The 55651-nt window shown below is 67.4% G+C and carries 57 protein-coding genes (2 of these 57 cut by a window edge); 22 read left to right on the top strand and 35 right to left on the bottom strand.

The annotated features are described in order from the left end of the window. Positions 1-359, top strand: partial view of a transglycosylase domain-containing protein gene (locus QJ043_RS07840; RefSeq protein ID WP_283713115.1) — the end only. It extends 1921 nt beyond the left edge of the window; the window shows 359 of its 2280 coding nt (coding positions 1922-2280); its start codon lies beyond the left edge, outside the window; the stop codon is at positions 357-359. 66 nt (positions 360-425) lie between these two features. Here the strand turns inward: QJ043_RS07840 and argH are convergent, their stop codons facing one another. The 3 genes from argH to QJ043_RS07825 all read right to left on the bottom strand — a co-directional run bounded on the left by argH (position 426) and on the right by QJ043_RS07825 (position 3924). Next, a complete protein-coding gene (gene argH / locus QJ043_RS07835; protein ID WP_283713113.1) occupies positions 426-1850 on the bottom strand; it encodes an argininosuccinate lyase in 1425 nt (474 codons plus the stop codon). 116 nt (positions 1851-1966) lie between these two features. Further along, a complete protein-coding gene (locus QJ043_RS07830) occupies positions 1967-3310 on the bottom strand; it encodes an argininosuccinate synthase (protein ID WP_283713112.1) in 1344 nt (447 codons plus the stop codon). 179 nt (positions 3311-3489) lie between these two features. Continuing rightward, a complete protein-coding gene (locus QJ043_RS07825; protein WP_283713111.1) occupies positions 3490-3924 on the bottom strand; it encodes an arginine repressor in 435 nt (144 codons plus the stop codon). 393 nt (positions 3925-4317) lie between these two features. Between QJ043_RS07825 and QJ043_RS07820 the strand changes: the two genes are divergently transcribed. Next, the gene (locus tag QJ043_RS07820) at positions 4318-5538 is read left to right on the top strand and encodes a hypothetical protein (protein WP_283713110.1); all 1221 of its coding nucleotides are present in this window, start codon (positions 4318-4320) and stop codon (positions 5536-5538) included. 300 nt (positions 5539-5838) lie between these two features. Here the strand turns inward: QJ043_RS07820 and QJ043_RS07815 are convergent, their stop codons facing one another. Both QJ043_RS07815 and QJ043_RS07810 read right to left on the bottom strand, forming a co-directional pair. Further along, complete coding sequence (locus tag QJ043_RS07815) at positions 5839-6516, bottom strand: hypothetical protein (RefSeq protein WP_283722791.1); 678 nt, start codon at positions 6514-6516, stop codon at positions 5839-5841. A gap of 884 nt (positions 6517-7400) precedes the next feature. Beyond that, positions 7401-9137 carry a phospho-sugar mutase gene (locus QJ043_RS07810; protein ID WP_283713108.1) on the bottom strand — a complete coding sequence of 579 codons (1737 nt, stop codon included), beginning with the start codon at positions 9135-9137 and terminating at the stop codon, positions 7401-7403. Positions 9138-9458: 321 nt separating this feature from the next. Here QJ043_RS07810 and yihA point away from each other — a divergent pair, with 321 nt between their 5' ends. Both yihA and cysK read left to right on the top strand, forming a co-directional pair. Continuing rightward, positions 9459-10052 carry a ribosome biogenesis GTP-binding protein YihA/YsxC gene (yihA, locus tag QJ043_RS07805; protein ID WP_283713107.1) on the top strand — a complete coding sequence of 198 codons (594 nt, stop codon included), beginning with the start codon at positions 9459-9461 and terminating at the stop codon, positions 10050-10052. Positions 10053-10313: 261 nt separating this feature from the next. Beyond that, positions 10314-11222, top strand: coding sequence for a cysteine synthase A (gene cysK, locus QJ043_RS07800; RefSeq protein ID WP_283713106.1), 909 nt, complete (start codon positions 10314-10316; stop codon positions 11220-11222). A 123-nt stretch (positions 11223-11345) separates the two neighbouring features. On the opposite strand, the gene QJ043_RS07795 is transcribed toward cysK, so the two are convergent. Together QJ043_RS07795 and QJ043_RS07790 are read right to left on the bottom strand one after the other, a co-directional pair. Further along, positions 11346-13469: a GNAT family N-acetyltransferase gene (locus tag QJ043_RS07795; RefSeq protein ID WP_283713105.1), complete on the bottom strand. Its 2124-nt coding sequence runs from the start codon at positions 13467-13469 to the stop codon at positions 11346-11348. A 75-nt stretch (positions 13470-13544) separates the two neighbouring features. Continuing rightward, complete coding sequence (locus QJ043_RS07790; RefSeq protein WP_283713104.1) at positions 13545-14063, bottom strand: DNA-deoxyinosine glycosylase; 519 nt, start codon at positions 14061-14063, stop codon at positions 13545-13547. Between the two features lie 70 nt (positions 14064-14133). Here QJ043_RS07790 and QJ043_RS07785 point away from each other — a divergent pair, with 70 nt between their 5' ends. The 3 genes from QJ043_RS07785 to QJ043_RS07775 are packed head-to-tail and all read left to right on the top strand — an operon-like array spanning position 14134 to position 16385. Continuing rightward, positions 14134-14982, top strand: a complete 849-nt coding sequence (locus QJ043_RS07785; protein ID WP_283713103.1) for a hypothetical protein — start codon at positions 14134-14136, stop codon at positions 14980-14982. 25 nt (positions 14983-15007) lie between these two features. Further along, positions 15008-15856, top strand: coding sequence for a thymidylate synthase (gene thyA / locus QJ043_RS07780; protein WP_283713102.1), 849 nt, complete (start codon positions 15008-15010; stop codon positions 15854-15856). A gap of 25 nt (positions 15857-15881) precedes the next feature. Further along, positions 15882-16385 (top strand): dihydrofolate reductase, encoded by a 504-nt coding sequence (locus QJ043_RS07775; RefSeq protein ID WP_283713101.1) that lies wholly within the window; start codon positions 15882-15884, stop codon positions 16383-16385. Positions 16386-16463: 78 nt separating this feature from the next. Here the strand turns inward: QJ043_RS07775 and QJ043_RS07770 are convergent, their stop codons facing one another. The 5 genes from QJ043_RS07770 to QJ043_RS07750 all read right to left on the bottom strand — a co-directional run bounded on the left by QJ043_RS07770 (position 16464) and on the right by QJ043_RS07750 (position 22728). Next, positions 16464-17207 (bottom strand): phosphotransferase family protein, encoded by a 744-nt coding sequence (locus QJ043_RS07770; RefSeq protein WP_283713099.1) that lies wholly within the window; start codon positions 17205-17207, stop codon positions 16464-16466. Positions 17208-17302: 95 nt separating this feature from the next. Continuing rightward, on the bottom strand, positions 17303-19939 hold the full coding sequence (adhE, locus tag QJ043_RS07765; RefSeq protein ID WP_283713098.1) for a bifunctional acetaldehyde-CoA/alcohol dehydrogenase: 2637 nt from the start codon (positions 19937-19939) through the stop codon (positions 17303-17305). Positions 19940-20246: 307 nt separating this feature from the next. Beyond that, the gene (locus QJ043_RS07760; RefSeq protein ID WP_283713097.1) at positions 20247-21083 is read right to left on the bottom strand and encodes a PLP-dependent transferase; all 837 of its coding nucleotides are present in this window, start codon (positions 21081-21083) and stop codon (positions 20247-20249) included. 78 nt (positions 21084-21161) lie between these two features. Further along, a complete protein-coding gene (locus QJ043_RS07755) occupies positions 21162-21431 on the bottom strand; it encodes a hypothetical protein (protein WP_283713095.1) in 270 nt (89 codons plus the stop codon). After that, entirely contained in the window at positions 21424-22728 is a 1305-nt protein-coding gene (locus QJ043_RS07750) for a Y-family DNA polymerase (RefSeq protein WP_283713094.1), read from the bottom strand. The genes QJ043_RS07755 and QJ043_RS07750 overlap by 8 nt, the downstream gene beginning before the upstream one ends. Positions 22729-22914: 186 nt before the next feature. On the opposite strand from QJ043_RS07750, the gene QJ043_RS07745 reads away from it, so the two are divergent. Next, positions 22915-23811, top strand: a complete 897-nt coding sequence (locus QJ043_RS07745) for a threonine/serine exporter family protein (protein WP_283713093.1) — start codon at positions 22915-22917, stop codon at positions 23809-23811. Continuing rightward, positions 23796-24257 (top strand): threonine/serine exporter family protein, encoded by a 462-nt coding sequence (locus QJ043_RS07740; protein WP_283713092.1) that lies wholly within the window; start codon positions 23796-23798, stop codon positions 24255-24257. The genes QJ043_RS07745 and QJ043_RS07740 overlap by 16 nt, the downstream gene beginning before the upstream one ends. 71 nt (positions 24258-24328) lie before the next feature. On the opposite strand, the gene QJ043_RS07735 is transcribed toward QJ043_RS07740, so the two are convergent. Beyond that, complete coding sequence (locus QJ043_RS07735; protein ID WP_283713091.1) at positions 24329-24754, bottom strand: hypothetical protein; 426 nt, start codon at positions 24752-24754, stop codon at positions 24329-24331. 135 nt (positions 24755-24889) lie between these two features. Between QJ043_RS07735 and QJ043_RS07730 the strand changes: the two genes are divergently transcribed. Beyond that, positions 24890-25468 carry an STM3941 family protein gene (locus QJ043_RS07730; protein WP_283713089.1) on the top strand — a complete coding sequence of 193 codons (579 nt, stop codon included), beginning with the start codon at positions 24890-24892 and terminating at the stop codon, positions 25466-25468. A gap of 96 nt (positions 25469-25564) precedes the next feature. On the opposite strand, the gene thrS is transcribed toward QJ043_RS07730, so the two are convergent. Further along, positions 25565-27496, bottom strand: coding sequence for a threonine--tRNA ligase (gene thrS, locus QJ043_RS07725; RefSeq protein ID WP_283713088.1), 1932 nt, complete (start codon positions 27494-27496; stop codon positions 25565-25567). Positions 27497-27635: 139 nt separating this feature from the next. On the opposite strand from thrS, the gene QJ043_RS07720 reads away from it, so the two are divergent. Further along, the gene (locus QJ043_RS07720) at positions 27636-28187 is read left to right on the top strand and encodes a hypothetical protein (protein WP_283713086.1); all 552 of its coding nucleotides are present in this window, start codon (positions 27636-27638) and stop codon (positions 28185-28187) included. Here the strand turns inward: QJ043_RS07720 and nth are convergent. The 9 genes from nth to QJ043_RS07675 all read right to left on the bottom strand — a co-directional run bounded on the left by nth (position 28184) and on the right by QJ043_RS07675 (position 36014). Further along, positions 28184-28843, bottom strand: a complete 660-nt coding sequence (nth, locus tag QJ043_RS07715) for an endonuclease III (protein WP_283713085.1) — start codon at positions 28841-28843, stop codon at positions 28184-28186. The genes QJ043_RS07720 and nth overlap by 4 nt on opposite strands. 234 nt (positions 28844-29077) lie before the next feature. After that, positions 29078-29497, bottom strand: a complete 420-nt coding sequence (locus QJ043_RS07710; RefSeq protein ID WP_283713084.1) for a 6-pyruvoyl trahydropterin synthase family protein — start codon at positions 29495-29497, stop codon at positions 29078-29080. A 46-nt stretch (positions 29498-29543) separates the two neighbouring features. Further along, complete coding sequence (locus QJ043_RS07705; RefSeq protein ID WP_283713082.1) at positions 29544-30317, bottom strand: formate/nitrite transporter family protein; 774 nt, start codon at positions 30315-30317, stop codon at positions 29544-29546. A gap of 59 nt (positions 30318-30376) precedes the next feature. Further along, on the bottom strand, positions 30377-30943 hold the full coding sequence (folE, locus tag QJ043_RS07700; RefSeq protein WP_283713081.1) for a GTP cyclohydrolase I FolE: 567 nt from the start codon (positions 30941-30943) through the stop codon (positions 30377-30379). A 27-nt stretch (positions 30944-30970) separates the two neighbouring features. After that, positions 30971-31837, bottom strand: a complete 867-nt coding sequence (locus QJ043_RS07695) for a bifunctional 5,10-methylenetetrahydrofolate dehydrogenase/5,10-methenyltetrahydrofolate cyclohydrolase (protein WP_283713080.1) — start codon at positions 31835-31837, stop codon at positions 30971-30973. 2 nt (positions 31838-31839) lie between these two features. Beyond that, complete coding sequence (locus QJ043_RS07690) at positions 31840-32472, bottom strand: cyclodeaminase/cyclohydrolase family protein (RefSeq protein ID WP_283713079.1); 633 nt, start codon at positions 32470-32472, stop codon at positions 31840-31842. Positions 32473-32554: 82 nt separating this feature from the next. After that, entirely contained in the window at positions 32555-34228 is a 1674-nt protein-coding gene (locus tag QJ043_RS07685) for a formate--tetrahydrofolate ligase (protein WP_283713077.1), read from the bottom strand. A 236-nt stretch (positions 34229-34464) separates the two neighbouring features. Next, positions 34465-34896, bottom strand: coding sequence for a DUF1893 domain-containing protein (locus QJ043_RS07680; protein WP_283713076.1), 432 nt, complete (start codon positions 34894-34896; stop codon positions 34465-34467). Next, positions 34893-36014 (bottom strand): aldo/keto reductase, encoded by a 1122-nt coding sequence (locus QJ043_RS07675; RefSeq protein ID WP_283713075.1) that lies wholly within the window; start codon positions 36012-36014, stop codon positions 34893-34895. The genes QJ043_RS07680 and QJ043_RS07675 overlap by 4 nt, the downstream gene beginning before the upstream one ends. A gap of 117 nt (positions 36015-36131) precedes the next feature. Between QJ043_RS07675 and QJ043_RS07670 the strand changes: the two genes are divergently transcribed. Beyond that, positions 36132-36344, top strand: coding sequence for a helix-turn-helix domain-containing protein (locus QJ043_RS07670; RefSeq protein ID WP_283713074.1), 213 nt, complete (start codon positions 36132-36134; stop codon positions 36342-36344). Next, positions 36341-36622 carry a hypothetical protein gene (locus QJ043_RS07665; RefSeq protein WP_283713073.1) on the top strand — a complete coding sequence of 94 codons (282 nt, stop codon included), beginning with the start codon at positions 36341-36343 and terminating at the stop codon, positions 36620-36622. The genes QJ043_RS07670 and QJ043_RS07665 overlap by 4 nt, the downstream gene beginning before the upstream one ends. A 2-nt stretch (positions 36623-36624) precedes the next feature. On the opposite strand, the gene QJ043_RS07660 is transcribed toward QJ043_RS07665, so the two are convergent. The 3 genes from QJ043_RS07660 to QJ043_RS07650 form a co-directional block, all read right to left on the bottom strand. Beyond that, entirely contained in the window at positions 36625-37404 is a 780-nt protein-coding gene (locus QJ043_RS07660; protein ID WP_283713072.1) for an EFR1 family ferrodoxin, read from the bottom strand. Positions 37405-37452: 48 nt separating this feature from the next. After that, positions 37453-38490 (bottom strand): LLM class flavin-dependent oxidoreductase, encoded by a 1038-nt coding sequence (locus QJ043_RS07655; RefSeq protein WP_283713071.1) that lies wholly within the window; start codon positions 38488-38490, stop codon positions 37453-37455. A gap of 95 nt (positions 38491-38585) precedes the next feature. Beyond that, positions 38586-40424 carry an oleate hydratase gene (locus QJ043_RS07650; protein ID WP_283713070.1) on the bottom strand — a complete coding sequence of 613 codons (1839 nt, stop codon included), beginning with the start codon at positions 40422-40424 and terminating at the stop codon, positions 38586-38588. Positions 40425-40708: 284 nt separating this feature from the next. Between QJ043_RS07650 and QJ043_RS07645 the strand changes: the two genes are divergently transcribed. Further along, positions 40709-41263: a DUF2975 domain-containing protein gene (locus tag QJ043_RS07645; protein WP_283713069.1), complete on the top strand. Its 555-nt coding sequence runs from the start codon at positions 40709-40711 to the stop codon at positions 41261-41263. A 2-nt stretch (positions 41264-41265) separates the two neighbouring features. After that, the gene (locus QJ043_RS07640; RefSeq protein ID WP_283713068.1) at positions 41266-41487 is read left to right on the top strand and encodes a helix-turn-helix domain-containing protein; all 222 of its coding nucleotides are present in this window, start codon (positions 41266-41268) and stop codon (positions 41485-41487) included. Between the two features lie 95 nt (positions 41488-41582). On the opposite strand, the gene QJ043_RS07635 is transcribed toward QJ043_RS07640, so the two are convergent. Beyond that, positions 41583-41870, bottom strand: coding sequence for a DUF4160 domain-containing protein (locus tag QJ043_RS07635; RefSeq protein WP_283713067.1), 288 nt, complete (start codon positions 41868-41870; stop codon positions 41583-41585). Then, positions 41854-42111 (bottom strand): hypothetical protein, encoded by a 258-nt coding sequence (locus QJ043_RS07630; RefSeq protein ID WP_283722790.1) that lies wholly within the window; start codon positions 42109-42111, stop codon positions 41854-41856. The genes QJ043_RS07635 and QJ043_RS07630 overlap by 17 nt, the downstream gene beginning before the upstream one ends. Positions 42112-42245: 134 nt before the next feature. Between QJ043_RS07630 and QJ043_RS07625 the strand changes: the two genes are divergently transcribed. From QJ043_RS07625 to QJ043_RS07615, 3 genes are all read left to right on the top strand, one after another. Beyond that, complete coding sequence (locus QJ043_RS07625) at positions 42246-42431, top strand: hypothetical protein (protein ID WP_283713065.1); 186 nt, start codon at positions 42246-42248, stop codon at positions 42429-42431. A gap of 112 nt (positions 42432-42543) precedes the next feature. Further along, complete coding sequence (locus QJ043_RS07620; RefSeq protein ID WP_283713064.1) at positions 42544-42825, top strand: hypothetical protein; 282 nt, start codon at positions 42544-42546, stop codon at positions 42823-42825. Positions 42826-42934: 109 nt separating this feature from the next. After that, positions 42935-43267: an ArsR/SmtB family transcription factor gene (locus QJ043_RS07615; protein WP_283722789.1), complete on the top strand. Its 333-nt coding sequence runs from the start codon at positions 42935-42937 to the stop codon at positions 43265-43267. A gap of 236 nt (positions 43268-43503) precedes the next feature. On the opposite strand, the gene QJ043_RS07610 is transcribed toward QJ043_RS07615, so the two are convergent. The 3 genes from QJ043_RS07610 to QJ043_RS07600 all read right to left on the bottom strand — a co-directional run bounded on the left by QJ043_RS07610 (position 43504) and on the right by QJ043_RS07600 (position 45933). Then, entirely contained in the window at positions 43504-44316 is an 813-nt protein-coding gene (locus QJ043_RS07610) for a sulfite exporter TauE/SafE family protein (RefSeq protein ID WP_283713061.1), read from the bottom strand. Beyond that, positions 44279-45100 carry an MBL fold metallo-hydrolase gene (locus QJ043_RS07605; protein ID WP_283713060.1) on the bottom strand — a complete coding sequence of 274 codons (822 nt, stop codon included), beginning with the start codon at positions 45098-45100 and terminating at the stop codon, positions 44279-44281. Before QJ043_RS07605 ends, QJ043_RS07610 begins: the two co-directional genes overlap by 38 nt. A 251-nt stretch (positions 45101-45351) precedes the next feature. Beyond that, positions 45352-45933, bottom strand: a complete 582-nt coding sequence (locus tag QJ043_RS07600) for a 5-formyltetrahydrofolate cyclo-ligase (protein WP_283713059.1) — start codon at positions 45931-45933, stop codon at positions 45352-45354. Positions 45934-46080: 147 nt separating this feature from the next. Here QJ043_RS07600 and QJ043_RS07595 point away from each other — a divergent pair, with 147 nt between their 5' ends. Continuing rightward, the gene (locus tag QJ043_RS07595) at positions 46081-46602 is read left to right on the top strand and encodes a hypothetical protein (protein ID WP_283713058.1); all 522 of its coding nucleotides are present in this window, start codon (positions 46081-46083) and stop codon (positions 46600-46602) included. Positions 46603-46711: 109 nt separating this feature from the next. Here QJ043_RS07595 and QJ043_RS07590 read toward each other — a convergent pair whose 3' ends face one another. Together QJ043_RS07590 and QJ043_RS07585 are read right to left on the bottom strand one after the other, a co-directional pair. After that, positions 46712-47143 (bottom strand): zinc ribbon domain-containing protein, encoded by a 432-nt coding sequence (locus QJ043_RS07590; protein WP_283713057.1) that lies wholly within the window; start codon positions 47141-47143, stop codon positions 46712-46714. A 295-nt stretch (positions 47144-47438) separates the two neighbouring features. Continuing rightward, the gene (locus QJ043_RS07585; protein WP_347177738.1) at positions 47439-48833 is read right to left on the bottom strand and encodes a bifunctional folylpolyglutamate synthase/dihydrofolate synthase; all 1395 of its coding nucleotides are present in this window, start codon (positions 48831-48833) and stop codon (positions 47439-47441) included. 278 nt (positions 48834-49111) lie between these two features. Here QJ043_RS07585 and QJ043_RS07580 point away from each other — a divergent pair, with 278 nt between their 5' ends. Both QJ043_RS07580 and QJ043_RS07575 read left to right on the top strand, forming a co-directional pair. Continuing rightward, on the top strand, positions 49112-50209 hold the full coding sequence (locus QJ043_RS07580; RefSeq protein ID WP_283713056.1) for a glycerol dehydrogenase: 1098 nt from the start codon (positions 49112-49114) through the stop codon (positions 50207-50209). A gap of 33 nt (positions 50210-50242) precedes the next feature. Next, positions 50243-50815, top strand: a complete 573-nt coding sequence (locus tag QJ043_RS07575; RefSeq protein ID WP_283713055.1) for a hypothetical protein — start codon at positions 50243-50245, stop codon at positions 50813-50815. Positions 50816-50891: 76 nt separating this feature from the next. Here the strand turns inward: QJ043_RS07575 and QJ043_RS07570 are convergent, their stop codons facing one another. Beyond that, on the bottom strand, positions 50892-53597 hold the full coding sequence (locus QJ043_RS07570) for a hypothetical protein (RefSeq protein WP_283713054.1): 2706 nt from the start codon (positions 53595-53597) through the stop codon (positions 50892-50894). Positions 53598-53658: 61 nt separating this feature from the next. Then, the gene (locus tag QJ043_RS07565; protein ID WP_283713053.1) at positions 53659-54996 is read right to left on the bottom strand and encodes a prolyl oligopeptidase family serine peptidase; all 1338 of its coding nucleotides are present in this window, start codon (positions 54994-54996) and stop codon (positions 53659-53661) included. Positions 54997-55200: 204 nt separating this feature from the next. Here QJ043_RS07565 and QJ043_RS07560 point away from each other — a divergent pair, with 204 nt between their 5' ends. Next, positions 55201-55651: the 5' portion of a DUF1593 domain-containing protein gene (locus QJ043_RS07560; protein WP_283713052.1), read on the top strand. It continues 974 nt past the right edge of the window; the window shows 451 of its 1425 coding nt (coding positions 1-451); its start codon is at positions 55201-55203; the stop codon falls past the right edge of the window.

Here is a 55651-nt window from a genome sequence, read left to right as displayed (position 1 = left end):
ACTTCGCGGTGAACGCCTACAGCCGCCGTACCTCGGATGACGACACGAACTCGTCGAGCAGTTCCAACTCGTCCGACACGGACTCCCCGAACGCGGACAATGAGGCCCCGGCCGTTCCCACGGACAACACGGGAACCGGCGCCACAACCGGCGGCGGGGGCACGTCGGGCGGCGGCACCTCTGACGCGGGCAACCCCGGTGGTACCGGAGGCAGCTCCGGCGGCGACGGCCCGTCGGATGGCGGCGGCACCGGCGGAGGCGAAACCGGCGGAGGCGAAACCGGCGGAGGCACCGGCGGCGATGCAGGAGGCGGCGCGGAGACCGGCGGCGATGGAGAGACGCCACCAAGCACACCGTAAGCTGAGCAGGCCCGAGCAGCGTATGCTCGGGCCCGCTCCTTGTCTCTCGTGTCCTGCCGCTTCGCGCTAGCCCAGCGCCCCACGGGCGGCTGCGAGCTTCTCGACGGCGAGGTCCATCTGCGCCGCGACGGCCTCGTGGCCAGTGCCGCCGTAGGTGTCGCGACGGGCCACGACGTTGTCGATGTCCACCCAGTCAAAGACGTCCTCGTCGAAGAGGTCGCATTGGGCGCGCAGCTCGTCGAGCGTCAGCTCTTGCAGCTTCACGCCCGCCTGCACGCAATAGGCCACCGTGCGCCCGGCCACGCCATGGGCCTGGCGGAAGGGCATGCCCTTCCCCACCAAGTAGTCGGCCAGGTCCGTCGCGGCCATGTAGCCCTCGTGGGCGCACTCGCGCATGCGGTCGGCCTTCACCGTCATCGTCGAGACCATGCCCCGGAGCGCGTGGAGCGACCCCGTCACCGTGTCGACGGCGTCGAACATCGGCTCCTTGTCCTCCTGGAGGTCCTTGTCGTAGGTCATCGGCAGGCCCTTCATCACGGTGAGAATCGCGACCAGGTCGCCGTACACGCGGCCGGTCTTGCCGCGAACCAGCTCGCCGAAGTCCGGGTTCTTCTTCTGCGGCATGATCGACGACCCCGTCGCATGGGAGTCGTCCATCTCCACGAACGCCACCTCGGCGCTCGACCAGTCCACAAGCTCCTCGCAGAGGCGCGACAGGTGCATCTGGCACACCGCGCAGGCGTAGACGAGGTCGATGATGAAGTCGCGGTTGGAGACCGCGTCCATCGTGTTGGGGATCACGTGCGAGAAGCCGAGCAGGTCCGCCGAGTAGCGCCGGTCGAGGGGATAGGTGGTACCCGCCAGGGCCGCCGCCCCGAGCGGCGACGCGTCCGCCGCTTCCCACGCCGCCTTGAAGCGCACGGTGTCGCGCAGGAACATCCAGAAGTAGGCCATCAGGTGGTGCGAGAAGAGCACCGGCTGGGCGGGCTGCAGGTGCGTGTAGCCAGGCATCACCGCGTCGCCCTGCTCCCGCGAGACAGCGAGGATGGCCTGGCACAGGTCGAGCGCGGCCTCGTAGAGGGTCGCGGCCTGCTCCTTGGCAAAGAGCCGGGAGTCCGTCACGGACTGGTCGTTGCGCGACCGCGCGGTGTGCAGGCGGCCGCCTGCCTCGCCGATCCGCTCCGTGAGCACGCGCTCGACGCACATGTGCACGTCCTCGTCCACGGACGGGTCGAAGGCGATCGCGCCGGCGGCCGCGTCGGCGGCTATCCCGCGCAACCCGCCCACGATAGCGTCGACGTCCTCGGCCGAGAGGATCCCCTGGCGCCCAAGCATCGTCGCATGGGCAATGGATCCCTGGATGTCCTGCGGCCAGAGCCGCTGGTCAAAGCCGAGCGACGCCCCGAAGAGCTCGAGCTCACCCGTCGGGGTGTCAGAGAAGCGACCGCTCCAAAGCGGCGCCGATTGCTGTGTGGCCTGGTTCTCCCCCACGGGGACCCTCCTCAAAAGACGGGGCCCTCGGCGCCGCCGTGCCGAGTCAAAGACGGCGTCGCCGAGAAGCCCGAACGGAACACGACCTCATCCGGTGCGTGGCATCTCACACGGGGCTACTTGAAGACCTTCACCTTCGCGACCGCGCCGGACGGCACGGCAACGAGCACGCGCGGCTTGACCTCGGGCGCGTCGGGGCCCTCTTCGCCCTGCACGCCCAACGTGCGCTGCGCCCACACCTTGTTGGGCAGGCCGAAGAGGTCCATGAAGCCCTTGGCGGCGGAGCGGTCGTAGGTGTCGCCCTCGTCGTAGGTGGCGAGGCCGAAGTCGTACATCGAGTGTTGGGACTTGACGCCGGTCACCACGCAGGAGCCCTTGTACAGGCGCACACGCACCTCGCCGGTGACGGTGCCCTGCGTGCTCTCAAAGAAGGCGTCGAGCGCGTCCTTGAGCGGGCTGTACCAGAGGCCCGAGTACACCTGGCTGGCCCACTGGTGCTCGAGCTGCAGCTTGGTGGCGAGGACGTCGCCGGGAAGGCACAGGCTCTCGAGGGCCTTGTGGGCGGTGATCAGCGTGATCGCGGCGGGCTGTTCGTAGCACTCGCGGCTCTTGATGCCGATGACGCGGTCCTCGATCATGTCGATGCGGCCGACGCCCGCCGCCCCGGCGATCTGGTTGAGCTTGCACACGAGGTCGAACATGCCGAGCACCTCGCCGTCGATGGCCACCGGTTTGCCCTCCTCGAAGGAGATCACGACGTCCGTCGGGGCGTCCGGCGCGGCCAGCGGGTCGTCCGTCATCACCCATGCGTCCGCTGGAGGCTCGTTCCACGGGTTCTCGAGCACGCCGCACTCGATGGCACGACCCCACACGTTCTCGTCGATCGAGTAGGGCGACGACTTCGTGACCTCGATGAAGATGCCATGGTCGGCGCAGTAGTCAATCTCCTGGGAGCGCGTGAGGAGGTCCCAGTCGCGCACGGGCCCCAAGATGTCGAGGTTGGGGTCGAGCGCCTTGCACTCCAGCTCGAAGCGCACCTGGTCGTTGCCCTTGCCGGTGCAGCCGTGGGCGATGGCGACGGCACCCTCCTTGTGGGCGATGTCCACCATGTGCTTGCAGATCACGGGGCGGGACAGCGCGGAGAGCAGCGGGTACTTGTTCTCGTACATGCCGTTGGCCTTGATGGCGCAGGTGCAGACGTCCTCGCAGAACTCGTCGCGCATGTCGATGGCGTAGGAAGCGGTCGCGCCAAGGGAGACGGCCTTCTGGGCGATGGCGTCGATGTCGGAGGAGCCGGGCTGACCAAGGGCGGCGATGGCGCACACCACCTCGTAGCCCTCGTCTTGGAGCCAGGGGATGAGACACGAGGTGTCAAGGCCGCCGGAATAGGCGAGGACGACCTTGCCCTTGGGAGCGGTGGCGGACGTGGGGCTGGCGGTCTGAGCGGCAGTAGCAGTCATGGTTGCTCCTTGTGCGGCAGCGCGCACCGCGTGCGGCTGCGAGGGGTGTTTTCAATTGATGGAGGTCGTTGCTTAAGGACTGACGCGACGTATGCGTCCACCGCCGGCGACAGACAAAGGCCGCCCGGCGGGTCTTTGAGGCGCGGACACCCGGGTTCATCGGACCCGAATGGCCGCTTTCATCGGAAGTTGCGCAGCTTGTTGAGATGGCCCTCAAAGGCCTCGCCGGCCTCAGGGCTGGCGGCCACGACCAGAATGGTGTCGTTGCCGGCAAGGGAACCGATGGCCTCGGGCAGCTCGGCCGCGTCGATGGCGGCGGCGATACCTGAGGCGGTGCCCGGCTGGGCCTTGATGATCACGAGGTTCCCGGAGCGCTTCACGTCCACGACCAGCTCCGACACCATCCGCTGTAGGTGCAGGTCCTCCGCGAGGACGTACACGCCCTCCGGGAGCTTGCGCAGACCCATGTCGGCGATGTCACGGGAAACGGTGGCCTGGGTGCAGGCAAAGCCCGCTGCCTCAAGCTCCTGGACCAAGGCGCGCTGGGTGCGGATGGAGCGCCCCCGGACGATCTCGCGAATCGCGTCCTGGCGATCGTTGCGCCCCTTGACCATGAACCCATGCACCTCGCTTCCCTGTCGTGGCGGCGGTTCTCGAATACTATGCCCGATTCGATGCACGCCGGTGATCCCTCGGCGCGCCTTGACCCACAAAAAGCAGGACTAGGCGCCGGTTCGCTTGGCAAGTGTCATCCCAATTCGGCGGACTCCCATGCAAAGGCTCGACTGTATTGACGGGTTCGTAACAAAGTCAACAGGGAACGCCGGACATTCCGGCATGTGGCGTTCAGAGGGGTGCAGACGGCCTGAGAGGGAACTCGGCGCGCCCCTCGCTGAAAGCGCGCGCCAGTCTGGGGCTATGATGGAGCCGGTCTGAAGCGCCGGGCCCATGAGCCCCAAAAGCGCCGGTCAGAGGGTCGAGAACCCCGACCTCACGAGGGAGCCGCAGTGAACGAGTCACAGAACATGGGCAACAACCGCCCGGTGTACCGCAGCAGCCAGCAGGGTCGGGCTCGGAGCCGCACCGGTTCGACCCGCCGCGGCGCCCAGGGCCAGGGGCGTGTGCGCGCCACGAGCCCGCAGCTGCATGGGCGCGGGTACCAGACGCCCGGCCAACGGCGCCGCAACGCCAACGGCTACCAGCTCCAGCGCCACCCGATCAACTTCGCCGGACGTCGCGGTATGGCCAACCGGCTCGACCCGCGGCTCATCGTGCTCGCGGCCGTGGCCCTCGTGCTCGTGATCGTGATCGTCTTCAACGTCGTGTCCTGCGCGGGTTCGGCCAACGAGCCCAAGGCCGAGGTCTCCTCCAAGGTCTCGGACGACCTGCAGCAACAGCTGACGACCGCCGTCACCACGGCGGACCGCCTCAAGTACATCGCCGAGCACGCCGAGGAATACCCCGAGGCCCTCGTGTCGCTGGCGCTGGCCGAGCCGGCCTCCATCGATTTCGTGTACGACTACCCCTCCGCGAACCGGGACACGGCCGCTGAGTACACGGGCACCGTGACCAAGGGCGAGGTCCCTGCCCTGTTCGGTTGGGACGAGCGCTGGGGCTACCTGGGCTACGGCGACTCGCTCATCGCCCTCACGGGATCGGGCCCCGTTGCCTGCGCGATGGCGCGCATGGCGCTCACCGGCGAGACGGACCAGACGCCCGCGACCATCGCGCAGGCGGCAGCGGACGCCGGCAAGGCCACCGGTAACGCCGGCACCGACCCGTCGTTCTTCACGGACAAGGCCAAGGACCTCGGCATGTCCGTCACGGCGCTCGACATTTCGAAGCCACTCGACTCCGGTTCCTCAGCGAGCGCCGATGACCAGGGCTCCGACGACGCCTCGGGCGCCGATGCATCTACCGATGCATCTACCGAGGGCACGAAGGACAACGAGACGGGCTCCTCGGCGAGCAGCTCGCGCCTCTCGAACGCCGACCTGGGCTCGAGGATCTCGAGCACCCTCGGCGCCACGACCTATCTCTTGGTCGAGACCTCGGGCGGCGCGCTCGGGTCGACGACACACTGGGTACTCGTGTGTGCCGGCGAAGACGGCGCGGTCACTGTGCACGACCCGACGTCCACCGACAACAGCTCGCACGCCTGGGACCCGACCACCGTGGCAAGCGATCTGGCGAGCGCGCTCGTGGTGACGACGCCGAGCGAGTCCTAGGCGCCAGCAGGTTCGATTGATGATCCCCAGTTGGCCTCTTTGCGCGAGAGGGCTGACTGGGGATCATCTTTTGTACGAAAAGGTGGCTCGTGGGAGAAGAAACCCGCCCTTGAATCCACGAGTGCCGATTCCGAGGTCGAGAATGGCAGTCGTGAGCACCCCCCTGTCGCCGAGAGTGCCCCGCTCGGCCTTCTCGGTTGCTTTTCTGATACCGAGCCGAGCTGTTCGCGCGAACGCCTCATCTGGGCATCGAGAATCGAACCATTGCCCATGGGAACCGCAGACTGAACCACCGCGAGCTCAGAGCCTCTCGTATGCCTCGGGTGGCGTGTAATCAAGCCCGAGCAGGTCCGCATGGAACCGCTCGTACCGCTGGTTCCAGTCCCGCGTCTCCAGCCTGAGCCGGTGATTGAGCATCTGGGCAATGTTCCGAGCGTTGAGCTGGAAGCGGAGACGGTCCATCACCTCGCTGCCGACGAGGGTGAGATGCGGAATCTGTCGGATCTCCAGCTCGTTGTGGCGGATCGCGTCCTTGGCGGCCTGCGCCTTCGACTTCCCCTCGTGGAAGTCGAAACCGTTGTACTCCGTGACCCGAAGCGGGTCGAGCCAGTGCAGATCTAGCTCAAGCCGCGAGCGCATCAGGGCATCGCGTCGAGGCTGCAGCTCCACCGTGCCGTTCACGACGGGCTCCGGCATCCCGAAGCCGCCGAGGCGTTGCGGCGCGAAGAGCATCAGGGCGACGGCGGTCTCCATCGGCGACCTGGACCGATCTCGCACCAGCCTCGCGGCCCTCCTCGCTCGTGCGCTCCCCGGCACGCCCCGAGGCATCCGCGCCAACAGAGCGTCAATCTCGGCTTTGGTGCAAAGTGGGTCGCGCCCGATGAACCCTTGGGACGTCCCACGGGTCCGCTGGTCGCGCTCGGTCAGCTTCGCATAGTGGCCGCAGAGCTCCCAGCCGAGCATGAGGGTCGTCGTCAAGGCACACTGACGCGCCAACTGGAGGAACAGCAGCTCCGGAGGTGGGACAAGCAGCCTCGGCTCTCCTGCGACGCCCGGGGTGACCAGCATCCGAAAAACTGGAAGCAGTCCGGCGACGCTCCAGCGGTGTTGCACCAACCCCTCTCGGAACACGGCCGTCTGCCAGGGCAGCCGCATCACGTCCATGGGTTGTCCGCCATCGAGGAGCCCGGACCACACCAGGAGGTTGCGAGCGGCCCACAGTTCCTCCGGCCGAGGGCTCGGGAGACGTGGCGCGGCGGAATCCTCCCTCAGTGCCCCCGCGAGCCCCTGAGACGCCAAAGGAGCCAGGCCCGCTCCTCGGCGCAGCGCCTGAAGCGCTGTGAGATGTGAAACGATGACCGCCATGGGCGCATCATCCCGAAGGGCCCTGGCCCGTCAGTCGCAGGGATTCTTCGGAATCTGGCCGGGCGTCACACATCCTGTCAATCCGCAGGTCACGAAGTCGGGCGTCCTACCTGCGAGACTCCCCTCCGCGCAATCTCCACACCCGAGGGGCGCAACCAGATGACTCCTTGCATTGATGATTCCCAGGTCACCCTTTTGCGCCAGCGAGCCATGCGGGGATCGATTACTGAACCATTGGCGGGATGGCGGCACGCAGAGGGTCAAAAACCGCCTTCCATTCTCGGGATTTGCGCTCCGAGAAGGCTCTGAACCGCGTCTCGAGGCTCCCTGGAGGCTCGACGCTTCGACCATTGATCCCCAGATGGACCCTTCGCGCGAAGTGGCCATCTCGGAATCAAGGCCACATCCACCCGCAACGAAAAAGGCCCGTCGGGCACCGTCAAGGCAACCCAACGGGCCACGCGTGCGCGGGGACGTTTCCCTACGCCAGCTGGGACTTAGGCCAGCAGGGACTCCTTCGCGAAGACCGCCAGCTTGTCCTGCACGGCCTCGGCCTCCTCGCGGGTCGCGCCGGCCGTGAACAGGTACGCCTTGATCTTGGGCTCGGTGCCGGACGGGCGCACGATGACCTTGTGGCCGCCGGAGAGCCGGAACTCGAGCACGTTGGCTGCGGGCAGCGTCTGATCCAGGTCGCCGTCCTTCTGGTTGACCATCGGCATCGCCACGCAATCGGCGTAGTCGGTGTAGCCCTCGACGTCGTAGCCGGCAACGGTGAGCGGCTGCTGCGCGCGCAGCCCCTTCATGATGGCCGCCATCTTGTCGGCGCCGGCCGCGCCCTGGAACTCGACGTTCACGATGCCGTTGAGATGGAAGCCGAACTCCTGGTAGAGGGCGTCCATGGCCTCGTACAGGTCCATGCCCTTCTTGGCGTACCAACCGGCCATCTCGCAGATGAGCATCGACGCGACGACGGCGTCCTTGTCGCGGGCGTGCGTGCCGGCCAGGTAGCCGTAGGACTCCTCGAACCCGAGCAGGTAGCGGTCGCCCTCGCCCTTGTCGGTGAGCATCTCGATCTGCTCGCCGATGTACTTGAAGCCCGTGAGCACGCGGCGCATCTCGAAACCGTAGTGGGCCGCCAGCGCGTCCGGCATGGAGCTGGACACGATCGTGGAGACGCACACCTTGGTGGAGACGTCCTCGCCGGCCTCCTGCTTCACGCGGCAGAGCCAGTCGATGAGGAGCACGCCCACCTCGTTGCCGGAGAGCAGCTTGTAGTCGCCGTCGTGCGGCACGGCGATGCCCACGCGGTCGGCGTCGGGATCCGTGGCGAGCATGAGGTCCGGCTTGACCTGGTCGCAGAGCTCGAGGCCCTTCTGCAGAGCGGCGCGCACCTCGGGGTTGGGATACGGGCACGTGGGGAAGTCGCCGTTGGGCTCGCGCTGTTCGGGCACCACGGTCACGTTATCGATGCCCACGCGCGAGAGGATCGCCGTGACCGTCTCGAGGCCGGTGCCGTTGAGCGGGCTGTAGACCACCTTGAAGGAGCCGTCCTCGGCCACGCAGTCAGGCACGGAGACCTTCTGGATCGCGTCGAGGTAGGCCTCGATCACCGCGTCCTCGACCCAGGTGACGAAGCCCTTCTCCTGGGCCTCATCGAAGCCCATCTTCTTGACGTCGTTGAAGATGTCCGTGTTGTTGATCGCGGTCTGGATCTCGTCCGCGGCCTCGTTGGCGATCTGGGCGCCGTCGGGCCCATAGACCTTGTAACCGTTGTACGGAGCCGGGTTGTGGGAGGCGGTGATCACGATGCCGGCGTCGGTCTTGAGGTGGCGCACCGTGAACGAGAGGACCGGCACCGGCTCGATGCGCGGCGCGACGAAGGTCTTGATGCCGTTGGCGGCGAGCACGCCGGCAGCGGCCTTGACGAAGTCCTCTCCCTTGTTGCGGGAGTCGCGCATGATGGCGACGGTGGGGACCTCCTCGCCCTTGTGGGCGTTGAGATAGTCCGCGAGGCCCTGGGTGGCCTGCGAGACGGTGTAGGCGTTCATGCGGTTGGTGCCCACACCGAGGACGCCGCGGAGGCCGGCCGTGCCGAACTCCAGGTCGCGATAGAAGGCGTCGACGATGGACTCCTCGTCGTTCTTGGCGAGCAGGTCGGACAGCTCCTCGACGAGCGCCGGCTCGTCGATGCTCTCCTGCCACAGCTGCGCGCGCTCTTGAATCTTCTGGTCCATGGTGTGGGTCCTTCCTTCGAGGTTTGAAGCTCCCCAGCTCCTCTGCTGCACGACGGTCCCATTGTAGGGCGCCGATTCAGGCGGCTTAAGGGTTGGGCTCGCGAGCGGCGCCCTGTGCACGGTTTCCCCACGCTGACTCTGACGGGTCGGGACAATGGCGCCCGGACGCTTCGGAGAGAGCCGTTTGTCCACGCTTCAGGCACCCGCAGCGTGGACATTGAGCTTTGACCGAAGCGTCCACGCCGGCGCAGGGCCTCCACGGGCTTCCCGTAGAATGCTCAGGTCCCCGCGACGGAAGCCCCCGCGACAAGAAGGAGCGCCATGGCCGGCATCAACTTCAACAAGGCCCAGTTCAAGGCCGCCTACGGCCTCCCCTCTCAAATCCCCGCCGCCGAGGCTCCCGAGGTAGTGGTGTGCGGCCGGTCCAACGTGGGCAAGTCGTCGCTCATCAACAAGCTGCTCGGCCGCAAGGCGCTCGCCAAGGTGAGCCAGAAGCCCGGCAAGACGGCCACCATCAACTTTTACGACGTGGACGGCGTGTACCTGGTGGACCTTCCGGGCTACGGCTTCGCGAAGGTGGGCCAGGCGGAGCGCAAGCGCTGGGCGGACCTCATCGCGGGGTACTTCGACCAGGACCGCTCGTTCAACCTGGTCGTGTGCCTTGTGGACATCCGCCACGAGCCCCAGAAGCTCGACCGCGAGATGGTCGCCTTTCTCAAGGAGCGGGAGCTGCCCTTTGTGATCGCCCTCACCAAGGCCGACAAGATCTCCGCCCAAAAGGCGCGCAACACCAAGCTCCGCGTGGCCGAGGACCTAGGGGTGGACACGGACGACATCTACGTCACGTCGAGCGCGAAGGGCACCGGCATCCGCGAGCTGCAGGCCCGCATCAGCGAGGACACGCTGGAGGAGTAGTAGGGCTCGCGCGACGGCGCGCGCTCCCGGGGTGTCCGGGCGGAGCTGCGCCGCAGTGCACGAGGTGTGGAGCGCGACAACGGTACGCTCCAAACCGAGAAGCCCAGGTGCCACTCGTGTTTGTTTCTCAACAGATAATTCCTACCTCTCTGGTGGGAATTAAGCGCAAGATACGGAGGGACGGCGAAGGCGCCTCGCCGTCATACTGCAAGGGAGCCCGCACCGGGACCCAATCTCGCGCTGAGCGAACCAGGAGGAACCATGAACATCGCGACCAGTGTCAGCGCGGCCATCGGCCAGACCCCCCTCATCGACCTTTCCGTCCTCGTCAACGGCACGGCGACCATTCTCGGCAAGTACGAGGCCGCCAACCCCGGCGGCTCCATCAAGGATCGCGTCGCCCGCGCGATGGTGGACGCCGCCGAGCGCGACGGCTCGCTGCCCGAGGGCGGCACCATCGTCGAGCCCACGAGCGGCAACACCGGCGTCGGCCTTGCGATGATCGCGGCCGAGAGCGGTTACCAGATGATCCTGACGATGCCAGAGACCATGAGTGTCGAGCGCCGCAAGCTCGCGGCCTCCTATGGCGCGCAGATCGTGCTCACCCCCGGCGCCGACGGCATGGCCGGAGCGGTGGCCAAGGCGGAGGAGATCGTGGCCGAGACGGACGGCGCCGTGCTGCTCGGGCAGTTCTCGAACCCGGAGAATCCGCTCGCGCACTACCGCACGACGGGCCCTGAGATCTGGTGGGACACCGAAGGGGCCGTTGACATCTTTGTGGCCGGCGTCGGCACCGGCGGCACCGTGAGCGGCGCCGGGCGCTTCCTCAAAGAGATGGACCCCGATGTGACCGTCGTGGCGGTGGAGCCCGAGGAGAGCCAGGTGCTCGCCGGAAAACCGGCCGGCCCGCACAAGATCCAGGGCATCGGTGCGAACTTCGTGCCCAAGAACTTCGACCCTGAGGTCGTGGACGAGATCCTCCCTGTGGCGTCCGCGGACGCCGTCGCCACTAAGCAGCGGCTCGCCGAGGAGGCGGGGCTGCTCGTGGGCATCTCCGCCGGCGCGGCGGTGGCCGCAGCCGTCGAGCTGGCCGGACGTGAGGAGAACGAGGGCGCCGTGATCGTGGCGGTCCTGCCGGACACCGGCGAGCGCTACCTCTCGATGGCCTGACGTCGTAAAGAGACAGGATCGTCCCATTCCCACGATCACGGGATGGGACGATCCTGTCTCTTTGGACTGTCTCACCTCATGCGATGAGACAGTCCTGTCTCTTTGAAGTGTCTCACGGGGTGGTCAGCGCAGCTGCTCCCAGGGGCGGCAGTCGATGAAGCCGGCCCTGTGCGCCGGCCCGACCACGAGGCCGAGGTCCTCCTGCAGGGCCAGCGACGGGGCGTTCTCCTCGAACACCTCGCCCCAGGGCAGCTCGCGCCGCTCCAGGTGACGGTTGATGAGCCACGCCTCCAAATCGCGGCCGTACCCCTTGCGCCGGTGCCGGGGGAACACCTCGAGCATGCCCATCGACCCCTCGTCATGGAGCCCGATGAACCCCACCATGCGACCGTCCGGCAGCGACCCCCCGAACACCCGGCCGTCCTCCAGGCGCGCCGTGAGCTGCTCGTCGGAGAAGAACTCCGGGTGCGAGTAGTGGTCCCGCACGAGCGCCAGGTCCTGAGGGCCGAGCGGGGCCACGACGATCGGCGTGCGCAGCGCAACGGGCTCGTCCTTGTCATAGGCGACGATGCGGTGCCACTCGGGCTCCCCCACCCCCTCGTACACGGCGCCAAGGGCGTCAATCAGCGCCGGGCTGCTGAACAGGGCCATCTTGGGTCGCGGCCGGGTGGCCATCACCTCGAGCGCCGTCTCGGCGTCCTCGCCCCAGATGAGCGCGTCGCCGCCCGGCAGCTCCACCATCGCGAACCCCGGAGAGGCGAACACCACTTCCCCCAGCCCGCGCACGATGGCCTGCTCCACCGGCCGGTCCCAAGCCGGCCCGGCGGCGATACGGTCCACGAGCGCGGCGATGTCGTGGGCGGTGGCGCCGCGGCGACCGAGGTCCGACACAGACGGGGCCGCCCCCGGCGCCTGCCGCGTGACCGCCGGCGCGATAGGCACCGTCGGGCTCCCGCCATGAGCGCCGAGCGCATCCACGTCGATGGGCCGGACGTTCTCCGGCACGAGACCCTCGCCGTCCACAGCGACCGGCTGTTCGACCTCGGTCAGTTCCAGCTCGCCTTGGGCCTCTTCCGCCCGCCGGCGAAGCCGTCCGGCGTCGCCCTCGCGCTCGGCGATGCGGAGGGCCCGCGCCTCATGGGTGTCGATCGGCGGCTGGCCGCGGAGCACGCGCCCGATCCTCAGCGCCATGAGCCGAGACCCGCGCAGGCTCGGATGGTCGGCGTCGGCATAGTAGCGGCGCCGGTCCTCCAAGAGACGCGCGCCGTCGGCCAGGTGCATGCCGGGGTGCCGCGCCACCTCGGCGGCGAGCACCTGCGGCACCGCCTCCCAGCAGGAACGCGGATGGGATGGATAGGCCTCCTCGTCATGGCACGTGGGGCTCGCCACAAAGACGGTTGCCCCCGGCCACGCGCGCACCACGTAGTCCACCACGCCGTGCACGTCGCGCACCAGCTCCGAGTGGCCGCAACGCTGGAAACGGTAGTTGGCCCCGAGCCCGATCCACACCAGCTCGGGGTCCACGTGGGACGCCAGGTCCGCCATCGCCGTGGGCTGGAACACCTGGCCGCCGAGCCCCTGGTTGAGCAGGTCGAGCCCCTGGTCGCGCGCGACGCGCGCAGGCCACGCCTCAGCCGGGTCCCCAGCCAGGAAGCCCTGGGCAATCGAGTCGCCCACCACGAGCAGCGAACGCCCTGCGGCAACGGGCTCCATCAGCGAGCCGTCCGACCAGAGCCGACGAATGCGACAACCGCGCAGGCAGGGCAGCCACACCGTCACCTGCCGCACCGGTGCCATGCCCGGCAGCGGTGCGGCGCTCACGCCGTCGTTGAGGTCCACGACCAGCTCCACCGGCTCGGCCGGGGGCATCATCGCGCCGACGTGATGACCGTCCACGTCCGCCGACACGCCGTCGTGCGGGTCATCCGAGGGACCGCCGTCCGCAAGCTCGACCTGCGCCGTCGTGCCGGAGGGCTCCTCGTCCACCCACAGCTCGAGACCTACCTCCTGCGCATCCGTGCGCAGCTCGAGGCGCACGCCGGCCGTGGCCACCGCCATCTGGCGGTACAGCGCCGGGTGCCACGCGGCGCAGCTGCCAAGGGCCCGGCGCTGTGCGGCCGTGAACCGCTGAGGCCGCACCCATCCGTCGGAGGAGGGCTCCACTTCGAGAGCGCCCTTCAGGAAGTCCGTCGCCGGCGCCGAGAGGGGCCAGTCGCGACCGGGCGTGTGCCAGCGTGTGCGTCCCACGTGCGCTCCCCTTCCCGACCCGTCACAGTCGCCCTCGATTGTCGCACAGTGGGAACGCATCAACATTGCAATGGGCTACTGCCCGTTGCTCGAGCCGGTGGCCCAGTCGGCCACGGGACGATAGGCCTCCACGAGCTCGGGCAACCGCCAGCGGGCATTGGCCGGGCTCGTGGAGGGGAAGCCTCGGTATGGCAGCCCCACCCGCTCGGCCAGGTCCCTCTCGTACAGACGAAGAGCCGTCGAGCCGGTCAGAGCCACGTGGGCGATGTCGGTCCCCTCCACGAATGCCGCGATGTCGTTCGGCACCACGTCGCGGATGGACGCGTCGCTCGCCCCCTCGATGGTGCACGAGCCCACCACGTCCCACAGGGCCACGTGATGGCGCTGAGCCAGCGCTCGACGCCCCGGGCCGTCCTTCGGGTCCTTCTCGCCGAAGAGCGCCGCGAGCACCGGCCAGAAGCGGTTGTGAGGGTGAGCGTAGGGCACCCCGGCCTCACGCGAGGCCGGGCTCGGCATGGTCCCGAGCACGAGCACGCGGGCATCGGGCGCCCAGATCGGCTCCACCCGGTGCAGCACCTCTCGTCGCTCGGCCATGGGCGCCCCCGGTTTCTCACGTGTCCTACACTGATGGGACTCTTGTGCCCGACCGACCCAAGGGAGCCCTATGAACACCCAGCCTACCCCCAAGCAGCCGACGCCCCAGGCCGAGCCTCCCATCGAGTCCGCGTCGGCCACCACCGACCACGCCGCCAACAAGGGCGGCGCGTTTGCCTATGTCATCACGGCCATCTGCCTCGGCGTGCTCGTCCTTTTGTCCACGTCGCTCGGCGGCTGCCTCGGCACCATCGCGGAGAACGCCATCTACGGCTACTCCTATTACGACTCGTTCGGAAACGACTACGGCAACGGCTTCGACTACGACGACGAGTACGGCTACGGCGACGAATGGCTCGACTGGCTCGACGAGCAGCACTCGAGCACTCCGACGGACGACACGGGGCGCACGCTGACCCAGGCCGCTGCAGCGGAGACGCTTCGCGAGGTCTGTGTTGAGAACCTTAATGATTATGTGAGTGCCGTGAATTACGCGGGAGCGCCGACGTCCGTGCGCGCGTACGTGAAGAACCTCTGCTCGCGCGACGCGAGCGCGTCGGCCGACACGACGTCGCTGCTCTCGACGGCGGCGGGCGCCTTGACCGCCGGCGACGCGAAGGCCGCCGAGAAGGACCTGGCCGCAGCTCGCAAAGAGGCCCAGCAGGCAGCCCAGGACGCGCAGACCCTCGCCAAGCCGAACGACACCTCCGACTCTGCGCTCCTCGACGACCTCAACCAGGCCGCCGACTACGTGAGCGACCGTTGGACGGCCGTGGCCGAGGCCATCAAGACCGTTGAGGGGTCCCAGACCCTGAGCTCCCGCTTCGCCCGGGACGCCGAGGACGCGACCGAGGACCTGCTCTACGACGGGGCGGCCTGTTTGCTGAACGCCCTGGCGCTCTCGGCGCAGCAGAGCTAACGCCCCACCCCGGAAAGGAGGCCCGGTGAGCCGAGCCGACCAGATCTTCTGCGATATGTGCACCGACATCATCGAGCACGGCACCACGACCGAGGGCGAGCTTGTGCGCCCCCGATGGGAGGACGGCACCCCCGCGTACACCATCAAGAAGTTCGGCGCGGTGGCCCGTTACGACCTGCGCGAGGAGTTCCCGGCCCTCACGCTGCGCCGCACCGCCCTCAAGTCCGCGATGGACGAGGTGCTCTGGATTTACCAGCGGAAGTCCAACAACATCCACGACCTCAAGAGCCACATCTGGGACGCCTGGGCGGACGAGACGGGCTCAATCGGCAAGGCCTACGGCTACCAGATCGGCCAGATGTCGCACTACCCGCAAGGGGACATGGACCAGATGGACAAGGTGCTCTACGACCTCGAGCACACGCCCTTCTCGCGCCGCATCATCACGAGCACCTACACCTTCGCCGACCTCTCCGAGATGAACCTCTACCCCTGCGCCTACAGCTGCACCTACAACGTGACGCAGGGCGAGCCCGGCGGCCCGTTGGTGCTGAACCTCGTGCTCAACCAGCGCAGCCAGGACATCCTCGCGGCGAACAACTGGAACGTGTGCCAGTACGCGATCCTGTTGATGATGGTGGCCCAGAGCGTGGGCATGGTGCCGGGCGAGCTGCTCCACGTGATCGCGGACGCGCACATCTACGACCGGCACGTGCCCATCGTGAAGGAGCTCATCACCCGCGAGCAGTTCCCCGCGCCGCACGTGTCGCTCAATCCGGAGGTCACGAACTTCTACGACTTCACGACCGACGACCTCATCGTCGAGGGCTACAAGACCGGTCCGCAGGTCAAAGGCATACCCATCGCGGTCTAGCCATCGGACATCCCGAGGAGGACGCATGCCAAAGAGCTTCCGAGCCATCGTCTCGGTCTCCGACGACTGGGGCATCGGCGCCCACGGGGACCTTGCGGTGCGCAACAGAGCGGACATGAGGCGCTTCAAAGAACTCACCTGGGGCGGCACCGTGATCATGGGCCGACGGACGCTTGAGAGCTTGCCCGGCGGCCGCGCGCTCCCGGGGCGGCGGAACCTCGTGCTGACCCGCGACGAGCGCTTCTCCCAGGAGAACGTGGAGACCGCGCCGGGCATCAAGGCGCTGAAGCGGTTGCTCCGCGACGACGAGGACGTGTGGGTCCTCGGCGGCGAGTCCGTGTATCGGGGCCTGCTGCCCCTGTGCGACGAATGCCTGGTGACGATGAACGAGGTAGCGGTCCCCGAGGTTGACGCGTGGTTCCCGGACCTCGACGCACACCCGGCCTGGCGCTTGGACGGCTGCGTGGACGGCGGCGTGACGGAAGAGGGCGTTCCGTACCAGTTCCGGACCTACCGCCGGCTCATGTGAGGCCCAGTCCCTGTCCACGAAAAAGGGGTGCCGTGCCCGGCCGGGCACGGCACCCCTTCGTGTGCAACGGAAGCGCTCCTACTGGTAGTCCACCACATCGACCCACTGCAGCAGGAACTCGTCAGCCTCATGGCGGCGGCGCGACAACTCGCTCGCGGCCACAATGGACATCCAGGTGCGGACGATCTGCTTGGGGGTGTCGGACTTCTTGCAGTAGAGGTCCAGGTACTTCTCCGCGCGCTCCTTGGAGGTCAGCGCGAAGAGCAGGTAGCTGATGGCGGCGTCACAGGCGCCGGAGCCCTGCGTGGCATGGGCCCAGTCACAGGCGTACAACGTGCCGTCCTCGGCCACGATCACATTGCTCGGGTTGTAGTCGCCGTGGCACACATGGGTCTCGTTGGGCATGCCGTCCAGGCGCATCTCCAGCTCGTAGCGCGTGGTGGCGTCCAGCACGTCCGTGAGGCTCTGGATCATGCGGGTGTACTTGTCCTTCTGGCGCTGCAGCAGCGGCGCCGTGTGCGCGTGGATGTCCAGCTGGAAGTCCACGAACTGCATCAGGTACTGGTCTTCCTTGTCCGGGTTCTCGTCCATCAGCTCGGCCATCGTCCGGCCGGGGATGAAGGTGGTCACGAGGGCCCAATCGCCGTCCACCTGGCTCACGGACACCGGGTCCGGGGTGTTGATCCCCGTCTCCTGCACGCGGGCCAGGTTGAGGGCCTCGTTGAAGACGTCCGACGCCGGCTTGGCGTCGTTGAACACCTTCACCAGGCTGTCGCCGTCGCGATAGACGACCTTGTTGCCGCGGGTCACGACCTCTTCCATGGTTCTCTCCTCAGGTCTTAGCTGGTTCCATGGGCAATCTGCTCACGGACGGGCGCCCCGTCCCCCGTGGGCGCCCGTCCGTCACATCCGAACGGTTAGTCCTCGTAGCTGCTCGGCTCGCGGCCGTAGAAGGCGTCGAGGTAGAGGTCGCGGATCTCGCTCATCAACGGGTAGCGCGGGTTGGCCGGGGTGCACTGGTCGTTGAAGGCCTGCTCCACCATGTTGTCGAGCGTGTCGTTGAAGTAGGTCTCGTCCACGCCGTAATCGGCGATGGTCGGCTTGATGCCCACGTGCGCGCCGAGCTCGTCGATGGCCTTGAGGAAGTTCTCGAAGACCTCGTTGTCGTCCTTGCCCTGGATGCCCACGTAGCGCGCGGCCTCGACGTAGCGCTCCTTGGCCTGCGGGTAGGCGTACTGCGGGAAGGTGCCCATCTTCACCGGCACGTCGGCGGCGTTGTAGCGCATGACGCGGGTGAGGATGACGGCGTTGGCCACACCGTGCGGCAGGTGGTGGAAGGCGCCGAGCTTGTGGGCCATGGAGTGGTTCACGCCGAGGAACGCGTTCGCGAACGCGATGCCGGCCATGCAGGAGGCGTTGGCCATGTGCTCGCGGGCCTCGAGGTCGGAACCGTCGTCATAGGCGCGCGCCAGGTACTGGAACACGAGCTTGATGGCCTGGAGCGAGCTGGCCTTGGTGTAGTCACTCGCCATCACGGAGACGAGGGACTCGAGCGCGTGGGTCAAGACGTCCATGCCGGAGGCGGCGGTGAGGCCCTTGGGCTGGGTCATCATGTTGTTGACGTCCACGACGGCCATGTCCGGCAGCAGCTCGTAGTCGGCGAGCGGCCACTTCACGCCGGTGTCGGCGTCGGTGATGATCGCGAACGGGGTGACCTCGGAGCCGGTGCCGGAAGAGGTCGGCACGGCCACGAAGTAGGCCTTCTTGCCCATCTCCGGGAAGCGGTAGATGCGCTTGCGGATGTCCATGAAGTCCATGGCCATGTCCTCGAAGCGCACGTCCGGGTTCTCGTACATGACCCACATGATCTTTGCCGCGTCCATCGCGGAGCCGCCGCCGAGGGCGATGATGCAGTCAGGCTCGAAGGCCTTCATCTGCTTCGTGCCCTCAAGGGCGCACTGCAGCGTGGGGTCGGGCGCGACGTCCCAGAAGGACTCGTGGATGATGCCGAGCTGGTCGAGCTTCTCCTCGATCTGGCGGCTGAACCCGCTCGTGTAGAGGAACTGGTCCGTGACGATGAAGACGCGCTTCTTGCCCATGTCCTTGAGCTCGTCCAGGGCGGTGGGCAGGCAGCCACGCTTGAAGTAGATCTTCTCGGGCGTGCGGTACCAGAGCATGTTCTCCTGGCGCACGGCCACCGACTTGGTGTTGATCAAGTGCTTCACCCCCACGTTCTCCGAGACGGAGTTGCCGCCCCAGCTGCCGCAGCCCAGGGTCATCGAGGGCTTGAGACGGAAGTTGTACAGGTCACCGATACCGCCCTGGGAGGCCGGGGTGTTGACGAGGATGCGGCAGGTCTTCATGGCCGCCTGGTGCTTGTCGAGCTTCTCCTTCTCGTTGACGTCCACGTAGAGGGAGGAGGTGTGGCCGTAGCCGCCGTCGGCGACCAGGCGCTCCGCCTTCGCGACGGCGTCGTCGAAGTCCGTGGCGTGGTACATGGCGAGCACCGGGGAGAGCTTCTCGTGCGCGAACTCCTCGGAGGGGTCGACGGACTCCACCTCGCCGATGAGGACCTTGGTCTTCTCCGGCACGGTCACGCCGGCAAGCTCGGCGATCTTGTAGGCCGGCTGGCCCACGATCTTCGCGTTGAGGGCGCCGTTGATGATGATGGTCTTGCGGACCTTGTCCAGCTCCTCGGGGTTGAGGAAATAGGCGCCGCGCTTCTGGAACTCGTCCTTGACCGCGTCGTAGATGTCGTCGAGCACGATGACCGACTGCTCGGAGGCGCAGATCATGCCGTTGTCAAAGGTCTTGGAGTGGAGGATCGAGCTCACGGCCAGCTTGAGGTCGGCCGTGGAGTCGATGATGGCCGGGGTGTTGCCCGGGCCGACGCCAAGGGCCGGCTTGCCGGAGGAGTAGGCGGCCTTGACCATGCCCGGGCCACCGGTGGCGAGGATGATGTCCGCGTCGGACATCAGCTCGTTGGTGAGCTCGAGGGTCGGCTGGTCGATCCAGCGGATGAGGCCCTTGGGAGCGCCGGCGGCCTCGGCGGCCTCGCGCACGATGCGGGCGGCGTCGATGGTGCACTTCTTGGCGCGCGGGTGCGGGCTGATGATGATGCCGTTGCGCGTCTTCAGGGCCAGCAGGCACTTGAAGATGGCCGTGGAGGTGGGATTGGTGGTCGGGATGACCGCGGCGACGATGCCGATGGGCTCGGCGATGACCTTGTAGCCGCCGGCGATGTCCTCCTCGATGACGCCGCAGGTCTTGGTGTCCTTGTAGGCGTTGTAGATGTACTCGGAGGCGTAATGGTTCTTGATGACCTTGTCCTCCACGACGCCCATGCCGGTCTCTTCCACGGCGTCCTTGGCCAGCGGGATGCGGGCCTTGTTCGCGGCCATCGCGGCCTCGTAGAAGATCTTGTCCACCTGCTCCTGGTCGAAGGTCGCGAAGACCTCCTCAGCGGTGCGCATCTCCTGGATCGCTGCCTTGAGGGCGTCGACACTGTCGATGGTCTCGACGGTGTCGAGCACCTCCTGGGTGGCGTCTGCCATTCGTACCTCCATCTGGTCGATGTGACCTTGGCGGGACATCTCGTCCCCATGAATGCCACTCATGCTAGCGCATGGGTCGTTCTGTAGCTTGCTGATGGGGTCTCGTCTTTATTCTTATTGGTTCATAGCTGGTGTAATCCCCGTTCCTTCACAGGTTTTCAATACCGATACTTATGTAATTGGCTATCAAACAGAGGTCATTTGAAACGCAAGTTTTGGATCAAAGGTCGCTGTGCTCCGCAAGAACGGCCCCCATTGATACAAAGAACCTGACAGGATTCTTCTGGTTTTTGACGGGGGCTGGGCCCTATTCCGCACCGAGCAGCGGCTCCGCCCACATCACGAGCGCGAGGGCCTCCTCGTCGCCGCAGACGACGCGCACGACGAACGGCGGCAACGAGAGCCGCTCCTGGTCGGCCGGCGACACCGGCTGGAGCATCACGCGCGTCGACACCGTGCGCTGCCCCCCGGTCTGGAGTGCGGCCGCACGGCCCACGATGGCGCCCGGCTCCTCGGCCGCCGGCACGAGCTCCACGGAGGCGCCGAAGCCGCCTTCCAGCACCCGGGCCGCCACGTCGTGGGACAGGCTCTGCTTGAGGCCCGGATAGAGCGTGCGAGCGACAGCCGGATGGCAGGCGAGGTCCTCTGCCAGCACCTGGGCGTTGTCGCATCGCTTGTGTTGGCGGGCGTCATAGCTTTCCAGGGCGGACCCAAGGACGGCGACCAGGGACGGGCCGGGAGCGAACTCGCGGGACAGCGCGTTCAGGATGTCGGTCAGCTCGTGGTTGCGCAGGCCCTCGGGGCTCACCGACACCGCCGTGAGGGGCGCATTGGGACCGAGGAACGTCTCCAGGTCGTCGGTCACGAGGTCCGCGCCACGTACGCAGGCCGGGCACGTCACGGGGCCCGCCAGGCTGTTCTCCACCCATAGGCACTCGCCCGGGGCCAGCAGACCCTTCGCGGCCTTGAGGTCCGTGACGCTCAGGCCACCGGGGTCGATGCTCGGCGTGGGCGCCGACACGTGCCCCACCGTCGCGAGGCGTGGGCGCAGCGTGTCGGCGGGCTGCGCGATGAGCCACGTGCGGGCACAGCGCTTGCCGAGCCAACGGCCGATGGTCTGGGTGATGACGTCGATAGTGTCCATAGGTCGCACTATACCCGGAGTCCCGGGGCAGACGGGCGCCGACGCCGCCCGGACGTCCCACGTCGCCGGCAGCCACCCTTAGGGCTCGGTCTCGTTCGCTCGCCTCACCTCCTCCCGGACCAGCAGGTCCCACCCCTTGAGGGACTTGTACGGCAGGAACTGCACGGCCCCGTCGGGGTCCTCGGGAGCTCGGTAACGGCCCTCCCGGGCCACCTTCTCGTCCAGGCGCGCCAACAGGCGCGCCCGGTGCTCCCGCTCGTGAGGCGGGACGTCGGGGCCGAGCAGCGCCGCGCGGGTCTCGTTGGAACAACAGCAGGGCGTGAACCCCCGGCCCCTCTCCTCACTCATGGTGCCCTCCCACTTGATGGGCCCGCTCCCGCGCCGTGCAGCAGGGCTCGTAGCTCGTCGCCTTGAGCAGCGCGTCGCGCCCGTATCGACGCCGCACGGCCGCCACCGTGCGCTCCAGGCGCTGCTCGCGCTCCGCACCCTCGGCGCTCGTCCAGCCGCCCGGCCCCGGCTCCCACAGGCGCCGCGCCACGCCGTCGGCCGGCCTCACGTCGCCCAGGGCCAACACGAGCCGCCGCACCGGCACCTCGCGCCAGGTGGTCTCTTCGTAGAGGTCGAGGAGAGCCCCTTTGATGAGGGAGGCGCGGTCCGTGAGCAGGGGCAGCCGCCGGTCTCCCCCGCTGTGAAGGTAGTGGTGGCTGCGGTCCTGAGAGCCAGGGGGCGCCTGATAGCCCACCCGGAGCGACACCGAGCCGCACAGGAGGCGCTCCCCGGCCAGGTCCCAGACGCTCTCGTCGATCATCTCCCCAAGCACCTGCGCGGCCTCGGCGTGGCTGTAGTCGCGGCACAGAGTCTGGCCGTTGCAGAGCGATCTGGCCTGGGGACGATAGGCCTTGACCTGGGCCAGCGTGCAGGGCTCCTGCCCCCAGGCATGGTTGATGAGGCGCCGGGCCGGGCGCCCCAACTCCGCGAGGAGCAGCCGCTCGTCCATCGCGGCCACACCGGCCAGGTCGCGGACGCCGTAGCGCTCCAGGCGCCGCGCGATGCCCGGGCCCACCCGCCAGATGTCCGTGATGGGCCGATGGAACCACAGCTCGCGCCGAAAGGACTCCTCGTCCAGCTCCGCCACACCCTCCGGGCTCTTCTTGGCCACGACGTCCATCGCCACCTTGGCCAGGAAGAGGTTGGGGCCCACGCCGACCGTGGCCGTGATGCCCGTGCGCTCCAACACCTCGCGCCGGAGCCGCTCGACCAGCTCGAGCCCCGAGGCGCCGTAGTAGCGCTGGTAGCCCGTGAGGTCGATGAAGGCCTCGTCCACCGAGTAGGGGTGCACGTCCTCTGCGGCGAAATGCTCCAGGTAGATGCCGTGGATCTCGGCCGACCGCTGCATGTAGAGGCGCATGCGCGGCTTGGCCACCAGGTAGGGCACGTCCCGCGGGATCTGGTGGAGCCGGCACCGGTTCTTGATGCCAAGGGCCTTGAGCGGCGGCGACACGGCGAGGCACAGGGTGCGGTCCGTGCGCGAGGCGTCCGCCACCACGAGGCGCGTGGCGAGCGGGTCCAGCCCGCGCTCCACGCACTCCACGCTCGCATAGAAGCTTTTGAGGTCGATGCAGCAGAAGCACGGCGTGGCCCCCATGCGCCCCTCCTCAAAAAGAACTGGTGTTCCTAAAAACTGTTGTTCGTAGCATAGGCCCAGATGTTCGGCTGCGGGGCCCTTGACTTTGGACGGATCCTCTGACCGCCTCGGAGGAAGGGGTGCGCCGAAACTCCCCGCCGCACCGGGGTACCGACCAATCGACACCGTGACAATCTAGGGAGGGCCATGGCCACACCGGCACCCGGCGCCCCGTCGGCGCCCACGCCGCCGCCCAACGCAGCAGCGGCCGCCCTTGACGAAAGCGACGCCCGACGGCCGGGCTTCTCAAAGGCCGAGATGAACAAGCAGGCCTACGCCGTGGCGGAGGCCATCCTGCGCTGCGGCGCGATCCTTCTGGTGAGCGGCTGCCAAGTGCGGACCGTCGAGGACACGATGGTGAGGTTCGGCCGCACGTTCCAGGGCGTCGACGACTGCAACGCCTACGTGACGCTCACCGGCATCATCGTCAGCGTGACGGCCGACGACGACACCGTCACGAAGATCGTGCGCATCGACAGCGTGAGCCACGACCTCTGGGCCGTGGCCCGGACGCTGCACCTGGCGCACCGCTGCGAGAAGGACCCGATGACGCCCGACCAGGTGATGGCCGAGATCCAGAACATCGAGAACGCCCCGCTCCACGGGAACCGAACGATGGCGCTCGCCTGGGCAGTCGGTGCCCTGGGCTGCGCGATCTTCTACGGCTACACGGGGCCGATGCTGGTCACCTTCGCGGCGGTGGCCGTCGGCGCCCTCGCCACCTTTGGCGCCGGGCTGCTCTCGGACCGCCTGCTCCCCAACCCCTATGTGGGGATCATCGTTCAGGCAGGCGTGGCCACGGGCGTCTGCGTGCTGTTCCACCGCTTCTTCCCCACCACGGACATGGAGTCGATGCTGATCCCCATCCTCATGCTCCTCGTGCCCGGCATGACGTTCACGAACTCGCTGCTCGACACGCTCTCCGGCGACTACCTCTCCGGTGTGGCGCGGCTGTCCGTCGCGCTTCTGGTGGGGGTCTCCATCGCCATCGGCACGTCCATCGTGCTGCACTACTCGGGGGTGCTCACATGGTCTCCCTCTTGATCGCGGCATTCGGCGCGTTTTTGATCTGCGGGGCCTTCGGGCTCATCTACAACATCCAGAGCCCCCTGCTGCTGGCGCTGGCCGGCGGTGTTGGGGCCCTCGGCTGCGTGGCGTACCAAATCGTGGTGGACCTCGGCGGCGGCGAGCCCGAGGCCAGCTTCGTGGGCGCCGTCGTCTTCAGCCTGGCCGCGTGGGCGGCGAGCCACTTCACACACGAGCCGGTCATCATGTTCCAGGCGCCGGCGCTGATCCCGCTCGTCCCCGGCGGCGACATCTACCGCATGATGAGCGCGTTCCTCGTGGGCGAGTGGAGCAAGGGCCTCGAATGGGGCGCGACCGCGATGGCCGTGGCGGGCATGCTGCTGTTCGGCATGCTGATCGTGTCGGCCGTGCCGTACTCGTGGAGCCACCTCAAACAGCTCGGCAAGGACACCTGGCACTTCTGAACGAAAAAGGAGCCGGGCGCGCGCTCGCCCCGACCCCTCACGTGTCGACCAGATCGCCCGTTTCGGAGCGGCTACTCCTCGCTGTCCACCATTGTCGCGGCGCCCTCTTCCGCCGCGACGTCCACGGCCTTGTCGAGCAGGGACTCCTTCTCGTCCTTCTTCTCGCCCTCGGCGGCGTCGCGGTCGTTGACCTCCACCAGGTGCTCGAGCGCCGCGTGCTGCGACGGCATCCAGGCCTTGTACACATGACCCACCACGCCGCGGCCGAAGTCCTTGGCCCGCACGGTGTAGCGCTTGGAGTCGCGGCCGCCCACCAGGCTGCGCTTCAGCAGGGGCCCCGGGATCCCAAAGTAGCCCAGACCGCTCGCGGGATCGTAGAGCGCGAGCAGGTTGTCGTCCGGCGTGGCGTCGACGACCTTCTCGACGAGCCCCATCGTCTCGTCGTCGAAGCGGTAGGTGGTGCGCGGCGCGCTGGACTTCTTCTGGGACTTGCTCATAAGGTCTCCTTGGCAGTGGTTCCGGACTCGTTGATTCTACCGTTCGCCGGCAAACCGCGAGCGCTGACAAAAGAGCGCTCTAATTTTCGAAAAGGTCGCTACACTGTTCCTCAGACATCGACCGAGAGGAACACCATGGCAGCCCAACCCTTCCGCATCAAGAAAGAGCAGGCCCGCAACCGCATCTTCATCGTCATCGGAGCCGCCGTGGCCGTGGCGTCGCTCGTGCTGCTCGTGGTCAACCTCGGCTCCTACGACGCGGCCCCTTGGCTGGTCTGGGGCCCGGTCGTCGGGCTGGTGGCCGGCTCGCTGTGCTTCGCCCTCTTCATCAAGCGGATGCCCGACGACCCCTACGCGCTCGTCATCGACGAGGACGGCATCTGGGACCACGCGTCGCAGCTCGACGCGGGGCTCATCCCCTGGGACGACATCAAAGGGGTGTACGACCTGCGGGTGCGCCTCGGCCACTACTTGGTGATCGACCTCAAGGACCCCGAGGGCTTCGCCGAGCGGCACCCCCTCATGCGCTCCGCCATCGAGTCGCGCCAGCGCCAGGGGCTGCCGGTGCTCGAGATCGCGGTCGCGTCCTTCCCCGGCAACTACACCGTGGACGAGGCGCTCGACGCGGTGCGGCAGCATCGCAAGAAGCTCGTGAAGGGCCCCAAGAAGTTCAAGTCCGAGAAGAAGGGCCTCGGACAAGTGGTGCCGGTGTAATCAGCCCTGCAACGACCTGCAAAAATGCTCCGTCCCCCATTGCAGCTGCAAAGGGGGACGGAGCATTTTTGCAGGTAGCTTGATTACCGATGTCCACTACACCTGAGCGGCGGCCAGCACCTTCACGAACTCCTCCACCGGACGCGCGCCTTGGTCTCCCTCGAAGCGCTCGCGCACGGAAACGGTGTCGTCCTCGGCCTCCTTGTCGCCCACGACCAGCATGTACGGGATCTTCTGGTCCTGGGCCTTCGCGATCTTCGCGCGCATGGGCTCGGACTGCGAGGCCACCTCGACGCGGCCGCCCACGGCACGCAGGCGCTTGGCGACGTCCTCCGCGTACTCCAGGTGACGGTCGGTGATGGGGACCACGACGGCCTGGACCGGCGCCAGCCACAGCGGGAGCGCGCCCGCGTAGTTCTCGATCAGGATGCCGAGGAAGCGCTCGATGGAGCCAAAGATCGCGCGGTGCAGCATCCACGGGCGCTCGACGGTGTTGTCGGCCGTGCGGTAGGTGATGTCGAAGCGCTCCGGCAGGTTGAAGTCCACCTGGATGGTGGAGCACTGCCAGGTGCGCCCGATGGAGTCCTTGACCTTGATGTCGATCTTCGGGCCGTAGAACGCGCCGTCGCCCTCGTTGATGTCGTAGGCCATGCCACGACGCTCGAGCGCCTCCTTGAGGAACGCCTCGGCCTTCTCCCACATCTCGTCCGTGCCGATGGAGTGCGCCGGGCGGGTGGAGATCTCCGCCGAGTACTCCAGGTCGAAGGTGCCCATGATGATGTCGACGAGGTCCATGATGGCCTCGACCTCGTCCACCACCTGGTCCTCGCGGCAGAACACGTGCGCGTCGTCCTGGGTGAAGCCGCGGGCGCGGAACAGGCCGTGCACGGCGCCGGACAGCTCGTGGCGGTACACGGTGCCGAACTCGAAGTAGCGCAGCGGCAGGTCGCGGTAGCTGTGCAGGCGGCTCTTGTAGAGCAGCACGTGGCCGGGGCAGTTCATCGGCTTGACGCCGAACTCCGACAGCTTGGGCTCCTCGTCGGTGCCCTCGTTGATGTTGAAGAAGTACATGTTCTCTTTATAAAAGTCGTAATGTCCAGAGGTCTTCCAGACATCGGACTTGTACACGTGCGGGGTGATGACCTCCTGGTAGCCCCGCTCGTAGAGCTGCTTGCGCAGCCACTCCTGCATGGTGCGCACCACGCGCGCGCCGTTGGGCAAAAAGAGGGGCAGGCCGGGGCCCACCTCGTCCATGAGCTCGAAGAGCCCGAGCTTGGGCCCCAGGATGCGGTGGTCGCGCTTCTTGGCCTCTTCCATCATGTGGTTGTAGGCCTTGAGCTCCTTCTTGGTGGCAAACTCGACGCCATAGACGCGCTGGAGCATCTCGTTCTCGGCGTCGCCCTTCCAATAGGCCCCGGCCACCTTGGAGAGTTCCCAGCTGTCCGCCGGGACCTTGCCGGCGGAGGGCACGTGGGGCCCGCGGCAGAGCTCGACGTGGTCGCCGTGGCGGTAGACGGTGACGTCGTCGCCCTCGGGGATGTCGCCGAGCAGCTCGAGCTTGAGCGGCTGGTCCGCAAAGAGCTTCTCTGCGTCCGCGCGGTTCACGACCTCGCGCACGAAGGGCTGGTTCTCGCGGATGATGGCGCGCATGCGCTCCTCGATGCGCGGGAAGTCGTCGCTGGAGATGGAGTCGGGGGTGCGGAAGTCGTAGTAGAAGCCGTTCTCGATGTCCGGGCCGATGCCCAGCTTGACGTCGCTGAAGAGCTCCTCGACCGCCTCCGCCATGATGTGCGCGGTGGAGTGGCGCAGGACCTCGACGCCCTGCGGGTCCTTAGGCGTGACGATGGCCACCGCGTCGCCGTCGCGCACCGGGGTCGCGAGGTCACAAAGCTCGCCGTTGACCCGGGCCGCGAGGGCCGCCTTGGACAGCCCGGCGCCGATGGCCGCGGCCACGTCGGCGCAGGTGGCGCCGGTCGGGACCTCTTTGGCGGAGCCATCGGGCAGGGACACGTGAATCTGGTCTGACATGGGTGGTTTCCCTTTCTATCGTCGGCCTTACGATGGCCGGATGGACTGAACCAGCCTACCCCTCATGGGCGCCCGATGAGCGGCGCGCGGGTAGTAACCTCAGGAATTCGAGGAGCCGGCACGAAAGAAGGGACCCGTTGTGAGCAAGAAGAAGAACAGGCCGACCGAGACCCCCGAGGGCTTGGCGGCCGAGCGGGCCCTCTGCGCGGCCGACCGGGCGCTGGACGCCGAGAACGCCCGCGGGCGCGGGCTGCGTTGTGATGCCGCGCGGCTGCTGAGCGGCATCGCCTCGCTGGGCGTGGCGACGGTGCTGGCGACGGTGCCGAGCGTCGCGGCGCTGGCGCCCGAGTGGCCCGCGATTGCTGTGCTCGGCGTGATGGCGGCCGCACTATTGTGCCTTCTCGCGGCGGCAATCCTGTGCGTGGTGAGCGGCATGGGCAGCTCGGCGCCCGCGGTCGCGAACCCGAGCGAGGTGCTCAACGCGGCAGGGCTCGCGTTCACGTCGAAAACGCAGCTGGCGGCCCATGTGGTCGCCGCCCAGAAATCGCTGGCAGCGCAGGCAAAGGCGGCACACGACGCGCAGGAGGGCGCACTGCGCACCGTTCGCATCTTGATGCTCGTGGCGTTGGGGCTGCTCTGTGTGGGCGTGGTGCTCGTGCTGGTGCTGCTGATCCTGGCGATGGTGCTCTAGACCAAGCCGGCACTCGGGCACAGGTCCGCGATGGGGCAGGCCCCGCACTTGGGGTTGCGGGCGCTGCACGTCTCGCGGCCGAACCATACGAGCTGGTGGTTCAGGAACTGCCAGTCGCGCCGCGGGTACAGCCGCATGAGCTGTGCCTCCACCTTTTCCGGCGTGTCGGCCGAAGGGCCCACGAGCTTCAACCGGTGCGAGATGCGGAACACGTGCGTGTCCACCGCGATGCCCTGAGGGTCCCTGAAGGCCTCGCACATCACGCAGTTGGCGGTCTTGCGGCCCACGCCGGGGAGTCTCTGCAGCTCGTCGATGTCGTGCGGCACGGTGCCGTCGTACTCGGCGACGCACATCTGCGCCAGCGCCTGGAGTTTTTGGGCCTTGGATCGGAAGAAGCCCAGGCTGTGAATCGTGTCCTCGATGTCGGCGATGTCGGCGGCCGCCAGGTCCGCAGGTTCCGGCCAGCGCTCCCAGATCTTCGGCGTCACCTTGTTGACGGCCGCGTCCGTGCATTGCGCCGAAAGCACCACGGCGACCGTCAGCTGGAAGGGGTTCTCGTACTCGAGGGACGCTTTGCCCTCCCCGTAGACCTCGAAGAGCCGCTCCTCGATGGCGGCGGCGCGGGCGACCTTGTCGGCCTTAAGCTCTCGGGGCATGGAGGGGTCCTTTCTCGGCGGCCGACGCCACCCAAACCGTGATGTGCCAGCCCATTTTGGCAGGTTCCAGCCGGGGTTGGGGGCACAGTCGGACCCCATCAACCCCCAAGCCTCGTTAGGTGCTCCTCAAAAGGGCCCGAGAGCGAGGGCTGGGGGTAGGTGCCATGCGTCCGAAACCCCCAACCCTCGTTTGAAACCGCTCTGGGAGCGCTTCGCAACGAGGGTTGGGGTTTGTTACCTCAGGTACGTCGCGCAGTTGAGCGGCGTCTCGTAGACGTCCACCTGGCTCACCGGGAGCCCCTTGGCCGCCAGCTGGTCGAAGAACCATCTCGCAAGGTTCTCGGCCGTGGTGCGGAAGGGCAGCACCGTGAGGGAGAACCCCTCATCCTTCAGCGCGGCGATGGTGGCGGGTTTGAGCGACCCCTCCTCCACCAGGAAGGTGTGGTCCAGCGACTCCGTGAGCGCCCGCACCTCGCGTTTAAACGCGCCAAAGTCCAGCACCATGTCGCGCTCGGTGCCCTCGATGCCCAGCTCCTCTTGGCGCAGATACACCACAACGCGCCAACGGTGGCCGTGGAGGTTCTCGCATTTGCCGTGGTAGTCCGTCAAAAAGTGCGCGGAATCGAAGCAGCTCTCAGTCTTAAGGCCGTACATTGGCGCCTCCTGTTCCTAAGCTTCGCGTGAACCCTGCCGCGAGCCCCTATGCGTCGCGATACGCCAGCCAATAGGCGCACCCCACCAGCACCACGCCGCCCGCTAGGTTCCCCAGCGTCGAGACGGCCAGATTGCCAAGCAGCCCCGCCCAGTCCCAGGTGCCGGCGCACGCCATGCCGTAGGGCAAAAAAGCCATGTTGGCCACGCAGTGCTCGAAACCGCAGGCCACAAAGGCCATCACCGGCATCACGGCGCAGCAGAGCTTGCCCGGCACGCTGGTGGCGGCGAAGCCCATCCACACGGCCACGCAGACCAAGAGGTTGCAGAGCACGGCGCGGCCGAACACGGTGCCCAATGGCAGGCCGGCCTTGGTCGCCGCGATCGTTGCCGCCGTTTGCGCCACGGCGCCCCCGTTGAGCGAACCGAAGTCCGCGACCAGCAAGAGACCCACCAGCACCAGAGACCCCGCCAGATTGCCAAGCCACACCAGGCCCCAGCTGCGCAACAGCCGCGCCCAGCCGTAACGGCGCGAGAGAAGCCCGCACACCATGAGCGAGTTGCCGGTGAACAGCTCCGCTCCGGCCGTGAGCACGCAGAACAGACCCACCGAGAAGCACAGGCCCCCCAGCACGGAGGACGCGGCGAAGCCCAACGATGCGTCCGACTTCACGAGCACCATAAAGGCCGCGCCCAGGCCGATGAAAAGGCCTGCCATCATCGCCAGCACCCAGGTGCGGCCAAGGGGCATCGTCGCCTTGCTCGTGCCTGCGGCCTCGGCGCGCTGCTCAATCTGGGCGGGTGTGGGCATCGGTTCTGCCATGGGGCCTCCCGTGTCGTCTCGTGAGACAGTTCACTGAGAGTGAAGTGTCTCGATCGCTCTCATGCGCTGAGGAGGCGCAGGGCCTCCTCGCGGGTCTTGGGGTCGTTCTTGAAGCCGCCGCGCACCGCCGATGTCACCGTGCGGGCGCCGGGTTTGCGAATGCCGCGGATGGTCATGCAGGTGTGCTCGGCCTCCACCACCACCAAAACGCCCAAGGGGTCCAGCTCGCGCACCATCGCGTCCGCGATCTGCGAGGTCAGGCGCTCCTGCAGCTGCGGGCGCCGCGCAAAGCCGTCCACGCAGCGCGCGATCTTCGAAAGGCCGGTGATGCGGCCGTCGCGCGGGATGTACGCCACGCTCGCGCTTCCCACAAACGGCAGCAGGTGGTGCTCGCACATGGACGCGAACGGGATGTCGCGCACGATCACCATCTCCTGGTTGCGCTCCTCCTGGAACTGCGTGCGCAAGTGCGCGCCGGGGTCCTCCGTGAGGCCGCCGAAGACCTCCTCGCAGGCTCGCGCCACGCGGTCCGGCGTGCCCTGCAGGCCCGGACGGTCCGGGTCCTCCCCCACGGCCAACAGCAGCTCACGCACCGCTGCCTCGACCCTTGGCCTGTCCACCGCCATCGCGGCTCCTCTCTGCCAGTGCCCGCGCTATCGGGCCGATCGCTCCGCCGCCGTCACCACGTGGTCCGCCAACACGGCCGTTGTCACCGAGCCCACACCGCGCGGCACGGGCGTGATGGCGCTCACAAGGGGCGCGACCTCGTCAAAGGCCACGTCGCCTGTCAGACGGCCCGCCTCGTCGTCCCAGTTGGTGCCCACGTCAATCACCACCTGCCCTGCTCGGACGGCCTCTTTGCCGAGCAGTCCCGGGCGCCCCGCCGCCACCACGACGACGTCCGCCGCACGGCAGCTGGCCGCCAGGTCGCGCGTGTGGCTGTGGCACATCGTCACCGTGGCGTTCTTGGCCTGGAGCAGCGCCGAGACCGGCCGGCCCACCACGAGCGAGCGCCCCACCACCGTGACGTTCGCGCCGTCCAGTGGCACCTGGTGATGCCCCAGCACACGCATCACAGCCTCGGCCGTGCAGGGAGCGAAGCCCACAGGGCGTCCCGAGAACACCCCCGCGAGCGACGCCATCGTAACGCCGTCCACGTCCTTGGCGGGGTCCAGACGCTCACACGCCATCGCCTCGTCCACGTGCGGGGGCAGCGGGCGCAACAACAGGCATCCGTGGATGCCGTTGTCGGCGTTGACCTGGTCGATGGCGTCGAGCAGCTCCCGTTGGGACACGTCCGCCGGCAGCGCGACGACGCACGCCTCGATGCCCACGGCCTCGCACCGCTTGAGCGCCGCACGCTCGTAGGAGAGGTCGGACGGGGCGTCGCCCACGCGGACAATCGCGAGGCCTGGCACGGTGCCTTGTTCGCGCAGCAGCCGCACGCGGGCCGCCACCCGTTGGGTCAGCGCATCTGCCACCGGCTTGCCCAACAGCAGGGTCGCAATGGGCTCCTCCACGACTAGGCCCCCTTTCGCAGGTCCGCCTCCACCGAGCAGCCCACGGCCTCGGCGCGCGCCAGATACGCGCCCAGCAGGCCGTTGGCCTCGGCCTCGGCGTCGCGAGCCCACTGACGCTCGCGATAGGAACGCGTGTTGACCAACACGCTCACGGCAGCCGAGCGCAGGGCGGCCTCGGCGAGAAGCGCCCCGCACCCCACGTCCGCCTGCATCAGGCGCGTGCCCTTGGCGCGCATTTCCTCCAAAAGGCAGATCACCTGCGCCGTCTCTCGCATAATCGCGAGCGGTGCGTCGCAGGCATCGCGCGTGGCCTGCTCCACGGCGACGCGCCGCGAGGGGTCGTCGCGCGGGATGGACCACGCCGCCGCCAGCGGCTCGAACCCGGCCGCGTCCTGCTCCACCAGCGCGAGCAGGCGCGCACGATGGTCGGCGGCCTGCGCCAGCACGTTGCGCACGTCCTGGTCCACATCGGCGTAGCGAGGCTTGCCGACGGTGAACTCGCCCGCCATGGAACAGAGCGCGGCAGCCAGAGCGCCCACCAGGGCCGCGGCGCCGCCGCCTCCGGGCACCGGCAGCTTGGCCGCGAGCGCGTCCGCAAAGTCCGCGCAGGAACGTCCCACCAGGCTGTCCGCCATGGCTCTCACTCCTCATCTATGACATCAGAAGTACAACGTGAATTTAGGGACAGTCCCTAAATTCACGTTGCTGGTTTGATAATTAGAACAGGCCGGAGATCTTACCCTCGGCGTCCACGTCGATCTTCTCGGCGGCCGGGCGCTTGGGCAGCCCGGGCATCGTCATGATGTCGCCGGTGAGCGCCACCACGAAACCGGCGCCGGCGGACACCTTGACGTTGCGCACGGTGACGCGGAAGTCCCTCGGGGCGCCCAGCAGGCTCTGGTCGTCCGAGAAGGAGTACTGCGTCTTGGCCATGCAGACCGGCATGTGGTCGAAGCCCTGCTCGGTGAGCTGTTTGATGTCGCGCTTGGCGGCCGGGGTGAAGTCGACGCCATCGGCGTGGTAGATGCGCTTGGCGATGGCCTCGATCTCTTCCTCGAGCGTGCCGTCGGTCTCGTAGGAGAAGTGGAACTCGTGCGGCTCCTCGCAGAGGCGCACCACCTCGCGAGCCAGCGCCTCGCCGCCCTCGCCGCCCCGGGCCCAGACTTCGGAGAGGGCCACGTTGACACCAAGCTCCTTGCACTTCTGCTCGACAAGGTCGAGCTCCGCCTTGGTGTCGGTGGGGAACGCGTTGATGGCGACCACGACAGGCAGCCCGTAGACGTTCTTCATGTTGTCCACGTGCTGGAGCAGGTTGGGCAGGCCGGCCTCGAGCGCCGCGAGGTTCTCCTCGTTGAGGTCCGCCTTGGCCACGCCGCCATGGTGCTTGAGGGCGCGGACCGTGGCGACGATCACGCAGGCGTCCGGCTCAAGACCGGCAAGGCGGCACTTGATGTCGCAGAACTTCTCCGCACCGAGGTCGGCGCCGAAGCCGGCCTCCGTCACCACATAGTCACCGAGCTTCAGGGCGGCCTTGGTGGCGCTCACGGAGTTGCAGCCGTGGGCGATGTTCGCGAACGGCCCGCCGTGCACAAAGGCGGGGTTGTGCTCGAGGGTCTGGACCAGGTTGGGGCTGATGGCGTCCTTGAGCAGGGCGGTCATCGCGCCTTCGGCCTTGAGGTCGTGGGCGGTCACGGGCTCGCGGTCGTAGGTGTAGCCGACGACGATCCGGCCGAGGCGCTGCTTGAGGTCCTCGATGGAGGTGGCGAGGCAGAAGACGGCCATGATCTCGGAGGCCACGGTGATGTCGAAGCCGTCCTGGCGCGGCATGCCGTTGGCCACGCCGCCGAGGCCGTCGACGACGGAGCGGAGCTGGCGGTCGTTCATGTCGACGACGCGCTTCCAGGTGATGCGCCGCGGGTCGATGTTGAGCTCGTTGCCCTGCTTGATGTGGTTGTCGAGCATGGCGGCGAGGAGGTTGTTGGCGGCGCCGATCGCGTGGAAGTCTCCGGTGAAGTGCAGGTTGATGTTCTCCATCGGGATGACCTGCGCGTAGCCGCCGCCGGCCGCGCCGCCCTTGACGCCGAACACGGGACCGAGGGACGGCTCGCGAAGGGCGAGCACCGTCTTCTTGCCGATGCGGTTGAGGCCGTCGGCGAGGCCCACCGAGGTGGTGGTCTTGCCCTCGCCCGCCGGCGTGGGGTTGATGGCGGTCACGAGGATGAGCTTGGCCTTCTCGGGCAGGTCCTGGATCTTCGTGACGTCCACTTTGGCCATGTAGTGGCCGTAGGGGATCAGCTGCTCGTCGTCGAGGCCGAGCGTCTCCGCCACCTCTTTGATGGGCCTGATCTCGGCCTCTTGCGCGATCTGAATATCCGACTTGTACTCGGCCATGTTCTTCTCCTCTGCTCCAGCTGCTCGCTAGGATTCTCCACTGTCGATGGTATGGGAGGGGCGCGTTCACACAAAGTCCCCGAGGCGCCCAGGACCGCGCCGCCTCCCTGTGGGCGCCGTCCGTTCGCATGCTACGAGAAGGACGCCGCCGGCGCCGAGCGCAGTCTCCGGCAGGCGAACGGAGATCGAGACCGGAAACATCACTCTTGCAACCTGATCAAGCCCCGCGTGCGCCGTCACGCTCGCGCGTGTGCCCTCAGCTCGGCCTGCTTGGCCTTGATGGCCCGAAGCGCCTCGCTCGGTTCATCGATGCCAGCCGTCGCCGCCTCCATCGGGCACGGACCGGTGCCCGCGCGGTTGACGATCTGCTCGGCCAGGGTGCCATGGCTCGCCGTGATGCCGTGGGCGCTGAGCACGTCCACCGCCCCACGGGCCATCACGTCACCACACACGGCCTCCACGCCGAGCAGCACGTACAACAGCGCGGCCGCACGCCCCACCACGCGGTCCGCCGCAGAGAAGCCCGAGAGGTCGTCGCCAGAATCGACCCACCTCACGAGCGGTGCAACGCCGCGGTCATCGCTCACCAACACATCGTCGCCGCGCACGAGCACCACGGAATGGTCGCCCTCATGGAGCAGGGCGACCGCGCGTTCGAGGTCCGTCATTCCAACACCTCCGCCACCTGTTCCAGCAGCTCCGTGATCGGCAAGTGCTGCGGGCAGTGCTCCTCGCACTGGAGACAGTGGACGCAGTCGCTGGCCTTGCCCGCGGACTGCGCCTGGGCCGCGTAATCGCGGCGGGCCTTGGGCAGGCTCCCCTCGCCGAACATCGCGACCCGGTTCACGAGCTTGAAGTAGTCCGGGATGCGAATCTTCTGGGGGCACCCGTCCACGCAATAGCGACAGGCCGTGCACGGGATGGACGCGCGGGAGCGGATCTCCTCGGCGATGTCGAGCAACTCCACCTGCTCCTCGGCGGTGAGAGGCTGGAAGTCCCGCATCGTGGCCAGGTTGTCGGCCGCCTGGGCCTCGTCGCTCATGCCCGAGAGCACCATCGCCACCTGCGGCTGCGACGCTGCGAAACGGATCGCCCAGCTGGCGACGGACCGCTCGGGGCCCATCGCGCGCAGACGCTCCTCCAGGTCCGGCGGCAGGTTCGCGAGCTGCCCGCCCTTGACGGGCTCCATCACGAGCACCGGCTTGCTGTGCCTCTCGCAGACCTCGTGACAGGCGCGGGACTGCACCTCCGCGTCCTCCCAGTCCGCGTAGTTGAGCTGCAGTTGCACGTACTCCATCTCGGGATGCCGCTCGAGGATGCGTTCGAGCACGTCCGCCGTGTCGTGGAACGAGAAGCCCACGTGGCGCACGAGCCCGTCCGCCTTGAGCTGGGCGAGCACATCGAACGCGCCCAACTCCTCGGCCCTCTCGAGCCGCGCCGCGTCCATGGCGTGGAGCAGGTAGTAGTCCACGTAGTCGACGCCCAGCCGCTCCAGTTGCGCGTCGAAGAATGGCCGCAGGTCCTCGGGCCTCTCGACCATCCAGAGGCTCAGCTTGTCGGTGACGGTGTAGGCGTCGCGCGGGTGGCGCTCCACCACGCACCGCCGGAACGCCTCCTCGCTCGCGCCGCCGTGATAGGGCGCGGCGGTGTCGAAGTACGTGAAGCCGGCGCCGAGGAAGCGGTCCACCATCGCGCAGACCTGGGCGTCGTCGATGGACGTGGGGTCGCTCGGGTCGGTCTGCGGCAGGCGCATGAGGCCAAAGGCGAGCTTCTTGTCAGGGTTCATGGGCACCTCCGGGCGTTGACTGCACCCAATGGTCCCTGAAACTGCGAGAGAGGTCAATGAGCCGGTGCCCGACGGGTGGCGGCTCGCTGGTGCGGGCGCACGAATTCGGGAGGTTCCATGCCCATCCGCACGCCTGAGGACTTTGGAGCTGCCATCCGTCGGGCTCGGAAACGCCAGGGCATGACACAGGCGGAGCTGTGCGAGCTCTGCGGGGTGAGCGTGACCTATCTCAGCGAGCTCGAGCGCGGCAAGGCCACCGCAGAGCTGGGCAAAGCACTGCATGTGGCCGCCATGCTCGGAATCGACCTCACAGCAAAGGAGCGGTCGTGAGCAAGGCACTGAAGGTCCATCGCGTCACACCCTACGGGCTGGTCCTTCTCGGCTCCATCGACGGCGAGACGCCCAGAGACATTCTGCTCGTGGCGGACGCCGTCGGGCTGCCGCGAAAGACGGTTGCCAAGATGGCCCGCGAACTGCCGAGGCAGGCGCGGCGGGCGTTGCATGAGCTGCAAGCTCGCTGCGGGGACACGGGGGTCGCCCATTGGGGCGACCGGCTGGACGAAGACATGACGGCGCGTATGGACGTGCTGGAAGCCGTGGACGCCTGACGTCACTTTGGCAGCTTCACGCCTGGATGCACATACTGGCCGCGGCCCTGGGTCGCATGGTTGTAGGTAATCGCGTTGACCGGGCAGCGGTGCAAACAGCCGAGGCACATCGCGCATCGATCCTTGACCCAGGCCGGCCGGTTGTCCCGCATTTGGATGGCCCGCACCGGACACTGCCGGGCGCAGAGGCCGCAGCCGATGCAAGCGTCGTTGACCGCGAGGTGATAGCACTGGCGAGCTGGGGCGTACCGGGCGTAGGCATGTTGGGCGATGGCCCAGGGCACGGAGAGGCCCATGTGGTTACCAGTGACGTGCGCGGCAATGGCATGCGCGACCTTGTGCGCCTGCTCGTCGCCGCGGCGCACCTTCTCGGCCACGGCGGTCTTGTCAGACAGATTAAAGATGGGCGTCCACGTGTCCGGCATCTTGACCGAGAAGCGCGCCTTGAGCGGCGCACCGAGACGTTGGAACAGGGCGTTGGTCTGGGCGCCGAGGCCGCCGGTGGTCGTGCCGTAGGTGGCAACGACGAAGGTGTACGGGTCGGGGTCCTGAGAGATGTCGAGCGCAAGGCCCTCGAGAAACGTGACCACGGGTGCCGGCAGCCCCCAGAAGTAGGTGGGCGTCACGAGGCCGAAGCGCTCGAAGGGCTGCAGCGACAGTTCGCGGCGCTCGCTCCAGAGGAGCTCCGTGATGGACAGCGCCTGCTCGTTCTCGCCGCAGCGCTCGGCGATGGCTTCGGCCACGTACTGGTCGTTGCCGGTGGCGGTGAAGAACAGAATCATCAGACCTCCAATGACGTGACAAAATGCTCTGACCCCTTTGTCACGCCGTCAGCCGAGGGTTTCCATCAGGAGGCGATAGCTCTCCAGCTGGGCCGCCTCGTCGTAGACCAGCGTGCTCACCATCAGCTCGTCGAACTCCACGCGCCGGCGCAACGCCCGGCACTGCTCGCGCACGGTGTCGGGGCTGCCGATGAGCGACTCGGCCATCAAGGGTTTCAGCGCCTGGCGGTACTGGTTGAGGAGCGCATCGCGATTGACCGATGCCGAAGAACCGTGGGAGGGCGCTCCTTCGGGTGGCACCGCACGCTCTAACACGGTCTCCGGGGTCCCCATCGGCGGTTGCAGCGGCCACTGCTCGCCGCGCATGGCATCGATGCAGCTCATGACCTGCGTGGTGGAGAGGCGCTCGGCCTCGGCGTCCGTCTCGGCCACGATGCCGTTCATGCTGAGGATCAGGTAGGGAGCGGACAGCCGCCCGCTCGGCCGGAACTCCGCGTGGTAGACCACGGACGCCGAGACCATCTGCTGCGGCGCGATGTGCGCGGCGAAGGCGAACGGCAGGCCCAACGTCGCGGCGAGATGTGCCGAGAGGGTCGAGGCGCCGAGGACGCACACCGGCACGTCGCGGTTCTCGGCCGGGTACGCGTGCACCGGCTCGGTGCCAGCGAAATAGCCGAGGAGCTCTTGAACGTCCTGCGGGAACTTGTCGCACGCGTCGCGACCGCCCCGGATGGCGTGGGCGGTCCGCGGATCGGTGCCCGGCGCGCGTCCGACGCCCAGGTCAACGCGACCCGGATACAGCGCCGCAAGCGTGCCGAAGTCCTCGGCCACCAGGCACGGCGCATGGTCGGGCAGCATGATGCCGCCGGCGCCCACCCGGATGGTGCTGGTCTTGGAGAGCACGTCCTGGACGAGCAGCGCCGTCGCCGAGCTGGCGAACTTCCTGGTGTTGTGGTGCTCGGCGACCCAGTAGCGCCCGTAGCCCAGCGCCTCGACACCCTGGGCGAGCCGCACCATCGAGGAGAGCGCGTCGCCGAACCAGCACTCCGCGCGGAGCGGCACCAGGTTGAGGACGGAGAGCTTCATGCGGGCATCCCTTCTTGTGGCAATGGGAGGGATTGTGCCCAACCGCGCGCCGATGTGCATTTGGGGACTGTCCCCAAATGCACATCGGCGCGCGGCTACATGATCTGGGGGTGAAGCTCGCCGCCCGGCACCACGCCGTAGGCCTGGAGCAAGAGGCCAACGTCGGTCTTGTCCGCCTTGTCGATGAGGCCCTTCAGCACGAGACGGGCGACCGCCGGCATCGGCATCGTGGTCACCGGCTGGTCGTCCCGCAGGCGATACGTCGCGTTGAGCAGGTCACGCACGTCGTACACCGAGCCCCACACCTCCGGCACCGCGCGGTCCACGTCCAGCAGCGTGTACACCGCCTCCATGCCGGTGCGGATCGAGTACTCCGTTGTGAAGATGGTGTCGCGGGGCGTCTCGGCGAACTGCCCGATGAACGCGAAGTTCCGGGCGTGGTCCGGCACCACCTTGGGACGGTCCGTGTTGTTGCGCGGCATGAAGAACGACGTGATGTACGGCATCATGCAGGGGACCGTGTCGCATTTGTCAGCCAGCTCGCCAATCTGGCCCTCCGGCACGCCGAGGTGCCAGAGCCACTCCTCGCAGATCTCGCGGCCGGTGCAGTCGCGCATGGGCTTTTTCACATAGTCGCCCGGCGTGTCGCAGAAGAGGCTGTAGACCCACACGCAGCACGACCCCGCAGGCTGGTCACGGAACTGCGGCTGGCGGTTCACCGTCCAGGACAGCAGCCACTTCGAGTCCTTGGCGGTCACGATGCCGCCCGTCACCACGCCCCCAGAGAGCGGGTCGCGCCGGCAGATGTGCTCGATGGCCGCGAGGATGTCCGGGTCGCTCGTCGTGACCGTTGCGCTCATCCAGTTGGACTGGGCCGGGTCGCCGCAGAAGACATCGGGGCGTCCAAACGAGCCGTCCGGCGCCTGGGCCGCGATGTTGCGCCACAGGCTCCAGCAGTCCCCCTCCTTGATGGTGGGGTCCCAGGGCGCCGGCTGGTCCTGTCGCCCGAACGTGGAGCAGGCCACGCAGGAGCCGTTCGTGATGAAGACGAGGTCGTCCGGCGACAGCTTGATGGACTCATGAGTGCCGTCCGCGTGCGACACCTCGATGGACTCGGCCACCTTCTCGGGCTGCTCGTCCGTGGACGCGCCCGGCTCCAGGTGCCGCACGTTGAAGAGCACGTTGTCCACCTGGGTGTCGAAATGGAACTGCGCGCCCTGCTCGGTGAGCCAGTTCTGCAGCGGGAGCACCATCGACTCGTACTGGTTGTAGCGAGTGAACCGCAGCGCCGAGAAGTCCGGCAGGCCGCCGATGTGATGCACGAAGCGCTGGATGTAGCGCTTCATCTCGAGCGCCGAGTGCCAGTTCTCGAACGCGAACATCGTGCGCCAGTAGAGCCAGAAGTCGCTGGTGAAGACCTCGTCGTCGAAGACCTCGTCGATGCGCTTGTCGAAGAGTTCCTCGTCGCGGGCCAAGAAGAGCTGCAGCACCTCCATCGCGCCCTTGTCGGAGAGGTTGAACTTGCCGTCGGTGTGCGCGTCCTGGCCGCGGCCGACGGTCGCACGGCACATCGAGTAGTTGGGGTCGCGCTTGTTGAGCCGGTAGTAGTAATCGAGCACCGAGAGGTCGGGGTCCTCGATGGACGGGATGGAGCGGAACAGGTCCCACATGCACTCGAAGTGGTTGTCCATCTCGCGGCCGCCGCGCATCGTGAAGCCAAAGGGATAGTCCCAGCCGTCCAAGGCACCGCCGGCGCGCGGGTCGCGCTCAAGGAAGTGCACGCTCTGGGGGTCGAACTCCGCGTCGCGGATGAGGAACACAGCCGTCGCAAGCGATGCGAGCCCCGTGCCCACCAGATAGGCCTGCCGACCCTCTGTGGCCGCATGCCCCGCAGGCCTGGCGTACGCCTCATAGGTGCCTGCTCCGTAATACATGGACGCCCTCCTTTGCCGATCGCGCCGGCACATTGCCGGCCGTTGCTCTCAGAGGACAGTGTGCCCACGACCCATAGTTGCCAAACGTCAACTATTGAGAGGCCGTGAATGGGCAACAACGGCAACCATGATGCGGGCCGGCGGCTTGCTAGGAGTTCTTCGATTCTCGTGCTGCGATGCGTTCTTATCGTTTTGCGATAAGTTCTAGTTGACAGACGATATCTCTGTCCCGTATAACGGTGGTGGCGCCGCAGAACCCTCCCCTGCCCGAGAAAGGCATCGCCATGAAGAACTACTCCAAGCCCGTCTCAATCATCGCCATGGTCGTCCAAATCCTCCTCTGGGTGGGGACCGCCCTGGTCGCGTGCGCGCTGATCTGGACGTTCGTGGTGCCCGAGGTCGCCGACAGCCTCTTTGTGGGTGGAATCGAGGGCGGCTCCATCGAGATGATGGGCGTCTCGGTCGAGCACGTCGACCGCAGCCTTGCCGCTTTCCGCACGATCTTGGGCTACGGCGTCGTGGCGCTCGGCCTCTCCGCCATGGTGGCCCGCAACATCACGCTCATCTCGCGCTCGCTGGCCGCACAGCCCGAGTTCAGCGAGACCAACACGCCGTTCACGCCGGACAACGTGCGCATGGTGCGCGAGATCGGCCTGTTCTGCGTGAGCATCTCCCTGTGGGGGCTCGTGGCCACGTGGGTGATCTTCGGCGTCTCTGGGGGCGCCGTCGAGACCTCCTGGAGCCAGATGGGCCTGCTCCTGGGCCTCGTGGTGCTTTGGCTCTCGACCATGTTCGCCTACGGGCACCGGCTGCAGGACGATGTGGAAGGGCTGGTGTGACCATGACCGAGCAGAACGGCCGCATCGTGCTGCGCCTGGACCGCATGATGGTGGAGCGGCACGTGAGCCTGCAGGACCTGGCGGCCCAGGTGGGGATCACGCAGGCCAACCTGTCGAAGATCAAGAACAACCGCGTGTCGGCCCTGAGGCTCTCGACGCTGGCGGCCATCTGCGAGGCGCTGGACTGCCAGCCGGGCGACCTGCTCGAGTACATCGACGATTGATGTGCATTTAGGGACAGTCCCCGTTTGCACGCGCGTGCATTTAGGGACAGTCCCCAAATGCACATACATCGTGCGGCTGACTCAGACCAACGCCCTCAGCAGTAGTAGCGTTCCTCTCCCGGAGCCACGTCGAAATACGAGCACCAGCGCTCGACGATCTCGTCCGATTTCGCACCCAGCACCTGCAGAATGACGCGCAGGTCCTTACTGGGGACACGAGAGCCATTGGAGCAAAGAAGCGCCGCGCCCTCCGAGGTGACCCAGACCTTTGTGGCATCCGGCGACGGCCTCTTGCCCACATGAACATGAACCGGCTCGATAGGGTCGCCCTCGTTGGACCAGAAGAAGACCGTCCAGCCGAGAATCTCAAACAGCTTCGGCATAAAGGCCCGCCTCTTCCATCGCGAGCCCAAGGATTGCCGGCGCCAATCTGTGAAGCTCCGCGTTCCACTCATCAAGGTCTTGGTCGGAAAAGCCGTTGACGTTCTCAAAGAGGTAGTCAGGGAGCCATGCATCGACCGAGTGGAAGAAGTCATCGGCATTAGGAGACTCGATGCGAACCAGAACGCGGCCGCCCTCTTTGAGGTCCGATCGAATCAGCTCGGACCCGTCAGCATAGGTCATGAACGGATGCATCATTGGAAGGCCCTTCTCGCGAGTCCCACACGTTCAGTATAGGGGCGCCTTCTGCAGGACGATGAGACGGCCTCGCGTTTCACGTCCCACCGCTCCTTTGTGCATTTAGGGGTCGTCTCCAAATGCACTGCGTGAGCATCTCCCTGTGGGGGCTCGTGGCGACGTGGGTGGTCTTCGGCGTCTCTGGGGGCGCCGTCGAGACCTCCTGGAGCCAGATGGGCCTGCTCCTGGGCCTCGTGGTGCTTTGGCTCTCGACCATGTTCGCCTACGGGCACCGGCTGCAGGACGATGTGGAAGGGCTGGTGTGACCATGACCGAGCAGAACGGCCGCATCGTGCTGCGCCTGGACCGCATGATGGTGGAGCGGCACGTGAGCCTGCAGGACCCGGCCGCCGATGTGCATTTAGGGACTGTCCCCGTTTGCACGCCGACCCGCAGGCACGCGAGCTGTGCGACATCGATGTCGTGGTGGGCGACTCGTTCACGAGCCAAGCCATTATCGGCAAGTGCAAGTGGCGCAACGAGTTTGACGAGACGCAGGCCCTGCGAGACCTGGAGCGCCGGAGCCGCCTCATTAAGGGGCACGAGGTCGTTGGCCTCTACCTGTTCACCAAGCGCCCCGTGACCGACGCGACGCGTTCAAAGATGGAAGCGGACGGCCGGTACGTGAACGTGACCGCCGACAAGATGTTTGGGATGTAGCGCACGGGTACCATTGGTTCAAAAGAACGAACCATTGGAGTTGGCGATGCGTGTTGAGGAAGAGCCGATCCGTCCCCGCTCCCCTGCCGAGAGACAGCTGGCTCAAGACATGGAGTCGCTGGCCGACGACTTCGCGACCGCGAGGCCGCTGTTCGTGGCACTGGGCGACGAGACGCGCCAGCTTATGCTGCTGGAGCTGTTGCGAAACTACGGCGGCCTGCGCGTGGGCGAGCTAGCTGAGGCGGTGGGGCTGTCTCGGCCGGCTGCGTCCCACCACCTGCGAATCCTGAAGGACGCGCGCCTGGTGGGCGTCTACCGCGTGGGCACGCGCAACTACTACCACGTGGAGCCGGACCTCCAGGTGTGGCGGCTCATGGCGCGTCTCTCGGCGGACGCCGAGCAGGCCGTGCGGGTGTGCGTGGAGCCATCAGCCACATATTGACCGCGCCATACCACCCAAACCTTCTCCGGGCACGCGATTCGGAGGCTCTCCGAGCCGGTTTGGGTGGCAGGATCGAGTGCCACCGCCCCCCAACCCCACCGCGGATGCTTCTCTGCAGACCTCTCGAAGAGGGCTGGGTGGTGGTGGCAGCGAGAGTTACCCCCCAACCTGTCCCAGATGGACCCGAAAGCGCTCCTCACGGACGGGCTTGGGTGGTGAAACAGGTGCCTACGGTGTCACTTCACCGCATCGAAGATGAAAACCGCCATCGCCAGCGTCACCGCGAGAGCACCCGTTGCGCGGCTCAGGGTCTTCGGCTTGGCGCGATTGGCCAGCGTCGACGTCCCGTGCGCGCTCACCAGCGTCGCGAGAACGCAGGGAATCAGCACCCACAAGCTCGGCACGCCGAACTCTGTGAAGTGCGCAATCGCTCCTACGGCCGTCGTGAACGTCATGATGAAGACGCTCGTGCCAACGGCCTCTTTCATCGCGTAGCCGAGGAACGTCACAAGCACCAAGAGCATCATCATGCCGCCGCCGGCGCCGACAAACCCGCAGACCAGCCCCACGCCCGCGCCGCACATGATAGACTCGACAACCCGGCGCTTCTCGGTGAGACCCGGCCGCGGCCGCCCGTCCGTGACCGGCCGCACGAGCAGCTTGAGGCCTGTGAGCAACGTGATGACCACGGACAGGCCACCCATGGACCGGTCGGTCACCACGCGGCTGATGAGCGTGCCGACGATCGTGAACACGATGACGGACGCCATCAGCAGCAGCGCCTTCCTGGGGTGCAGGTTGCCGTTCTTGCCGTAGACGACGGCCGAGGCCAGACTCGCGAGCACGTCCGCGCACAACGCCACGCCAATGGCCCGGAACGCGTCCAGGTGCAGGAACGTCACGAGCACGGGCGTCACAACGACGGCCGAGCTCATGCCGCCGCACCCCACGCCGATCCCCGCGCCGAGGCCGGCCAGCACCGAGACAAGAAAGTCAGCGAGACGTCCACGGCTAGAACTCGTAGACGCCCGGCTTGACCGCCGGGTCATGGGCGGCGAACGTCCCGACACAGTGGGGGTCGGTGCGCAGGCTCTGGATCCACGCGAGCCCCTCGCGCAGCGCCCTGGCGTCCGTCTGCACGCCGGGCAGCATCAGCTCGTCCCAGCTCTTCTGCTCGTAGCCGGTGTCGCCAGTGAAGACGACGAAGTCGCCCGTCGCGGCATCGGTCGCGATAAGAACCAGCGAGCCCTTGGAGTGGCCGGGCACACAGTACGCGACGAGCGACCCATCGCCGTACAGGTCGGCCGACTGCCGAAACGGCGCCTTGTCGTCAAAGACCCACTGAACAGTCTCGAACTGAATGCCGTCCCAGAGACCGGGGTTGTAGCGCGGGTCGAGCGGCGCGGCCGCCGCCTCCAGCTCCTGCGGCGCCACAAGCACGCGTATGACCTCGGTGAACGCGTCAAGCCCTGCCGCATGGTCGCAATCCAGGTGCGTCATCACGATGGCGTCAAGGTCTTGCGGCTTGATACCCAGCGCCTCCAGCTGACGATCCGCCGCGTCCTTCTCGGCCAGCACCGGCTCAGACGAGAACCACAACGGGAAACCCATGTGCTTCACGGCATCGTGGGCATCCCTCGCGGACCAGCCTGCATCCACCAGCGTCAGGTGCCCGGCGTTGCTCACCAGGAAGCACTTGACCGGCACCTCGATGCGGTTCTTCCGGCTCTGGAAGAGCCCCGTGTAGGCCAGCGGGTTGCTGCGGCTACCGCGATCCGGCACGGCCGGCGAGACCAGCACGCCGCCGGTCTGAATCACGCGAACGGAAGCCATGGTCGACTCCTCTCCATCGACAGTGAAAGGTCTATCCCCCTGGCTTTGGGCCGTATCCGTCTCGCGTTTCTTTACCGAGCCGCGTCACACGAGCATCAGCAGCGTGCCGCCCACGATGGACAGCTTGTCGATGGGCACCACGAGCGACGCCGGGCCCAGCGCCAGCCAGAGCCACGGTTCCGAGAAGACAGCCACAGGGACAGCATGGGGCTCGCGTGTGCATTTGGGGACTATCCCCAAATGCACACGCGTTAGCCACTGATCACCAGGTCCGCTGCGACGTCGCACACGTCCAGCACACCCAGCTCGCCCAGGTCGTCCACCAGCGCCACGCTGCGGCAGAGCCCAACCGATGTGCCAACGAACCGGCCGAGGAACGCGTCAAAGAACCCGCCGCCATAGCCAATGCGGTATCCAGCGCGGTCGAACGCAAGGCCGGGCACCAGCGCGACGGCCTTCTCGTCCACGCACGCCCCATCAATCCGTGGGCATGCGTCCGGCAGTGGCTGCACCACGCCCATCCTCGTGCGCTCCAAGGCCTCGAAGTCCTCGATGACGCGCCACTCCATCTGCCGCGGCCCCGTCACGCGCGGAACCGCAACGCGCTTGCCCCGCTCCCAGGCCCGCGCGATCAGCACGCGCGTGTCCACCTCGTCGCCCACGGACAGGTACACGAGCACCACCGGCGCGTCGCGCCAGACATCCAGCGCCGCGACCTTGTTGGCTATGGCGCCGTCAGCGACGGCGCGCTTCTCGGCGCCCAGGTCATGCCGGAGCACCTTGAGCCGGCGGCGCAGCTCCTTCTTCCGTGCATCGATGTCCGGGTTGCCCACGGGGCCTCCTCACGCGTCGGCCGCCCGCAGCGTAGCAAGCACGAGCGGGGTCGCTCGTAGCGTACGCCGAAGGGTCCAGCGACCGTCGGGCTCGCGGGAGGACGGCCGGGGAACAATCACGGGCGACCTGGCTCCGGAAGGAGAACCGTGAAGAAGCCCGTTGCCCTGGCGGCCATTGTTGCCTTGTCGTGCGCGCTGCTCGGGTGCGCAGAAGGGCCCGTGCCGCGAACAACCGGCGACGCGGCGAGCGCCAGCAGCTTCACGCAGCAGGTCGAGACCCCGGCCGACGCGCCCACGCTCACAGGCATCGCGGACCTCGGCAACGCGCGCTTCCGCATCGACCCCAGCTGGCCGGAGTTCACAGCGGTCGACCTCGTGCAATGGGACCTCAGCGACACCGTCACGCTCACGGCCGCCGTGTGCGAGCCGAGCAATCAGCTGCCGGACGAGTTCGCAGACTGGTGCGACGCCAGCTGGACCGCGGACGGCTGCGCGTGGGTGTACAGCGAGCAAACGAGCAGCGCGGGCAAGACCTGGGTGCTCGGCGTCGCGTCCACGGACGGCGAGACCGCAGGCGTTGTGTTCATGGCCACCGAGAAGGGCGCCCCCGAGGACGCGGCCATGCCGCCGGACGTGTGGGCGGTCTTCGACTCGGTGGCCATCGAATAGGAAAGGGGCCACGCACCCCTCGCCTGCGAGGCGATGTGCGTGGCCCCTCGTTCTCGTCACATCAGGAGCAGCGCCTGCGCGGGGCGCCCTGTTGGTTGACGGTGGGTCGTTACTGGATGCGCGTGCGGCAGTACGGGCACACCTTCCAGTCCGCGTTGAGCGGGCGGTGGCAGGTGGGGCACACGTTGCGCACCTGCGTGTTGCAGATGGGGCAGACGATGAAGTCGCGGTCGATCGGCGTGCCGCACTTGGGGCAGATGCCGTAGTGGGACAGCTGGTGCTCGCGGAGCGCGATGTCGAGGTCCTGCTCCTCGCGGTCCACCAGATAGCTGGACGGCCGCAGAATCACATAGGCGAGCAGACCCACCACGGGGATCACGGAGATGATGCCCCAGAGCCACCACGGCTCGGCGCCGCGGCGTTGCGCGTCGCGGATCACGTAGACGATGGACAGCAGGTAGAGCATCACAACGCACGCGAGCATCAGGTAGAGCACCATTTTGACTTCGGGCGTCAGGATTTGTTCTAGAAGGTCCTGCACGGTCAGGCTCCTCAAGGGTCGGCGTGGGGTTTGTTCGCGCTGCGATTCAGCCGCATACAGGGGGGATTGTAGCAAAGGGGTGCGAGCGCCCCGCCATCTCTATAGGATGCGCGCAGGTGTGAAGGCGGGGGCAGGGGCCCGCATTCAGAATGCGCTTCTGACTGAGATTGCGATTCTGAGCGCTCGCGGGGGTCAAAACTGCAGTTTGGATCCCCAGATGGCAGTTTTCAGGCATTCAGGAAACCAAAAGCGCATTGTGAGGGTGCATCGAGAAGCGCAATCTGAGCCAGCCCCCCTAGCCGTTCTGCACGCCCGGGCGCTCGATGGCAGCCAACTCCCCCGCCAGCGTGATGGAGCCACAGGCCACGTACGGCGCATCCGAGAAGGCCGCCGACACCTCGGCCACCGTCGGACACACGGCCGCCACCGTCGCGCCGGCCGCACGGAACCTCTCGGCGAGGTCTTCGGCGAGCAAGGCGCGCGGACTCGTCGTCTGCGTGGCCACGACCTGCGGGAACTCGGGCGCCAGCAGCCCGACGATGCCGTCCACGTCCTTGTCGGCGAGAACCGCGCAGACCAGCGTCGGGCGCGCCGCCGGGTCCGGCATCTGCTCGCGCAGGCTCGAGAGGAACACGCCGACGGACTGTGGGTTGTGGCTCGCGTCGATCAGATGGAGCGGCTCGGCGCAGAGCACGTCGTACCGGCCGGGCGTGGGACAGGCGGCCACCGAGCGGCGAAGGGCATCGAGATCCAGGGGCCGACCCAAGAACGTCTCGGCCACGGCGACCGCCGTCGCGATGTTCCGCGCCTGGTAGCTGGGCTTGTGAGCCCTGAGGGCCGGGTGCAGCTCCTCGGGGCCGTCGACGCTCAGGACCAGCGACCCGTCGTCGCGTTCCCAGCAATAGGTCGCGGTGGCGGCGAGACGCTCAGTTCCAAAGAGCCCTCGGGTGCTCGGCAGGACTGCCACGACGGGCACGTCCTGCTCGTCGCAGCGATCGAGCAAGACGCGCCGCACGTCGGCGCGCTCGAATGCGCCCGGCCCCAACACGCACGCGCGCTGGCCGCGCTTGACGACGGCGGCCTTCTCGGCCGCGATGGCCGCATGGGTGTCGCCGAGAATCGCCGTGTGGTCGAGACCGATGCCCGTGACACAGGTGAGCTCCGGGCGCGTGGCCGTCGTGGCGTCCCAGCGCCCGCCCATGCCCACCTCGAGCACTGCCGCATCCACGCCCTCCTCGGCAAAGACGACGCACGCGGCCACGGTGAGCAGGTCGAACTCCGTGACGTCATAGGGTCGCTCGCCGGCCGCGACGCGCCGGGCGTTCACGCGCTCCCCCGCCGCCACGGCCGCAGCGACGCCACGGGCAAAGGCCCGCCCGGACACCGGTCGCCCGCCCACCTCCATGCGCTCTGTGTACGAGACCAGCTCCGGCGACGTGTAGAGAGCCGTCTCGAGCCCCTCTCCCGAGAGGATCGCCGCGGTGTAGCGCGAGGTGGACGTCTTGCCGTTGGTGCCGGCGATCTGGACGATGCGGAAGCGCGCGTCCGGCCGGTCGAGCTCGTCGAGCATGTCCACCACGGTCTCGAGCATCGGACAGATGCCGAGGCGCCGGGTGGCGCGAAGGGCCGCCAGGGCGTCATCGAAGGTCCAGGCGGGTGTCTCGAAGGGAACGGTGTACGGCAGGTCCACGGCAGGCTCCTCGGTTCGTCGAATGCCCGTCCAGTCTGTCACAGCCGGCCTCGCCGAAGCCCCTCAACCTCGAGCCTGGACGCTTCGGAGAGAGCCGTTTGTCCACACCTGGACGCTTGGGAGAGAGCCGTTTGTCCACGCTGTCGCGGGCTGGAGCGTGGACAAATGGCTTTGACCGAAGCGTCCACGTCGAATTTGGGGAGTGAGGGCAACTATCGAGAACTAAGGGATATAACGGTTCATCGGTACTGTCCGCGCGCGATAGAAAGGACCGCCCGATGAAACTGAAGGCCATGCGCGCACCGTCGATGTACGTCCAGGACCCCGACTCCCTCTTGGAATTCTACGAGCTGGTCAAGAACTACGGCTCGCGCTTCCTCTTTGTCTGCAGCAACTCCGGGAAGAAGACCGTGCAGCCCAAGGTCGAGAAGAGCTTCGAGGGCACGGACGCCTACGGGCGCTTCGAGGTGTTCTCGGGCATCAGCTCCGAGGGGCAGATCGCCGCGATGCGCGACATCGTGAAGGCCGACGACATCCAGGTCGTCGTCGGCGTGGGCGGTGGGTCCGCCATCGACACCGCCAAGGCCACGGCGTACTACGAGAACAAGCCCGTCGTCATCGTCCCCACCGTCGCGGCCACGGACGCGCCGTGCACCGGCCTCTCGGTCATCTACCACGACGACGGCACCTTTGCCGAGTATCTGTTTTATCCCAAGAACCCGGACGTCGTGATCGTGGACAGCCGCATCATCGCGAACGCGCCCACGCGCTTCCTCGTGGCGGGGATGGGCGACGCGCTCGGCACCTACTACGAGGCCCGCGCCTGCGAGCGCACGAAGAGCCCGTCGCTGGAGAACACCGGCGTCACGAAGAGCGCGATGGCCCTCTGCACGCTCTGCCGCGACACGCTCTTCGAGAGCGGCTTCCAGGCCCTCACCGCCTGCGAGCAGCATCTGCTGGTGCCGGCCTTCGAGGCCGTCGTCGAGGCCAACATCTATCTGTCCGGCGTGGGCGCCGACAATGCCGGCCTCTGCGTGGCGCACTCCGTGTACAACGGCACGACCGCACTCGAGGAGTGCGAGCGGGTGCCGCACGGCAACATCGTGGCGTTTGGCACCATCGTGCAGCTGGTGCTCGAGAACGCCCCCGAGGCCGAGATCGCCGAGGTCATGAGCTTCATGGACTCCGTGGGGCTGCCGTTGACGCTCGAGGCCATCGGCGTCACCGACCCGGCCCGCGTGAAGGTCGCCGCCGAGAAGGCCTGCGTGGAGGGCGAGTCCATCCACAACCTCGCCGGCGATTGCACGCCCGAGCAGCTGGCGTACGCGATGTTCCAGGCCGACGCGTTGGGCAAGGCCTTCCTCGGGGAGGAGTAACCCCGAGAACGGACCCGACCTGAGGAGCAGCCCATGAGCCTCTTGACCCCTGTCATCACAACGACCGGCGGCTGGTGGCTCCTGGGCTGCTCGGCCTTCTACCTGGTGTGGTGGATCCTGTTCTTCCTGCCGGGCGCGGCAAAACCGACCGGGGCTCTGTGGTGGTTCGGCGCGGGGTGCCTGGTAATCGCAGCGGTCCTGGGCGTTGTGGGAATCGCGCGCGGCATGGGCACAGTGGCCGAGCTGGAGCCGCTGATGGCACGCGGCGTGCCCACGTGGGCCATCTGGGCCGAGTGCGTCGCCCTGTACGTGGCGCTTGCCGCCATCAGCACGCGCCTGTGGCACCGGCCGATTACCACCGAACTGCTGCTCTTTGTGGGCTGGCTGGGCTACGCGCTGTGTCTGCTCGACGTGGCGTGGGGCTGCGGAGTCGTGAGCGGCGCCACGGCGGCCGGATTGCTGGTCATGGTGGCGGCCGTGTGGGTGTGTTGCTTTGTGTGCTACCTGCTCTATTACAAGCTGGCGCCGTGGCCGTCGTTCATCGACGGGGCGGTCCCGCTCGTGGCCGTGGGAGTGGCAAGCGCGATCATCGGTTTCGTGCTGTGACGTGACAAAATGCTCTGACCCCATTGTCACGGTGACATTGGGGTCAGAGCATTTTGTCACGTGGTTTCGCTTCTGATTATTCCATCGCGAGCCAGCAGCCCGTGAGGCCTGCGGGCGCCGTCGGCATGAAGGAGCCGCAGAAATCCCCCATGGCCCGGCCGAGTGTCGTGTTGAGCACCACCTCGGCCACGTTCTCCCCCGCCTTCAGCGCCTCCGTGACCTCGAACTCGTAGTCCGGGCACAGCCGGCAGCCGCAGTCCACGCCGTTCACCGCGACCGTTGCCGCCTCTTGCACGCCTTCCAGGCCGAGGATCGCGCGCCGCCGGGCGTCCGGCTCCCCCACCTCGAATCGGAACACGTACCGCACGCGGCCGGCAAAGGACCCGCGACCCGGCAGAGCGCTCGCGTAGGCCGGCTCGTCCAGCTCCACAGGCCGCGACCACGAGCGGCCGCCATCCTCGGAGAAACCAACCTCGCAGCGACCCAGCCTTCGAGTGCCGCTCGCCACGAACGGCGCCCGCTGCGGCTCGGCATCCAGCGGGCCGTCGCTCACGACCACGAGCTTCGATCCGTACGGTGGAAGATCCAGCTCAAAGGCGTCCGGCGCCGCGAACAGCCGGTTCTCCCACGGGTCGTACTCATAGCGGTCGCCCTCCGCCGCGCCCGCCAACGAGCACCGCACGCGGTTCGCCGGATGCTCGTTCACCAGCAGGTACTCGTGGCGGCCGTCCCGCACGTAGTGGTAACAGCGCAGCCATGGCTGCTCGGAGTCGCGATCCAGCTCGCGCAGGCCGAGACCCACCACCGTCTGCGCCAGCTCGTCCGTCGAGACCACGCGCACGGCAGGGCTGCTCGCCAACAGCTCCGTCACAGCGCCGGCCGCGCCACCCTCGCACAGGCGCTCCGGCATCGCGCCGACAAAGAACACGGGGACACCGGCCTCGGACGCCTCGGACGCCGCCGCAAGGACCGCCCGCGGCACCGCCTCTCCCCCTGGCACCACGAGCGCGGTGTAGTCCTGCGCGCCGCAGCGCCAGAGCGCACGACCGTCCCTCTCGACCACCACGCCCCGCGCGAGCCAGTCCGTCGGCACGAAATCGTGCTCCACCCCGGCGCGCGCCAGCGGCCGTGCGACGTCCTGGAGCGGACGGTAGGCGCCGTACCATTCGCTCTCCGCGTTGAACCAGACACCCACGAGCGGCGCGCACTCGCCGCCCGAGAGCAGCGTCGAGAGGCGCTGCGTGTACCCCATGAGCCGCTCGAACTCCGGGTACTGCGGGTTCGCCCCACCCGCCCAGAGGTGCGGCGGGCAGTCGGCGTCCGGGAAGTCCGCACAGTCGAACGCGTGCGGCACGAAGTGGTTCACACCCCGCGCGAGCAGGTGGTTCACGAGCCACAGCGCCAGGCGGTTGCCCTCGTTCCAGCCGTAGGCCCCAAACACCTCGGCCATCGCCCGTCCACCCTTGGCCGGGTCGACATGCGCGAGCGACCCGCCGAGCCGGGCCAGCACGTGCGTGAAGAACCCCATGTCCCAACCTGGCTTGTGGAAGCTGTGGTAGAGCCCGTCATCGTAGCCCGGCATCAACTGCTGCATCACCACGTCGACGCCCGCCATCGACGAGTGCCGCATCGACCGGAAGAAGTGCCCGCACCCGTAGCCCAGGCGCGCGACGGCGTTGTTGTCCTCGATGGTGTGGCCGATCTTCTCGATCCCGCGCTCCTGGCACCAGCGGCAGAGCTCGCCGTCGAAGCACTCGGCATAGAGGTCGCTCACGAGGTCCATGTACGCACAGCGGAGCATCGACGCGACCTCGACAGCCGGGTGCGACACGCCCCGGAAGAGGAGCGTCGCATCGGCCGCCGGGTCCACAAAGAGCAACGGCAGCAACGGCATGAGCTGTCCCGGGTCGGTGCCCGTGCGTTCGGCGAGCAGGTCGAGCAGGTCGCGCCGCCACGGCAGGGGCATCTGCGGGTTGCGGCCGATGGACGCGTTCTCCGCACCATGGATGTTGCCGAAGCGTGGCTCGTCCGAGAAGAACCCCTTGAACGTGGTGCCAAAGTACTCGGAGAAGTGCTCCCACATCGGTTGGTAGACCGTGTCGATGAGCACGCGCGTGGCCGCAGGGTCGATGGGGCTGAGATAGCCCTCGGTCTCCTTCTCGCCGCCCGCGTGGCTGGTATAGAGGACGTTGATGAGCCACTGGCCTGCGGGCACGTCCAGGCCCACCGCAGTGACCGGCGGGGTGGGCGCGCCGAACATCGCAGGTGCGCCCGTGAGCCCGTCATCGCGGACGTGCAGCGTGGGCGTGAGGTCGATGGTGATGCCCGGCTCGAGGTCGCCGTCCTCGCGGCGCCGCTGCGCCAGCACCGCGAGCACCTCGTCGTCGGGATCGGCGAGCAGGTAGCGCAGGATCAGCTCGGCGCCCGCAATGGGGCCCGCCGCGTCGCGCTGCTCCAGCCGCAGGAAGCGCTTGCGCAGCTCGGGATGGTTGCGCTGCACCTCGCCGTTGGCCCAGCCGGTGGGGAAATGGCTGTCGTCCAAGAGCCACACCCCCATGCCCAGGCGCTCGGCCTCGTCGAGGATGAAGCCGAGGTCGTCGAACCAACCGGGGCCGTTGAAGTCCTCATGGGGCCTGGCCTCCACGCAGAGCTGGTCGATACCGCAGGCGCGGATGGCGGCCATCACCTCGGCGTAGCGCCCGTGGCTCTCGCCGTGGACCCACATGAACGGCAGCACGTGGCCGCCAGCGTCGTTGGCCAGCACCTGCTCCAGTGCACCCATGTTTGCTCCCGTCCATGAGTCAAGACCCGACGGGCGGTGACTCATTGGCGATTACCCATCGCTAGTGCCTGCCGACCCACTGCCACAGCGTCACCGGGAAGCCGTCCCACAGGACGTTCGTGCCGTCCAGCTCCGTGCGCACGGTGTCGTGGTACACGTTCACCCAGATGAAGTGCCCGTTGTACCGGGTCGGCCGCCCCTCAACGTCGTGGTAGCGGCCCGTCTCGTCCTCGAAGTGGTCGTAGTAGGTGAGGTGCGCGTCGTCCGGGTTCTCGGCCATGAGCCTGGGCCAGGTGGTCTTGATGTGGTCGTCCACCTTGACGAGCGTGTCGTCGTCCACCTGCACCCACCACTGGGGCGTCCGCGCGATCGCCGCGAACTCCTCGTCCGTCGCGTCCGTCCCGCGCCACGGGGCGCACACCGGCACGGCGGCCGCCCAAAAGCCCGGGTAGTCCGCCATGAGGCGCACTGTCATGAAGCCGCCGTTGGAAAGGCCTCCCACATAGATGCGCGTGGGGTCGATGGCCGGATGGGCCTCCACCACGGCGTCCACCAGCTCCTTCAGCGCGGCGGAGTAGATGCTCTGGTTGTCGTCGTCGATGCCGCCGTCGCCGGAGTCCATCCAGAACGTGGGACAGCTCGGCGCGAGCACGTACGCGGCGCCGCCCAGCTTGTCCTGGATGTTCCGGCCGGAGAGCGCCGTCACCAGGTTGCCGGTCACGGTGCGATAGACCTCTCCCCCGCCCTCGCCGGCGCCGTGGAGCCACAGCAGCAGCGGCACCTTCTCGAGCGGTGGCAGCGGCTCCACGTAGAGGTTGCCAAAGCCGGGATTGGCACGGCGCTCGTTCACGGCGTCGAAGTCCGGCGTGAAGAGCCCGTAGCCCATCTCGATGCCGTCGAAAGTGCCGGCGAGCCCGAGGTCCCAACCGGCGAGCGCGGGGCACACGTCGCCGGCGCAGTCGCCCCACACGAGCCCAACCTGCGGCGCGCCGCCCGACTCGACCGCTGGGATCGCCGCCACCTGCGTGACCGTGAAGTCGCTCGCACGCAGGTGCCCGTGCAGGACGTCGCCGTCGATGCGCTTCGTGAGGCGCTCCTCGGGCAACGTCAGGCAGACGAACCGGCCCTCGCCGAGAACCGCGCGCCCCGACGGGTCGCAGGCGCAGGCATCAAGGACGCGCACGTAGCCGCGGCTCGGCCTGGCCGTCTCGTCCGGGTCGCCGTGATGGGCCTTGGCGGTCACGACGCCGCCGGTGGCCGGGTCGCGGCGCTCCACGTAGACCGAGAACTGCTCCGGCCGCACGTCCTCCGCGCGCACGGGGTCCGGCAGCTCCAGGATCAGCTTGCCGACAAAGGGGCCCGGGTCCTCGCACCGGGTGTAGGTCCAATAGCGCGCCATGGGGCCTCGCTTTCTCACGTTGAAGGCAAACTCAATGAGTCGAGCCTGCCGCTGCGGTGTCCTTGAGCACAGCTTAAGGACACGGGGCACCGCTCAACCGCAGCGTCGCATTTACTAAACCATCGAGCCCTGTCTGGATGTGAGCTGCGGTTTCACAATGGAGGCACACCGTGCAAGACCAGCCGCCGACAAAGGAGCCCGCCCATGGAACGACAGAAGGCCCGCGCGATTTTCACCAACGACGCCGAGTGCGACGACATGAACTCGTTAAAGCATTTGTTGATGTACGCCAACGACATCGACATCGAGGGAATCGTGCTCAGCAGCTCGGTCTTTCACTACGCGGGCGACCCGGATGCCGGCATCGAGCCCAAACGCTGGGCCGGCGGCGACTGGATGTTCGAGGACCTGGACGCCTACGAGAAGATCCTCCCCAATCTGCGCGCCCACGACCCGGCGTACCCCAGCACTGACGAGCTGCGCGCCGTCACAAAGACCGGCAACGTCAAGGTGCTGAACGACTACTCGGAGGACACCGAAGGGTCCGAGCTCGTCAGGGCCGCCATTCTCGCCGAGAACCCGCGCCCGGTGTGGCTGCTCGCGGGCGGCGGCACGTCCACCATCGCCGCGGCGCTCCGCTCCATCGAGGAGGACT

This window comes from Kribbibacterium absianum (genome assembly GCF_030067705.1).
Taxonomy (GTDB): Bacteria; Actinomycetota; Coriobacteriia; order Coriobacteriales; family Atopobiaceae; genus Kribbibacterium; species Kribbibacterium absianum.
Note: the sequence above shows the minus strand (reverse complement) of the source record. Positions and strands in the feature narration are given on the sequence as shown.

Excerpts from the sequence above, each read along its gene's own strand:
- QJ043_RS07770 (WP_283713099.1), bottom strand. The coding sequence starts at position 17,207 with ATGGAAGAGGTCGTGACCCGCGGCAACAAGGTCGTCTATCGCGACGGC.
- cysK (WP_283713106.1), top strand. The coding sequence starts at position 10,314 with ATGAACATCGCGACCAGTGTCAGCGCGGCCATCGGCCAGACCCCCCTC.
- thrS (WP_283713088.1), bottom strand. The coding sequence starts at position 27,496 with ATGTCAGACCAGATTCACGTGTCCCTGCCCGATGGCTCCGCCAAAGAG.
- QJ043_RS07830 (WP_283713112.1), bottom strand. The coding sequence starts at position 3,310 with ATGACTGCTACTGCCGCTCAGACCGCCAGCCCCACGTCCGCCACCGCT.
- QJ043_RS07645 (WP_283713069.1), top strand. The coding sequence starts at position 40,709 with ATGAAGAACTACTCCAAGCCCGTCTCAATCATCGCCATGGTCGTCCAA.
- QJ043_RS07740 (WP_283713092.1), top strand. The coding sequence starts at position 23,796 with ATGGTCTCCCTCTTGATCGCGGCATTCGGCGCGTTTTTGATCTGCGGG.
- yihA (WP_283713107.1), top strand. The coding sequence starts at position 9,459 with ATGGCCGGCATCAACTTCAACAAGGCCCAGTTCAAGGCCGCCTACGGC.
- QJ043_RS07685 (WP_283713077.1), bottom strand. The coding sequence starts at position 34,228 with ATGGCCGAGTACAAGTCGGATATTCAGATCGCGCAAGAGGCCGAGATC.
- QJ043_RS07630 (WP_283722790.1), bottom strand. The coding sequence starts at position 42,111 with ATGACCTATGCTGACGGGTCCGAGCTGATTCGATCGGACCTCAAAGAG.
- QJ043_RS07635 (WP_283713067.1), bottom strand. The coding sequence starts at position 41,870 with ATGCCGAAGCTGTTTGAGATTCTCGGCTGGACGGTCTTCTTCTGGTCC.
- QJ043_RS07575 (WP_283713055.1), top strand. The coding sequence starts at position 50,243 with ATGAGCCTCTTGACCCCTGTCATCACAACGACCGGCGGCTGGTGGCTC.
- QJ043_RS07785 (WP_283713103.1), top strand. The coding sequence starts at position 14,134 with ATGAACACCCAGCCTACCCCCAAGCAGCCGACGCCCCAGGCCGAGCCT.
- QJ043_RS07640 (WP_283713068.1), top strand. The coding sequence starts at position 41,266 with ATGACCGAGCAGAACGGCCGCATCGTGCTGCGCCTGGACCGCATGATG.
- QJ043_RS07580 (WP_283713056.1), top strand. The coding sequence starts at position 49,112 with ATGAAACTGAAGGCCATGCGCGCACCGTCGATGTACGTCCAGGACCCC.
- QJ043_RS07690 (WP_283713079.1), bottom strand. The coding sequence starts at position 32,472 with ATGGCGGACAGCCTGGTGGGACGTTCCTGCGCGGACTTTGCGGACGCG.
- QJ043_RS07660 (WP_283713072.1), bottom strand. The coding sequence starts at position 37,404 with ATGATTCTGTTCTTCACCGCCACCGGCAACGACCAGTACGTGGCCGAA.
- QJ043_RS07650 (WP_283713070.1), bottom strand. The coding sequence starts at position 40,424 with ATGTATTACGGAGCAGGCACCTATGAGGCGTACGCCAGGCCTGCGGGG.
- QJ043_RS07570 (WP_283713054.1), bottom strand. The coding sequence starts at position 53,597 with ATGGGTGCACTGGAGCAGGTGCTGGCCAACGACGCTGGCGGCCACGTG.
- QJ043_RS07745 (WP_283713093.1), top strand. The coding sequence starts at position 22,915 with ATGGCCACACCGGCACCCGGCGCCCCGTCGGCGCCCACGCCGCCGCCC.
- QJ043_RS07605 (WP_283713060.1), bottom strand. The coding sequence starts at position 45,100 with ATGGCTTCCGTTCGCGTGATTCAGACCGGCGGCGTGCTGGTCTCGCCG.
- QJ043_RS07610 (WP_283713061.1), bottom strand. The coding sequence starts at position 44,316 with ATGACCCGGCGGTCAAGCCGGGCGTCTACGAGTTCTAGCCGTGGACGT.
- folE (WP_283713081.1), bottom strand. The coding sequence starts at position 30,943 with ATGGCGGTGGACAGGCCAAGGGTCGAGGCAGCGGTGCGTGAGCTGCTG.
- QJ043_RS07710 (WP_283713084.1), bottom strand. The coding sequence starts at position 29,497 with ATGTACGGCCTTAAGACTGAGAGCTGCTTCGATTCCGCGCACTTTTTG.
- QJ043_RS07810 (WP_283713108.1), bottom strand. The coding sequence starts at position 9,137 with ATGGACCAGAAGATTCAAGAGCGCGCGCAGCTGTGGCAGGAGAGCATC.
- nth (WP_283713085.1), bottom strand. The coding sequence starts at position 28,843 with ATGCCCCGAGAGCTTAAGGCCGACAAGGTCGCCCGCGCCGCCGCCATC.
- QJ043_RS07735 (WP_283713091.1), bottom strand. The coding sequence starts at position 24,754 with ATGAGCAAGTCCCAGAAGAAGTCCAGCGCGCCGCGCACCACCTACCGC.
- QJ043_RS07730 (WP_283713089.1), top strand. The coding sequence starts at position 24,890 with ATGGCAGCCCAACCCTTCCGCATCAAGAAAGAGCAGGCCCGCAACCGC.
- adhE (WP_283713098.1), bottom strand. The coding sequence starts at position 19,939 with ATGGCAGACGCCACCCAGGAGGTGCTCGACACCGTCGAGACCATCGAC.
- QJ043_RS07705 (WP_283713082.1), bottom strand. The coding sequence starts at position 30,317 with ATGGCAGAACCGATGCCCACACCCGCCCAGATTGAGCAGCGCGCCGAG.
- QJ043_RS07625 (WP_283713065.1), top strand. The coding sequence starts at position 42,246 with ATGCACTGCGTGAGCATCTCCCTGTGGGGGCTCGTGGCGACGTGGGTG.
- QJ043_RS07760 (WP_283713097.1), bottom strand. The coding sequence starts at position 21,083 with ATGGACACTATCGACGTCATCACCCAGACCATCGGCCGTTGGCTCGGC.
- QJ043_RS07655 (WP_283713071.1), bottom strand. The coding sequence starts at position 38,490 with ATGAAGCTCTCCGTCCTCAACCTGGTGCCGCTCCGCGCGGAGTGCTGG.
- QJ043_RS07755 (WP_283713095.1), bottom strand. The coding sequence starts at position 21,431 with ATGAGTGAGGAGAGGGGCCGGGGGTTCACGCCCTGCTGTTGTTCCAAC.
- QJ043_RS07675 (WP_283713075.1), bottom strand. The coding sequence starts at position 36,014 with ATGAACCCTGACAAGAAGCTCGCCTTTGGCCTCATGCGCCTGCCGCAG.
- QJ043_RS07670 (WP_283713074.1), top strand. The coding sequence starts at position 36,132 with ATGCCCATCCGCACGCCTGAGGACTTTGGAGCTGCCATCCGTCGGGCT.
- QJ043_RS07615 (WP_283722789.1), top strand. The coding sequence starts at position 42,935 with ATGGAGTCGCTGGCCGACGACTTCGCGACCGCGAGGCCGCTGTTCGTG.
- QJ043_RS07790 (WP_283713104.1), bottom strand. The coding sequence starts at position 14,063 with ATGGCCGAGCGACGAGAGGTGCTGCACCGGGTGGAGCCGATCTGGGCG.
- QJ043_RS07775 (WP_283713101.1), top strand. The coding sequence starts at position 15,882 with ATGCCAAAGAGCTTCCGAGCCATCGTCTCGGTCTCCGACGACTGGGGC.
- QJ043_RS07750 (WP_283713094.1), bottom strand. The coding sequence starts at position 22,728 with ATGGGGGCCACGCCGTGCTTCTGCTGCATCGACCTCAAAAGCTTCTAT.
- QJ043_RS07680 (WP_283713076.1), bottom strand. The coding sequence starts at position 34,896 with ATGACGGACCTCGAACGCGCGGTCGCCCTGCTCCATGAGGGCGACCAT.
- QJ043_RS07825 (WP_283713111.1), bottom strand. The coding sequence starts at position 3,924 with ATGGTCAAGGGGCGCAACGATCGCCAGGACGCGATTCGCGAGATCGTC.
- QJ043_RS07565 (WP_283713053.1), bottom strand. The coding sequence starts at position 54,996 with ATGGCGCGCTATTGGACCTACACCCGGTGCGAGGACCCGGGCCCCTTT.